Source organism: Halomonas sp. MCCC 1A11062, from assembly GCF_021404355.1.
In the GTDB taxonomy this organism is placed as follows: Bacteria; Pseudomonadota; Gammaproteobacteria; order Pseudomonadales; family Halomonadaceae; genus Halomonas; species Halomonas aerodenitrificans.
The window spans coordinates 1-56,662 of record NZ_JABFTW010000007.1 but is presented as its reverse complement, the minus strand read 5'-3'; the positions used below and the strand labels follow the sequence as shown (position 1 = coordinate 56,662).

Here is a 56,662-nt window from a genome sequence, read left to right as displayed (position 1 = left end):
CGATGACCCCCTTGCGAAAACCGATGGAAACGAAGATCGCCAGGATCACCAGCAGGAAGACCCAGTGCGAGGCGGTGAGTTGTATTTGCTCGAGTTGTTCCATTTTGCACCTGTCGTGTCGTCAGACTTGGCGATGGCGGCTCCGGTAGTGTCGAGAGAGCCATCGTCTACTTGTATTTGTCGGTTCTTGCACAGTCACGGTTGCGTGTTGCCTTGCATGTCACGAAAGCGGTGCTGACGTCTTTCGCACATGGGGGCTGCTCAGCTCAGGGGTCGTCGCATCGTTTTCTCCTGTCTTCGAGTATGGCTATCCATGAAGATTCGGTGGCCGGGTGCTCTAGCCCAGCAGTAAGCCTCCGTAGGCCAATGCTCCCACCACCACCAGGGCGGGATGCGCCTTGAAACGGAACAGCGCGATGGCCGCTAGCGCTGCAATGATCGCGGTATGCACGAGCCCGGCGCCGGCCATGCCTTCACTGAAGAAACTCAGTACCATGCCGGCCATCATGATGGCGATGACGGGGCGCACCCACTGGCTCATGCGCTTGACCCGCGGTGAGTCGCGGTAGCGATAGAGCAGGCCCAGAGCGCCCAGCATCAGCAGCAGAGTAGGTACCACCGTCGCCAGCACGGCGACCACGGCACCGCCGGCACCGGCCACTTCATAACCCACGTAGCCCGCCATCTTGGTGGCGATCGGGCTCGGCAGGGCGTTACCCAAACCCAGCACCTCGGCGAACTCCTGGGCGTTCATCCAGCCGTAGCGGCCCACCACTTCCGCTTCGATCAACGGGATGATGGCGGGGCCGCCGCCATAGCCGACGATGTTGGGAATGAAGAAGGCCAAAAAGAGTTGTACGTAGATCATTGCGCCGCCTCCTCGACCGACTTGCGTTTCGTGAGGGGAGGCAACATGGCGGCGACCAGCAGGGCGCCGATCACCAGGCCGGGATGGACGCCCAGCCAGTAGATCAATGCGCCGGCCACGGCGGCCATGGCCAGGCTGACGGCCCAGCCCAGCGCCAGGCGCGACTTGTTAAGAAAGTCCCAGGCAAGCTGGCCCATCATCACCATCACCACCGGTACCATTCCTTGGCTCATGCCGTGGATCCAAGCCACGTCACGATGGCGGCTGAACAGACCTAGCAGCAGGATCATGGCCACGATCATCGGCAGAATCACCGCAACCACGGCATTGATGCAGCCGAGCGTTCCGCCGACCCGGAAGCCGATATAGCCCGGCATCTTGGTGGCGATCGGCCCCGGCAGCGTATTGGCGATGGCCAGCACGTCAGCGAACTCCTCGTCCTTCATCCAGGCGTGCCGCTTGACTACCTCTTGGTGTACCAAAGGTATCATCGAGGGGCCGCCACCGAAGCCCAGCAGGCCGATGCGAAGGAAGGAGAAGAACAGCTTTCCCTGTTGCGATGCCGTCATGTCAGCGGATTTCCTCAAAAGGGGTCGGCCATATTTCCATTGAAAAACAACTTGTTGTGACTATGTCCGTTGTATTTTTTCTGGAAATAATCGATTATTTGACTCAGATTAGATTGAAGCCTGGCGATTCGTCAAGTCAGGTATACCAAATTCCAAAAAAGAATGGAGCCACGCCATGACCGAAACCCTCAAGCAAGGCAGTGCCACTGCCGCCAGCAGGATCTACGAGACGCTGCGTCAGGATCTGCTCAACGGTCGCTATCGTGCAGGCGAGCGGCTGTCGATCACGCTACTGCGGGAAACCTACGACGTGGGCCTTAGCCCACTGCGCGAGGCGCTGAACCGTCTGGCTGCCTACGGTCTGCTGCGCCAGGAGAACCAGCGCGGCTTTCGGGTCCTGGAACTGACCCGGGAGGAGCTGGCCGACATCACCGAAATGCGTCGCCAACTGGAGGGCATGGCGCTCGAACTTGCCATACGCCATGGCGACGAGGAGTGGGAGTCCCAGCTGCTGGCGGCCAATCACCGCCTGGCCCGGGCCGGCGAGCATACCCCGGTGGTGGAGTGGGAGAGCCTGCATTCGCGTTTCCACAGTGCCCTGGTGGCGCCGTGCGGTTCGGCCTGGCTACTGCGCTTCATTTCGCAGCTGCACGACCAGTTCGACCGCTATCGGCGGGTGGCGCCGCGCGCCCAGGAGCTGCGCCATCAGCTCGACTCCCAGCACCAGGAGCTGGTCGATCTGGCGCTGACGCGGGATGCCCGCCGAGCCAGGGCACTGATCGAGGAGCACATCACGCTTTCCAGTGAGGTGGCCAAGCGCAGCTGTCGCTAACGCCGCGGACGGTCGCTCAAAGGCTTTGCATGAATCGCCGGATTCGGCTAGTGTTGGCATATGGTATACCAAGTGTCTGTGTGGCACTCTTACCCTCATGACAACAGGCTGCCTGCCGTCGAGGCTCCAGCGCGCAGGCACCGAAGGAGAGCGGGATGGAAAGTCAGTTGGCAGGTCAGACGGCAGATCAGATGAAAAGCTACGTACTGACGGAAATGACCTGGCCCGAGGTCGAGGAGGCGCTCAAGAGCGTCAAGATGGCCATCGTGCCGGTCGGGGCGCACGAGCAGCACGGGCCGCACATGAACGAGAGCTGCGATGCGGTGCTGGCCACCGAGATGGCCAAGCGGCTCGCCGCAGTGCTGTATCCGCAGGTTCTCGTCACGCCCACCGTGAACATGGGCGTTTCCCCGCACCACCTGAACTTCCCCGGCACCATCAGTCTGCGCCCGGAAACCCTGCTGGCCGTACTGCGCGACATGGTCGTCTCGCTCAAGCGCCACGGCATCGACAAGGTGCTGTTTCTCAACAGCCACGGCGGCAACCAGGGCACCCTGGGCCTGGCCTGCGCCAGCTTCGCCCAGGAGCTGGAGGTCGACTGCTATTACGCCAAGACCACGGCTTCCGCCAAGCAGGCCATGAAGGAGCACATCGGCTCGACGCTGTTCGGCCACAGCTGCGAGCGCGAGGTTTCAGAGGCGTACTACCTCGCCCCGCACCTGGTGCGTCCCGAGCGCCTGGAGAAGGGCGACATCGTGCATGGTGGGCGCTGGGAGCGGATGCGTCCGGGCAACCCCATCCAGGGTTTCTACCGCTATGAGGAGATGACCCGCAACGGCTGCATCGGCGATGCCACCCAGGCCAGCCTCGAGATCGGCAAGGCCATCGTCGAGGAGGCCCTGGCCGAGCTGTCGGCGGCGCTGCGCCCGCTACTGGCCGAGCCTGCCGACGTGCCGCCGGCACGGGCGGAGAGGGAGCTCGCCACCTGAAGTCCGCTAGTCGGCAAGGCTGCGGCAGGCGCTGGAGCATGCCGAACGCAAGACCATGACAAGCACAAGACCACGATAGAGAGGCACCGACATGTACATCATCCTGACGAGCAAGCTGGGCGAATACGATGCCAGGCCGGGGCAGGGCATCTCCCCGGTCGAAGCCTACGAGTACTTCTTCTACGGCAAGAAGAAGGCCGACTTCACCATCGCCGAAGTCGACGGCGATCAGGGTCGTGTCAGCATCGTCGAAACCGGCGAAGGCGGCACGACCAACAGCGTGCCGCTGAAATTCTTCGAGCGCTTCGATACGGTCGAGGCGGCCCGCGACGAGCTCAAGCAACTGGTGACCTTCGGCAATATCGATACGCGGCTGGAAAGGGTGACGCCCTAGCTCGAACGTGACATCAGGCCAGCCATGACGCCCGTACCGTTCGGTGCGGGCGTTGATGTTTGCCTCGGCTCCCTGGCCCCTCGTGCACCAGATACCGTTGCATTGTCCAGATATGGTAAAATGCGCCATTCGCCACCCCCGTTCCAAGACAGCCGAAGGTAGCCAATGATGGCCGAGACCTGGACCCAGGAAGACCTTTCACCGATCCGCGACAAGGTGTACGCCCACCTCAAGGACGCCATTCTGCGCGGTGAGTACAAGGCGGGGGATCGGCTGGTCGAAAGGGTGCTGGCGGAAAAGCTCAACATCAGCCGCACTCCCATTCGTGAGGCGCTGTTTCGCCTCGAGACCCAGCGCTTCGTGCGCACGGTGCCGCGCAAGGGGGTGGTGGTCAACGAGATCACCCAGTCCGAGATCCTCGAAGTCTTCATGATCCTGGCATCGCTGGAGTCGCTGGCGGCACGCCTGGCTGCCCAGAAGGTCAACGACGAGATCGTGGCCGAGATCGACCAGCTCATGGCCGAGATCGAGGAGGCCTTGAGCAACGGCGGCGGCGACGAGGTCGAACTCAACGTCAAGTACAACGAGCTGATCGGGCGTGCCTCCGGCAATCCCAAGCTTCACGAGATGCTGGTCGACCTCAAGGATTACGTGCGTGCCTTCTCCAATCTGAGCAGCGCCCTGCCGGGGCGTACCAAGGAGGCGCTGCGCGAGCACCAGGACGTGCTGAGCGCGATTCGCAGCGGCGAAGAGGATCTGGCCGAGAGCTTCACCCGCATCCACCTCGAGAAGTCGCGCAAGGCCTACATGAGCCACTCCCAGGTCTGAGCGGTTGGGCAACAGTATGACAACGCAAACCGGGCGCCCTCGAGCGCCCGGTTTGCGTTTTCCTCATCACACGCCTTCGACAAGCCGAATGTCTCTGATGGCGCCATCGCCGAGTGCATCAAGCGCAGCACCATAAGCTTCGCCATCGTGGGTTGCTCGGGCACTTTCCAAATCGGGAAACTCGATGATGATGGTGCGGTCTTGCTGACCATCCTCATAGGCGAAGGCTGCCACATCTCTAGCCAGGAAGATGCCGCCGCCCGCGGCGATAGCTGGGACAGCAAGCTTTATGTAGTTGGCGTACTTCGTCGAATCCGTTATCTCACGGTAGCAGGAGACCCAATATGCTTTGCTCACCTTTAAACTCCTTGCCCATGCTTCGCAGCCACTAGCCGATAACCAGCGGCGAGGAGAGATTCTTCAGCGCCCGGGCAACGCTCATGGCGACGATATAGCCGGTCTTGGGGTTGCTGGGGGAAGGGGTGTTGCGCACCTCGATGCGCACTTCGCCAAAAAGTCCCTTGGCCGACACCTCGTGCACGTTCTTGTCGATGGTGGGGTCGACCAGCACGCGAACCTGCGTCGCCTCGAAGCCCACCCCCGCCAGGCTCAGCGCCGCCGAGACGTTGACGCTCTCCGGAAACACTCGGGACGATTCGCGGGCGTTGCCCTCGAAGATCACCGTCGGCTGCGTGATCGCATCGAGACTCACCACTTCCTCGGCAAAGGTACCGCGCCACGCCTTGACCGGCTTGCGGGTAGTCAGCGTGACACGCTCCAGCGGCCCCTGGGCGGCGGCGGCGATGCGGTCGAGGCCGGCAATGGCCGCTGAAGGCACCAGCACCCGCTGGCCATTCCGCTCGGCGCTGGACATCACGCGGTCGAACAGCGCCTGGTCGCAGAAGGCACCCACCGAGACCACCATGAAATCGCAGCCGTGGGCGAGCGAGGTCTCGGCATAGCGCGCCACAGCCGCGTGGCCCGCCGTTTCCACTACCACATCGGGAGTGCAGGCGAAGAAGGCCTCCTCGCTGTCGGTGAAGTGACAGCCTTCCGGGGCAACGTCGGCATACTTGGCCATGTCGCGTACCAGCACGGCGACCAAGCGGCTGCTGCCTGCCTGGCCGCCGAGGATGGCCTCGGCGACGTCCTTGCCGGCGGTGCCATAACCGATGAGGCCGACCCGTGTCGTCTTCTCGCTGCTGGTCATGGCGCTGCTCATGCCTCCGCCTTGGGCTGAATCTGCCGTGCGCCGGCGGTGCCGCCCTTGGGGGTCTCCTCCCAGGAGACCTTGACGTCGCCCTTGAGGAAGGTCTGGCAGGCCAGACGATAGCCCTGCTCGAGCTCCTCGGCCGAGAGCAGCTTCTCTTCCTTCTTCTTCACCGCGTCGGTGTTCTCGCGGCCCTCCTCGACCAGGCACTTGCAGGTGCCGCACAGGCCGCCGCCACACTTGAACGGAATGCCGCCCTTCTCGCGCAGCGAGATGCGCAGCAGGTTGGAGTCCTCAGGAGCGCTGATGACCTTGCCGCCGTTGGTGATGAAAGTGATATCCGGCATGTCGATTACCTCGCTAGATCCGGTGAAGCGTCAGGCGACGCTGCCTTCGAGCTCATGGGTGAAGTTGAAGCTGTCGGCGTAGATCCGCTCGACGTCGAGGCCGCGCTGGGCAAAGCTCGTCTTGGCGGCGGCGATCATCGGCGGCGGGCCGCACAGGTAGGCATCGAAGGAGCTCAGGTCGTCGAAGTCTTGGCACACGGCCTCGTGCACGAAGCCGCGGCGGCCGCCCCACTCGGGATCGGGGTCCGAGAGCACCGGCACGTAGCGGAAGTCGGGCAGCGTTCTGGCCCAGTCGTTGAGCTGCTCGTCGAGATAGAGATCCTCGGCGCGACGCACGCCCCAGTAGAGCGTGATGCTCGGCCGGTTCGGCTCGTCCAGCAGCGATTCGATGATGCTCTTGAGCGGCGCCAGGCCGGTGCCGCCGCCCACCATCAGCAGGTCGCGGGGGCTCTCGGCGTCGTGACGGAAGTTGCCCAGCGGCAGCTCCACGTCGAGGGTGTCGCCGGCCTGGTAGTGCGTTTCCAGGCGGCCGGTAAAATGGCCGCCTGGCACGCGACGGATGTGAAAGTCGAACAGTTCGCCGCGGTGGGGCGAGGCCATCGAGAAGCTGCGCGGGCTGCCGTCGTCCAGCATCACGTTGAGATACTGGCCGGGATGGAAGACCACCTCGCTGGCGCTGGGAATACGCAGCACCAGGTGAGTCACGTCATGGCTCAACTTTTCCAGCCGCTCGATGGTAGCGACGTGGAAATCGGCCGGAATGTGGCCCGCCGGCAGCAGCTTGGCGCTGATGGTCAGGTCGCTCTGGGCGCAGGCCTGACAGGCCAGGGCGTAGCCCGCCTCGGCTTCCTCCTCGGTCAGGCCGAAGGGGAACTCGTCATACTCGACGGTGCCCTCGATCAGCTTGACGCGGCAGGCGCCGCAGCCACCGAAGCGGCAATCATGAGCCAGAGGGAAACCGGCTCGCTCAGCGGCCTCGAGCAGCGGCTCTCCCGGCTGGGCCTCGAAGCTTTCTGGCGTGTCGGCTGAAGTGTTGGCTGAAGTGTTGGAGAGGGTAATACGGTAGCTCATGGCAGCCTCCTCGAGCGCACCCGCCTAAGGCCGGGGCCTTGTCGTCGTCAGCGGGTGTCGGTGCTCGGCCGGTCGTCTGGGGCGTCGGCAGGCGCGCAAGCCGCCTGCCGAAGTCGCTCGCTTATTTCTTGATATCGGCCTCGACCACGACCTCATGGCCGGATTCGCGCAGGTGGTCCTGCAGGGCCTGCAGCGCGGCCAGGCCGGCCTGGGTGTCCTGCTCGCCGTTGCCGCCGCTCAGACCGACCCCGCCGATCACCTCGCCGTCGACCACGATGGGAAAGCCGCCGACGAACACGGCGAACTTGCCCTCGAAGCTCCACTGGATGCCGAAGGCCTCGTTGCCGGGCAGGGCGGGGCCGTTGGGGGCGGTATTGAAAAGGTGGGTGGAACGCTTGTGGCCGGCGGCGGTGAAGGCCTTGTTCCAGGCGATCTGCGGGCCGGTGACGCGGGCGCCGTTCATGCGCTCCAGGGCCAGCGGATAGCCGCCGTCATCCACCACGCAGATGGTTTCCAGCACGCCGATCTCCTCGGAGCGCTTCTTGGCGGCTTCCACCATCAGCTTGGCTTCTTCCAGTTCCAGTCGGAATACCTGTTTCATGAGTCACCTATATCGTCAGGTTGTCGTTGTGTGTGGCGCGCTCAGCGGCCGAGATAGACGGTCTTGGTCTGAGTGAAGAAATCCAGCCCGGCGCGTCCCGACTCGCGGAAAGTCGAGGTGCTCGATTGCTTCAGCCCGCCGAAGGGGGCGTTGACCAGGTTGCCGGTGGTGGTGCGGTTGATCTTCACCGTGCCGGCCTGGATATCGAGCGGGAAGCGCTGGATGTACTCGAAGTTCTTCGTCACCAGGGCGGCGGCGAGGCCGTAGGGCGTGTCGTTGGCCTTGGCGATGGCATCCTCGTAGCCGTCGATCTCGATCACTGCGACCACCGGGCCGAAGATCTCCTCACGGGCGATGCGCATCTCCTGGGTCACGTCGCTGAAGATCGCCGGCGCCACGTAGAAGCCCTTGGCGTAGTCACCCTCGGTGAGGTGCTCGCCACCATGCACGTGAGTGGCTTCCTTCTTGCCCGCCTCGACATAGCCGAGCACGGTGTCGAGCTGCTGGCGGGTTGCCAGCGGGCCGATCTGGGTGCCCTCGGTCATGCCGTTGCCGATCTTCAGCGTCTTGACCTTCTCCACCAGTTGCGTCAGGTACTCCTGCTTGCGGCTGCGAGCGATCAGCACGCGGCTGGTGCCGGTGCAGGCCTGGCCGGTGAGCGAGAAGCCGCCCTTAACAGTCAGGTCCACGGCGGTGTCGATGTCGGCGTCTTCCAGCACGATCAGCGGGTTCTTGCCGCCGAGTTCCATCTGGGTGCGGGTAGCCATGGCCGCGGCGCGGTGAATGCGCTCGCCGGCGGCGGTGGAGCCGGTGAAGGAGATTGCCTTGACGATGGGGTTGGCGGTGATCTCCTCGCCGATGGCCGAAGCGGCGCCGGTGATGAAATTGAACACGCCTGCCGGCACGCCGGCGTGATGCAGCGCTTCGGCCAGTCGATAGCCGATCAGCGGAGCATCGGAAGAGGGCTTGAACACCACGGTGTTGCCGGTGATCAGGGCCGGGGCGATCTTGCGCGCCGGAATCGAGATCGGGAAGTTCCACGGCGTGATGATGGTGGCCACTCCGAGCGGCTCGCGCTGGGTGTAGACCGTCATCTTGGCGTCGTCCTGGGGGAAGGTCTCGCCGGTGATGGTCTGACCTTCCACGGCGTAGAAGCGCAGGGTTTGGGCCGAGCGAGTCACCTCGTCGCGGCTGTTGGCCAGCAGCTTGCCCTCTTCGCGGGTCAGCTCCTCGGCGAACTGCTCGACGTTCTCCATCAGGTAGTCAGCGGCGCGGTTGAGAATCTTGGCGCGCTGCGAGATGGGCGTCTCACGCCAGGCGGCGAATGCACGGTCGGCGGCATCGATGGCGCGGCGCGCATCGTCGACGCTGGAAGCCTGGAACTGCCCTAGCAGGTCGTCCTGGTCGGCAGGATTGCGGTTCTCGAAGGTCTCCCCCGAGGCGCTGGCGACCCACTGGCCGTCGATATAGTTGAGAAACTGGGTTGCGTTATCCAAGACGCTTACCTCTTGTCGTCACTGGCTGTCGTCGCTGTCATCTTCGCGATTGGCGGCCATCTGCCGGTCCGATGCCGACAGATGGCTTTGGCTGCATCCCCTGGCGGGGCCGAGGCTGTCAGGCCGCCATGTCGAGCTCGGAGAGGGGCAGCTCGTCGGCGACGTAGTCGTAGTACAGCGCGGTGGTATAAAGCAGACGCATCTGGGCGCCGATCTCGCAGATCTTCAGGCAGCGCTGCTGCAGCTCGACGGTATCGGCGTGCTCCAGCACGATCTGGTAGCCGCGCTCGCCGTGGATCTCGTCGGAGACGATATGCAGATCGAAGAACTCGACCTCCTCGTCGGTGAAGCCGTACTTCTCGCGCAGGGTCGGGGTCTGCCTGCGGTAGATCGAGGGCACCTGGGATTCCAGGCCGACCACCAGCGCCGCCACTGCCACCACCGGGTGCTCGCGCATGGCCACGGCATAGCACCAGCTCTGCAGGCCGCGAGTGGTGGGCGACATGTTGTCGGGGTTCTCGACGCGCTCGCGGGTGGTGCCGCAGGCCTCGGCGAAGCGAATCAGCAGGTCGGTATGACGATCGCCGCCGAGCTCTTCCTCGTACATGTTCTGCAGCAGGAAGTCCTTGGCCTCTTTGAAGTTTTCCGGGGTGTTTGCATAGATGTAGGCCAGGTAATCAGCGAACGGACCCACGTAGTGATAGTGGTTCTCTGCCCACTTGGCCAGGTGCTCGCGGGACAGCTTGCCGCTGGCCCAGGCCACGCTGAACGGTGCCTTGTTGGCGCTCTTGCCCTTGATGGCTTCTTCCAGAGCGGTGCGGAATTCGTCGCGATTCATCAACTGTGCCATGGGGAGGACTCCTGATGGGTTACCCGTGCGCCGCCTGTTGCGACAGGCCGCGCTCTTGTTGTTTGGCGTCATGGTTCCGGCAGTGACCGGTTCTCTTGGATGGCTCTTGGTATACCAAAAGCCATGAATGCAGCCTAGATTGCCGCCGATATCTCTGTCAAGGCTTTTTCTGACCTGGATCAATTTTTCTCTTTCAGCCAGGTTTTACGCTGTGACAAGAGCCATGAGGTTCACGTATCTTACTGAAAATAAAAAGATCGCGTGGGGGGTGTGGAGCGGCTGGTTCGAGCTGGCAAGGCAGGCAGGTCTCGATTTGCTTACGGTATACCATGAGGGTTGGTATACCAAGGTCGCAAGGGGATAGTCGTCGCTGGACCGACCTCGCCCGGCTTCAGCCAGGGGGGATCAGGCCGGCAGGGCAGTCGGGTTGGCAGAGATAAGAAGAACAGCAGCTGGCAGGAGTCAGAGGGTGTCGAGACGGGTCAGGCGACCGCGCAGCCGGGCTTCCAGCGGTGACAGGTCCACTTCTACGTCGCTGGGCCAGGCTGCGGTGAGACGCACACCGTCGCTGACGTAGTCGGCGTGCTCCACCGGTGCGTCATGGCTCTCCAGCCAGGCACGGGCCTCCGCTTCGCCGGCGAAGTCGACGCCAAGTTTCAGCGTGGTGCGTTCCACCGCTTGCCGCTGCGGCAGCGCCTCGAGCCCCCGAACCACGGCCTGGGAATAGGCGCGGGCCAGGCCGCCGGTGCCGAGCTTGGTGCCACCGAAATAGCGGGTTACCACGCAGCCTACCTGTCCCAGCCCGGCGCCTTCCAGCACCTGGAACATGGGGCGCCCCGCGGTGCCGCCGGGTTCGCCGTCGTCGGAGAAACCGATGGCCTGCTGCTCACCGGGCGGCCCGGCGATATAGGCACTGCAGTGGTGGCTGGCGTTGGGGTGGGTGCGTCTCGCTGCCGCCAGTAAAGCATCGAAGGCCGCCACGTCGGGCGCATGGCAGAGCCAGGCGATGAAGCGGCTGCGTTCGACTTCGATGACGCTCTCCCGCCAGGCACCGGGAGCGAGGTCGGGTACCGGGTAGCGCATCAGTGGGTCAGCTCGGGGTCTTCCTGCCGGCGTACCACGCCCATGACCATGCCCAGCACCTGAATGTCGCTGTTCTTGAGGTAGATCGGCGCCATGTTTTCGTTGGCCGGCTGCAGGCGCACGCCGTTCTTCTCGATGTAGAGCTTCTTCAGCGTGACCTCCTGCTGGTTGATCAGGACCACGGCGGTCTCGCCGTTCTCGGCGCTCTCCTGACGCTCGATGATGATCACGTCGCCATCGAAGATGTTGCAGTCGATCATCGAGTCGCCGCGTACGCGCAGGGCGTAGGTGTTGCGCCGCACCATGCAGGCGGGGGCGCGAATGGCACCGCCGCTGGGGCAGGCCTCGATGGGCAGTCCCGCCGAGACATCTCCCAGCAGGGGCACCTCGACCAGGTCGGTGGCGTCGACGCTGGCCCAGGAGGTGGCGATGGGCAGGTTGGGACGTCGATACAGGTAGTGCATGGAAGGCGTTGGCATTGGCGTTTCCCCCTCTGTGCGACCCTGTTGAAATGTACAGGTACTTCGAATCATATCAGGCGTTACGTTCCTGGCAAGTTTCTCTGCCCTGAAGCTGCCTTGACCTGGGGCAAGGGTGGCGCCATGACGCACCCCGTTCGGTAGCGGCAAAAGGCCTTTCCGTGTAGCATTTCCGGCGTAATCACCCATTCCTGGAGAGTGCTGTTGAGCCTGCGTCTACAAGCGCAAAGCCTGGCCTGCGAACGTGACGACCGTTGGCTGTTCCGGGATCTGGACCTGGATATCCGTGCGGGCGAGATCGTGCGGGTAGAGGGGCCGAACGGCAGCGGCAAGACCACCTTGCTCAAGATTCTCTCGGGCCAGCTGGCCGACTACGAAGGCGAGCTGTTCTGGAGCGAGCGGCCGATGCGCGAGGCCCGCGAGTCCTTTCTCGCCAACCTGCTCTATCTGGGCCATGCCCCGGGCGTGAAGGCAGCGCTGACGCCGCTGGAGAATCTGGCCTGGTATCAGGCGCTCAGCGGCGAGAAGCCGGGCGAGGCGGCACGCTTCAGGGCGCTGGAGGAGGTCGGCCTGGTCGGCTTCGAGGACGTGCCGGCCGGACAGCTCTCCGCCGGACAGCAGCGACGCGTGGCACTCGCTCGGCTGACGCTCACGCCGCGTGCGCTGTGGGTGCTCGACGAACCTTTTACCGCCATCGATCGCGATGGCGTGGCGGCACTGGAGCGGCGCCTGGTGGAACACGCCCGCAGCGGTGGCTGCGTGCTGGTCACCACGCACCATGAGCTCACGCCGTGCGCCGAGCTGCGTCGTATCCGCCTCGGCGGGGGAGGAGCCGATGACGGCATCTGAGAACTCGCTCGCCAAGACGGCCGCAGCGCTGCGCGAGGAACCTGGCGACGGCCTCGCTGTCGCAGTATGGGCAACGCTCAAGCGGGACCTGGTATTGATGCTGCGCCGTCGCAGCGAAGTACTCAATCCGCTGGTGTTCTTCGCCCTCGTCATCACCCTGTTCCCGATCGGCATTTCCCCCGATCCGGCACTGCTGGCGGCCATTGCGCCCGGCCTGCTGTGGGTGGCGGCGCTGCTGGCGGCCCTGCTGTCACTGGACAGTCTGTTCCGTGCCGATTACGACGACGGCTCGCTGGAGCAACTGCTGCTGACGCCCCAACCGCTGGCGCTGCTGGCGCTGGCCAAGGTCGCCGTGCACTGGCTGCTGACCGGTCTGCCTCTGGCGCTGATGGCGCCGGTGCTCGGTATCATGCTGTCGCTGCCGGCTGGCAGCTATGTAGTGTTAGCCATTTCCCTGGCGCTGGGAAGCGCCAGTCTCAGCCTGATCGGTGCCATCGGAGCGGCGCTGACGGTGGGGCTTTCCCGCGGCGGTGTACTGCTGTCGCTGTTGGTGCTGCCCCTTTACATCCCGGTGCTGATCTTCGGTGCCGGGGCCGTCCAGGCGGCCATCCTCGGCGATGGCGTACTGGCGCATCTGGCGATTCTCGGCGCGCTGCTGGCGCTGGCCCTGAGTCTTGCGCCGCTGGCAATCGCGGCGTCGCTGCGCATCAGTATCAACGGTTGAGAGGTTGAAAGGCATGTGGGCCTTCATTAACAAGCTGCGTTCCCCCAAGTGGTTCTACGCCATCAGCGCGAGGCTGCAGCCCTGGTTCTGGGCGGCGGCGCTGATCCTCATCGTCACCGGTACCATCTGGGGGCTGGCTTTCGCCCCGGCCGACTACCAGCAGGGCAACAGCTTCCGTATCATCTACGTGCACGTGCCGGCGGCCTTCCTCGCTCAGTCGATCTTCGTCTCCATGGCGATCACGGGGTTGGTGTTCATGGTCTGGAAGATCAAGATCGCCGACATGGCCGCCACCGTGATGGCGCCGCTGGGCGCTGCCATGACCTTCATCGCGCTGTTCTCCGGCGCGGTGTGGGGCGTGCCCACCTGGGGCACCTGGTGGATGTGGGATGCACGCCTCACCTCGATGCTGATCCTGCTGTTCCTCTACCTCGGCGTGATCGCTCTGCGCGGTGCCTTCTCCAGCCGCGACAGTGCCTCCCGCGCCGCTTCGGTGCTGGCCATGGTGGGGGTGATCAACATTCCGATCATCAAGTACTCGGTGGACTGGTGGTACACCCTGCACCAGCCCGCAACCTTCACCATCACCGGGCGGGTCGGCATGCCCATGGAAATGTGGCTGCCGCTGCTGATCATGGTGCTAGGGTTCTACAGCTTCTTCATTGCGCTGGTGCTGACCCGTACACGCAGCGAGATTCTACGTCGCGAATCCAACAAGCGCTGGGTGCGTGAACTGGCCGAGGAGGCGAACTGATGGCTTTCGACACCTTTCAGGAGCTGCTCGCCATGGGCGGGCACGCACCCTACGTATGGTCGGCCTGGGGCGTAACCGCCGCCCTGATGCTGGGCATCGTCTTTCATGCTCGCGCCGAGCGCCGTCAGCTGCTGCGCCAGCTGCAACGCCGTGCTCGTCGCGAGGCGCGCCAGGGCGGCCCTGCCGCCGGGCCAATTCCGGTTCAAACTAGCAAGGGTGGGTGCACCAATGACGCCTAAACGCAAACAGAAGCTGTTCATGTTTCTCGGCCTGGTATCTCTCGCAGCGATCGCCGTGGGTTTGACGCTCTACGCGCTGAGAGCCAACATCAACCTGTTCTTCAGTCCGATTCAGATTGCCGCGGGTGATGCGCCTTTCGAGCGCCAGATCCGCGCCGGCGGCATGGTCCGCGAGGGCAGTGTCTATCGCAATCCGGACAGCCTGGACGTGGAGTTCACCGTCACCGACTACGTGGAGGACGTGCGCGTCCACTACAGTGGTATCCTGCCCGACCTGTTCCGTGAAGGGCAGGGCGTGGTGGTGGTGGGTCAGCTTCAGCAGGGTGGCTACATCAAGGCTGACCAGGTGCTGGCGCGTCACGACGAGAACTACATGCCGCCCGAGGTTGCCGATGCGCTCGAGGCAGCCGGCTATTCGCCCGCCGACTTCCAGCAGAAGGCCGCCAAGGTAGCCAAGCGCATTGAAGAGGGCGAGGCGCAAGAAGGCGCCAGCCAGTACTGAGCCGGAGTATCCATGCAGATCCAGATGATCCCTGAAATCGGCCATTTCGCCCTGGTGATTGCCCTGCTGTTCGCGGTGGTGCAGTCGGTGGTGCCGCTGGCCGGTGCCACCTTTCGCAAGCCGCTGTGGATGGCTTATGCCCGCCCCATGGCGGCCGGCCAGTTCCTGTTTGTGGCCATTGCCTACGCGGCGCTGACCACCAGCTACATGCTGGACGACTTCAGCGTCCTCAACGTGGCCAACAACTCCAACTCCATGCTGCCCTGGTACTACAAGTTCAGCGCCGTATGGGGCAACCATGAAGGCTCCGTGCTGCTGTGGAGCCTGATGCTGGCCGGCTGGGGCTACTTCGCCGTGCGCTACTCCCACGAGCTGCCGCGGGACATGGTGGCGCGGGTCATCAGCGTGCTGGGCATGGTCTGCGTCGGCTTCCTGCTGTTCATCCTGGTTACCTCCAACCCCTTCGAGCGTCTGCTGCCGCAGATGCCGCAGGATGGTGCCGACCTCAATCCGCTGCTGCAGGACATCGGCCTGATCATGCACCCGCCGGCGCTCTACATGGGCTACGTCGGTTTCTCGGTGGTCTTCGCCTTTGCCATCGCGGCATTGATCGGCGGTCGCCTGGACGCTGCCTGGGCACGCTGGGCGCGGCCCTGGACCAATCTGGCCTGGGCTTTCCTCACCGTGGGTATCGCCCTGGGCAGCTGGTGGGCCTACTACGAACTGGGCTGGGGCGGCTGGTGGTTCTGGGACCCGGTCGAGAACGCCTCGCTGCTGCCCTGGCTGACCGGCACCGCGCTGATGCACTCGCTGGCGGTGACCGAGAAGCGCGGCTCTTTCAAGAGCTGGACCCTGCTGCTGGCCATCACTACCTTCTCGCTGTCGCTGCTGGGTACCTTCCTGGTTCGCTCCGGGGTACTGACTTCGGTGCACGCCTTCGCCAACGACCCCTCGCGCGGCTTCTTCATCCTGATGCTGCTGGGTATCACCGTGGGCTTGTCGCTGCTGATCTTCGCCCTGCGCGCGCCGCGTGTGAGCCACCGGGTGGGCTTCGGCTGGCTGTCGCGTGACGCCATGCTGCTGATCAACAACATCATGCTGGTGATCATGACCGTCACGGTGCTGCTGGGTACGGTCTACCCGCTGCTGCTCGACGCCCTCGACCTGGGCAAGATCAGCGTCGGCCCTCCGTACTTCAACGCCCTGTTCGTGCCGCTGACGCTGCTGATGTGCGTGTTCATGGGCATGGGGCCGATTTCGCGCTGGAAGGACACCACCAGCAAGCTGCTGATTCAGCGCCTGTGGCTCTCCGCTGCCGTGGCCGTGGTACTGGGCATGGCGCTGCCGCTGATCTTCGCCGAGCGCTGGAGCGCGCCGGTGGCCATCGGCCTGATCGCCGCCCTGTGGATCGTGCTGCCGATGCTGCGCGACCTCTACGACAAGACCCGCCATGCCAGCTCGGTGGGCGCGGGACTCAAGAAGCTGTCGCTGGCCTACTGGGGCATGCAGCTGGGCCACCTGGGCGTGGCGGTGACCATCGTCGGCGTGGCGATCGTGTCGAACTACAACATCGAGCGCAACGTGCGCATGGGTGTCGGCGACTACGTCAGCGTGGCCGGCTACACCTTCACCATGACCGAGCTGACCAGCCGTCGCGGGCCCAACTTCCTGGCCGATCGCGCGGTGATCGAGGTGCAGCGCGACGGCAGCAGCCGCAGCTTCAACATGAACCCGGAGAAGCGGCTCTACATCGCCCGCGGCATGCCCATGACCCAGGTTGCCCTGCGCCCCGGCTTCTTCCGCGACCTCTACGTGGCCATGGGCGAAGACCTCGGCGACAACACCTGGGCCATGCGCGTGCAGTACAAGCCCTTCGTGCGCTGGCTGTGGCTGGGCGGCCTGCTGATGGCCGCCGGCGGCGTGCTGGCCGTGGCCGACAAGCGCTACCGGCGCCTGGCCACCGCGCCGGACCCGGAAGAGGCCGCCGCCACCTCGGGCGCGAAGCCGGAAGGCGACCGCCAGGAGGCGACCGCATGACCCGTCGTCTGATCCTGCTGCTGCCGTTGATCGGTTTCCTGGTGCTGTCGCTGTTCCTGTACCAGGGACTGTCGCTGAACCCGTTCCATCGGGAATCGGCGCTGATGGCGCGGGATTTCCCCGAGTTCAACCTGCCTACCCTCGAGGACCCGGAGCGCCGCGTCGACCGCTCCCTGCTGCAGACCGGCGAGCTGACCCTGGTCAACGTGTGGGGCGAGTGGTGTCCGGAGTGCAAGCGCGAGATGCCGCAGCTGCTCGACCTGGCCGACCGCGGCATCCGCATGGTCGGGGTCAACTGGAAGGATACCCGCGAGAAGGGGCTGGGGTTCCTCGAGGATTTCGGCAATCCCTTCGAGACCAACATCTTCGACCCGGACAACGAGTTGGGCTTCGAACTAGGGGTATTCGGTGCCCCCGAAACCTTCCTGGTCGACCGTGACGGCATCATCCGCTATCACCACACCGGCTATATCTCGGCCAGTGACGTTCGTGAACACATCCTGCCGGAGGTGCAGAAATGGCAGTGATTCGATTGGCTCTCATTGGCATCCTGACGCTGCTGATGGCGGGCACCCTTCAGGCTGGCGCCATCGAGGTGCGTGAATTCGACGATCCGGTGATGGAGCAGCGCTACCGCAGCCTGACCGCCTCGCTGCGCTGCCCCACCTGCGAGAATCAGGCCATCAACGACTCCGATGCGCCGGTTTCCCGCGACATGCGCAATCACGTTTACATGATGCTGATGGACGGCCGTGCCGACATGGAGATTCGTGATTTCATGGTCGAGCGCTTCGGCAACTATGTGCTCTACAACCCCCGTCTGGAAGGGCGCACCTTCCTGCTCTGGGGCCTGCCGGCCGGGTTGGTGCTTGCCGGTGGCGTCCTGGTGGCGCTGGTGGTGCGTGCACGGCGTAACGCCTCTGCCCGTGAGCTGAGCGCCGAGGAGCGCGCCCGCCTCGAGGCTCTGATCAATCGCGGGGGAACAGAATGATTCAGCTATGGTTAGCCTTTGCCCTCCTGCTGCTGCCCGCCCTGTGGCTGCTGGTGGCGCCGCTGCGTCGGGCGCGTCTGGTGCATGACGCCCAGCGCGACTTCGAAGCCAACGACAAGTCCGCCGAGCAGAACGTGGCGATCTATCATCGTCGCCTGGCCTCGCTGGAAGCCGCGCTCGATCGCGGCGACATCGACCAGGCGCGTTTCGAAGAGGACCGTCTCGACCTCGACCGCAGCCTGCTCGAGGATACCGAGGGGCTGGTGCGCCGGCCGCTGCATGCACCGGCCGCCGGTCGTCTCATGGTGCCGCTGGTGGCGGTGGCCGTGGTGGTCGGCAGCGTGCTGTGGTACCAGCAGCATGGCGCCGAGGGCGATCTCGCCCTGTTCAACGCCTTCCAGGAGAGCGACTCGCTGCCCACGCTGCTGGCTCGGCTCGAGCAGCAGGCCGAGAGCCAGCCGAGCAATCCCAACGTGTGGGCCACGCTCTATCCGATCTATCGCGATTCGGGGCAGGGCGAGGCGGCACTGCACGCACTGGACAACCTCATCGCCATCGAGGGGCGTGCCGCCTCACTGCTGGCGCAGAAGGCGCAGCTCAAGTTCTTCATGGCCGATCGCACCCTCACCGACGAGGTGCAGGCGCTGATCGACGAGACCCAGGAGCTCAACCCCAGCGAGCCGACCATCTTCGGCATGCTGGGCGTGCACGCCTTCGACCGCGGCGACTACGAGCAGGCCGTGGACCATTGGCGCCGGGCCATTGCCGGCATGTCCGACTCCAGCTCCGCCCAGGCCCTGCGCGAGGGCATCCAGATCGCCCAGCAGCGCATGGGGGTAGCACCGGATGAACAGGAGGCCGTGGCCCAGGGCCCCGGCATCCACGTCAGCGTCAGTCTGGAGGAGCGCCTGCAGGGGCTGCTCGACGACGATACCCGCGTGTTCATCATCGCCCGCGACATGGAGGGTGAGCTGCCGCCGCTGGCCGTGGCCCGGGTAACCCTCGGCGAGCTGCCGGCCACGCTGATCATCGACGACCGTCATGCCATGTCGCCCGATGCCTCGCTGTCTCAGGTCAGCGAAGTGCGCCTGCTGGTGCGCGTGAGCAAGAGCGGCGGTGCCACGCCGGAAACCGGCGACATGTACGGCGATCTGGAAGGGGTGAGAGTTGGTGACGTTGAAGGAGATCCCGTGGAGGTCGTGATCGACCGTGTCATAGAATAGCGGGATGCGACTCACCTCGATCCGCCTGAGCGGTTTCAAATCCTTCGTCGACCCGGTCACGGTGCCCTTCGATGGCAACATGACGGCCATCGTCGGCCCCAACGGCTGCGGCAAGTCGAACATCATCGACGCCGTGCGCTGGGTCATGGGCGAATCCTCGGCCAAGACCCTGCGCGGCGAATCGATGACCGACGTCATCTTCAACGGCTCCACCGCGCGCAAGCCGGTGGGGCAGGCCGCCATCGAGCTGCGCTTCGACAACAGCGACGGCACCATGGGCGGCCTCTACGCTCAGTACGCCGAGATCGCGGTGAAGCGCCTGGTCACCCGCGACGGCCAGTCCAGCTACTTCTTCAACGGCCAGAAGTGCCGCCGCCGCGACATCGCCGACCTGTTCCTCGGCACCGGCCTCGGCCCGCGCTCCTACGCCATCATCGGCCAGGGCATGATCTCGCGGCTGATCGAGGCACGTCCCGAGGAGCTGCGCGCCACCCTCGAAGAGGCCGCCGGCATCTCCAAGTACAAGGAGCGCCGCCGTGAGACCGAGAACCGCATGCGCCGCACCCGCGAGAATCTCGAGCGTCTCGAGGACATTCGCGACGAGCTCGACAAGCAGCTCGAACGCCTCCGGCGTCAGGCCGAGGCGGCGCGTCGCTATCAATCCCTGAAGGAAGAGGAGTTCCGCCTCAAGGGCGAGCTGGCGCTGCTGCGCGGGCGTGCCCTGCGCGCCCGTCAGGCCGAGGAGGAGCGCCGCGTAGGCGAGCTGGAAACCGCCGTGGAGCGCGAAATTCTCGGCCTGCGCCAGTGCGAGACCCGCCTGGAGGAGGCGCGGGCCGGCCACGACGCCCTGGCCGAGACCCTCGAGGCGCGCCAGGCGCGCTTCTTCGAGACCAGCGGCGCCATCGCCCGGCTGGAACAGAACCTGGAGCACGCGCGCAGTCGCGAAGGGCAGCTGGCCCGCGATCTGGAGAGCGCTCGTCAGGAGCTGACCGAGCTCGACCGCCTGGGCGAGCACGACCGCGAGCGCCTGATGCGTCTCGACGAGCGCCTGGAAACCCTGGTGCCGGAGCAGGAAGAGGTGGCCGAGCAGCTCGCCGAGCTTGAGGCGATGCTGGAGGAAGCCGAACCCGCAGCCGAGGAGGCCGAGCAGGCCTTCGAGACCTTCAGCGAGAGCTGGCGCGAGGCCAGCCGCGACGCCGAACGCAGTCAGGACCGCCTGCGCGAGCTGGAGAGCCGTCTGGCGCGGCTCGAGGCCGACGTCCAGCGCCGTCGTCAGCAGCAGCAGGAGCTGCCCGACCTGGCCGAGCTGACGGCCCGGCGCGACGAGCTGAAGGAGCGACTGGCGGAGTTCGACCTGGCTCAGGAGGAGGTCGAAGCCCGCCGTGAGCAGCTCCAGGCCGGCCGCGACGCCGCTCGCGAAGCGACGGCAACCCTGGAGCGCGAGCGCGAGGCCGAACGCGCCAGGCGCAGCGCGCTGCAGGGCGAGCTGGCCTCCCTCGACGCCCTGATCCAGGCCGCCCTCACCGATCCCGACGAGACCCTCACCGCTCATCTGGCCGACCACGAGCTGGGCGAGCTGCCGCGCCTGGGCGAGTCGCTCGACGTCGACCCCGGCTGGGAGGCCAGCGTCTCCTGGGTACTGGCGCCCTGGCTCAAGGCGCGCCTGGCCGCGCCGGAAGCGTTTCGCGCCGCGAGTGCCGAACCGCCCGCCGAGTTGGGTGCCCTGGCGCCCCAGGTGGCGCTCGAATTCACCTCAGACAGCCTCGCCGCCCGGGTACGCGGCGCCGGCGCCGCCGCGGCCTGGCTGGCCCCGATCCGCTGCGTCGAGAGCGACGCCCAGGCCTGGGCCGAGCGTGAAGGCCTCGGCCCGGGCGAAAGCCTGATCACCCCCCAAGGGCTATGGCTGGGGCGCGACTGGGTGCGCCACCGCGGGCAGGGTGCCGGACCCGATGCGCTGCTGGTCAGCCGGCGCCGCTTCGAGGAGGCCGCGGCCGAGCTCGACGAACTCGAGACCCGTCTCGCCGCACGCGACCAGGCCATCGAGGCCGAGCGCGAGCGCGCCGAGCAGGCCGAGCGCGATCTCGACGCCATTCGCCAGGAGGAGCGCCGTCTGGCCGGCGAGCAGCAGCAGCTGGCGGTGCAGGACAGCGGTCTCGCCAGTCGGCTGGAGCATCTACAGGGTCGCGCCGGGGAGCTGGCCGAAGAGCTGGCGAGCCTCGACGAGACCCGGGAAGAGACACGGCTGAGCATTGAGGAGGCCCGTGAGCGCTGGCAGCAGGCCATGGCCCGGCTGGAAGAGGGCGCCGAGCAGCGCGAGCGCCTGGAGCGGGCACGCAGCGAGGCTCGCGAGCGGCTGGCGGCCCTGCGTGCCCGGCAGCGGCCCTTGCAGGAGCGTGCCCAGCAGTTGGCGCTGGAGCATCAGCGGCTCTCGACCGAGCGCGCCGGCCTCAACGAGCAGCAGGGGCGCAGCGGCGATGCCCGTGAGCGGTTGCAGGCGCGCTGCGAGGAGCTCAGCGAGAGCCTCGAACAGCTGCGCGAGCCCGACGAGGAGCAGCGCGAGAAGCTCGACGAACTGCTGCACCGCCGCGAGGGCGACGAACGCGCGCTCAACGAAGCCAAGGCACAGGCCGCCGAGCTGGTGGAGCGCCTGCGCGAAGGCGAGCTGGCGCGACAGGGCCACGAGCGCAACCTGGAGGGCATCCGCGAGCGCCTGCAGGAGGCGCGCATGCAGGTCCAGGCCCTGGCGCTCAAGGCCGAGACCCAGGACGAGCAGCTCGCCGAGCTGGGCCACCAGAGCGCCGCCCTCGAAGAGGGGCTCGACCCCAACGCTACCGAATCGGCCTGGCAGACCCGCCTGGAAGAGGTCGGCGAGCGCATCCGCCGCCTCGGCGCCATCAACCTGGCGGCCATCGAGGAGTACGACCAGCAGGCCGAACGGCGCAACTATCTGGAAGCGCAGCAGGCCGAGCTCAACGAGGCATTGGAGACCCTGGAGCGGGCGATTCGACGCATCGACCAGGAGACCCGAACACGTTTTCGCGACACCTTCGAGCGAGTCAATCAGGGGCTACAGTCGCTTTTTCCGCGAGTCTTCGGTGGTGGAACCGCATGGTTGACGCTGACCGGCGAGGATTTACTCGATACCGGGGTGGCGATCATGGCACGACCACCGGGCAAGAAGAACAGCACCATTCATCTTCTCTCGGGTGGGGAAAAGGCGCTGACTGCTTTATCGCTAGTCTTTGCCATCTTCCAACTCAATCCGGCACCCTTCTGTATGCTCGACGAAGTCGATGCTCCACTCGATGACGCCAATGTTGGACGCTATGCCAAACTGGTGAAAGACATGTCCGAGTCGGTACAGTTCATTTATATCACCCACAACAAGATTGCCATGGAAGCGGCCGAAAGATTGATGGGTGTGACCATGCAGGAACCCGGCGTCTCACGCCTGGTGGCCGTTGGGGTGGAAGAGGCTGCGGCCTTGGCCGAGGCTTGAAAATTACTTGAAAGCGAGCGATAAACGCGATATCAGAAGACACGACATGGTCATATCGCATAATAGAATGGCGAATTCACAGGGAAAGGCGCGGGGACGATTTGACTCCCGAGCGATAATGCCAGGGCTTGACAAACAAAAAAAGTGGCCTTTTTTTCGGCAATCGCGCTATGCTGTTGACGAACATCCATCCGGCATGGCGCCCTAGTGATAGGCAAGACGACCCATGGAACTTAGAGAATGGCTGATCATTCTGGGGCTGGCCCTGGTGACGCTCATCGTAATCGATGGCGTGCGTCGCCTTAAGCGTCAGCGCCGAGTGCCCCGCCTGGACCAGGCAGGGGGTAACAACAACCACGTCGACAGCCAGGCAGAAGCCGATGACGATGACAACTGGGAACTGCCCAACGGCGGTGCTCGGGTCGTCAGGCCTGCGAGTTATTCGGAGGTCAAGTCGAAGCCCAAGCTGGAGCGCCAGGAGCACCCTGGACCATCTCGGGTGCTGTCCGGCTTCAGAGAGGCCCCCGGCGATGCCAAGGCCGGCACGCCGAACCTGGCCCGCCCCGCTGCCAGTGCCACCGACGCCCTGCGTCCGGTGGCTTCTGCCATTCAGGCGTCCGACACGACGGCTACCGACACTCGGTCATCCGATGCTCAGACGGTATCCGAGCGCGCGCCTCAGCCCGAGGTGAGCGCCCAGCCCGAGGTGAGCATAAAGCGGGCCGAGCCCGAGCTCGACCTGGGTCAGGCCGAGCGGGTGCAGGTTCAGCAGGAGCCATCGGTCGCCCCCACGTCGAGCCGGGCCGAAGAGGCACCCGCTGCTGCGTCCGCGGCGAAAGCGCCTGTGTCCGAACCGGTCGATGCCGAATCCCAGGCTTCTCAAGCCCAAGCTTCCCAACCCCAGGCTTCCGAAACCGTCGCTGCCAAGCCCACCGAGGTGGAAAGGCCGACCGTGGAGGAAAGCGAGGAGCGCCGGGAGCCGACGCTTTCCGCCCTGGATGACGACGAGCCCATTCTCGAGTCGGCTTCGGTCAGCGCCGAATCCGAACCGCTTGCCGCCGATCCTGACGATCACGACCTTCATCATGATGAGGACGAGCGCTACCGGCTGGTCGATCTCGAAGGCATGGGCAACTCGATCAAGAGCGGCTCACGCCGCGTGGGCGAATCGATGCACCGCTTCGGCGTTTCCATGCAGCAGCGGCTTGCCAAGCGCCGCGAACAGAAGCGCGAAGAGCGGGCGCGCCGCGAGCAGGAGCGTGCCGAGAAGGCCGCTCGCGAGGCTCAGCAACGGCGCGAGGCCGCCGAGGCCCAGGCCGCCCGGGAGGCCGAGCTGCGCCGCCTGGAAGCCGAAGCCATCGAGCTTGCCGACGACGACGATCCGCTGTTCGCACCGCCGCGTGCGCGTGGCGAGCGGCATGTTGAGGCGACCTATGCCGCGCCGCCTGACCATGTCGAGCGGTATGCCGAGCCGTATGCCGAGCCAGCCGATTACGCCGAGCGGGCCGAACCCAGCCTGTCGAGCGACGCCATCAACGACGATGACGACGTGGTACGCGCCCACCCGACCCTGGCCCGGGCGCTGCGTCACAACGTCAACGCCGAGCGCGCTCGCGAGACCTTGAGCCACGCCGACGAGATCATCGTCATCAGCGTGCTGTCGCGGGACGAAGAGGGCTTCTCCGGCGAGGCGCTGCTCAACCTGATGCTGGCTTGCGGCCTGCGCTACAGCAGCGACATGGGCATCTTCCACCGCTTCGAGACCGAGGACCCCGACAGCGAGCTGCAGTTCTCGATGGTCAACGTGCTCAAGCCGGGCACCTTCCCCATCGAGGCGATGGACGAATTCCGCACCCCGGGCATCACGCTGCTGATGCCGCTGCCCGGTGCGCTGGATACCGCCGCAGCCTTCGAAGCGATGGTCGAGACCGCCATGGTCATCGTGCGCAACCTGGGCGGCGAGCTGAAGGACGAGAACCACAGCGTGATGACCGCGCAGACCGTGGAGTTCGCCCGCCAGCGCGTGCAGGAGTTCGAGCGCCGCAATCGACTCAATCGCTATCAGGTGAACTGACGCCAGTTCGCGTGCCATGCCGCACCCGCCGACAACCCCGTGAGCGATCACGGGGTTGTCGTGTTCAGGGGCGGCGAGCCACCTTTCGAGACCCAAGAGACGCATGAGCCAGCCCGACCAGAAGATCCTCGGCGAAGTCGCCAAGCTGCGCGCCGAGCTCGATGACGCCAACTATCGCTACTACGTGCTCGATGAGCCGCACCTCACCGACGCCGAGTACGACCGCAAACTGCGCCGCCTGCAGGAGCTGGAGCAGGCGCACCCCGAGCTGGTGACGCCGGACTCGCCGACCCAACGGGTGGGGGCGCCGCCGGACGCCGGCTTCCCCGAGGTCGAGCACGCCGTGCCCATGCTGTCGCTGGACAACGCCTTGAACGAAGAGGAGCTCGAAGCCTTCGTCAAGCGAGTGTCCGAGCGACTGGAAACCGACCCCGAGACGATCCGCTTCTGCTGCGAGCCCAAGCTCGACGGCGCCGCCGTGTCGCTGGTCTACGAGCGCGGCGTGCTGATCAGCGGCGCGACCCGGGGCGACGGGCGCACCGGCGAGGGCATCACCTCCAACCTGCGCACGCTGCGCTCGATCCCGCTCAAGCTGCGCGGCGACGCTCCCGAGCTGCTCGAGGTGCGCGGCGAGGTGATCATGAGCCATGCGGGCTTCGAGCGGCTCAACGAGCGCGCCCGGGAAGAGGACGGCAAGGTATTCGCCAACCCGCGCAACGCCGCGGCAGGCAGCCTGCGTCAGCTCGATCCCGAACTCACCGCCAAGCGACCATTGGAGTTCAGCGCCTACCAGGTGGCGCGTATCGAACCGACACAGGGCGATGCCAGCCACAGCGAGCTGATGGCGCACCTCAAGGCGTTCGGTTTTCGCACCAGCAGCCTGCTGGAAGTGGTCAGCGGCAGCCAGGGAGTCGTCGACTACTGCCGCCGGCTGGGCGAGCGGCGCGACCGCCTCGGTTACGACATCGACGGGGCGGTGATCAAGGTCGATGACCTACGTCTCCAGCGCGAGCTGGGCTTCGTCGCCCGGGCGCCGCGCTGGGCCACGGCGTTCAAGTTCCCCGCCCAGGAGGAGACCACCCGGCTCAACGACGTCGAATTTCAGGTCGGCCGTACCGGGGCGATCACTCCGGTGGCGCGACTGGAGCCGGTGACGGTGGCCGGCGTCATCGTGTCCAACGCCAGTCTGCACAATGCCGACGAGATTGCCCGCCTTGGCGTGAAGATCGGCGACAGCGTGGTGATTCGCCGGGCTGGCGACGTCATCCCCCAGGTGGTTAGGGTTCTGCACGAGCTGCGCCCCGACGATGCCCGTGAGATCGTCTTCCCCGAGCGCTGCCCGGTGTGCGACTCCGAGGTCGAGCGGCTGGAGGGCGAGGTGGTGGCGCGCTGCTCCGGTGGGCTCTACTGCGCCGCCCAGCGCAAGGAGGCGCTCAAGCACTTCGCCTCGCGCCGGGCCATGGATATCGACGGCCTGGGCGAAAAGCTGATCGAGGCGCTGGTCGAGCGCGACTGGGTCAAGACGCCTGCCGACCTGTTCCGCCTCGAGGCCGAGCGCCTGGCCAGCCTGCCGCGCATGGCGCAGAAATCCTCCGAGAAGCTGGTGGCGGCGCTGGAGAAGGCCAAGAGCACCACCCTGCCGCGCTTCATCTTCGCCCTGGGCATCCGCGAGGTGGGCGAGGCCACGGCGGCCAATCTGGCGCGCCACTTCGGCACCCTGGATGCGCTCATGGAGGCCGAGCAGGCCGATCTCGAAGCGGTGGAGGACGTCGGTCCGGTGGTGGCGGCTCACGTGCACACCTTCTTCCGTCAGGAATACAACCGCGAGACCATCGAGGCCCTGCGCGAGCTGGGCGTGAGCTGGGCCGAGGAAACCATCGGCGAGCGGCCCCAGCCGCTGGCGGGGCAGACCTGGGTACTCACCGGTAGCCTGGAGAGCATGACCCGCGACGAAGGCAAGGAGCGCCTGCAGGCGCTGGGGGCCAAGGTGGCCGGCAGCGTATCCAAGAAGACCGCCGGCGTGGTGGCCGGCGAGGCCGCCGGCAGCAAGCTGGCCAAGGCGCAGGAGCTGGGCGTCGAGGTGCTCGACGAAGCCGCCTTCCTCGAACGGTTGGCGGCCTGGGAGCGCGGTGAGGAAGCGCCGGGCAGTGAAGGAGAGCCGTCATGAGCGGCCGCTTCATCGAGGTGCCCTACCGCATGTTGCCCGGGGAGACCCTCGATGCCCTGCTGGAGGCCTTCGTCACCCGTCAGGGCTACGACACCACCGACACCGGCGAGGGCATGCGTGGCTGGGTCGCCGAGCTCAAGCGCCAGCTGGAGCGCGGCGAGCTGCTCATTGCCCACGACCTGCAGACCGAGACCACCGAGGTGATGACGCTGGCTCAGTGGCGCGCCTTCGGCCGCGATCTGGCCGACGACGAGGAAGAGGGCTAGCCCAAGCCAAGCGCTCCTGCAGCGACGCCGCTCGCCCGAAACTGGCCCGCCAAAATTGGCGGGCCTTTTGCTGGCACCGTTCCCGGCGGGCGGTAGAGCAGATTCGACCATCGCTGGGTCAGGACAATCAGGGGAAGCTTGACGTGCGTCAAACTGTCCCATGTGTTAATGCCCAATTAAGCAGACAATACACCTTTATTCGTTCGTATCCGCCGGCGACTCAGGGTCGAGGCTCGGCACCGTCTGTCCTGTTCATAGAGATCGAGATGCTGACTCGCGCCCGTGCCCTGTTCGCCTGCCTCAAGACCCTGCAAGGGTTCGTGCTGGTGGCGATTGTCTCCGCTTCGCTGACGGTCTTCATCGGAGTCACCCTGGCCTCCTCGCTGCTCTACGAGAACATCCTGGCACGCCAGGCCGAGCAGACCTCGGAAACCCTGGCGCGGCAGAGCTATAGCGCCATGCAGCAGGTGATGCGCCAGGGTTGGAACCGGGAGCAGATGGAAACCTTCATCGAGGAGGCCCGGCTGGCTCACGAAGCCTCCGGTTACCGCTTCACGTTCTACTGGGGCGACGGGGTCGCGGAGCGCCACGACGACATCGACCAGCCGGAGATGGACATCGTCATCCGCTCGGCGCTGGCCGCCGGGGGCGAGCGGGTGTGGCGCGAGAACGGCACCGTGCGACGCATCATGCCGTTGGTGGCCCGCGCCGAGTGCCTGGCCTGCGAGCAGTACGCGGCAGCCGGCGACGTGCTCGGCGTGATCGACATTCAGCACGATCTGGCGCCGATCAGCCGCGAGATGCGCTTCAACTACCTGGCCATGTTCATCGTCGCCGCACTGATGGTCCTGATGCTGGCCCTGGGCATCTCGAAGCTGTTCGCCGAGCGTATCGAAGCCACCCTAAGACAGTTTCGCAGGCGCCTGGCGGCGGTCAACTCCGTGGCCGACTTCCGCAACCTCAACCTCAGCGAGCGTGACGTGGGCTTCCAGGAGCTCAACGAGGCCATGCAGCAGGTGAATGCGCTGGTGGATCGGCTGCGCAACGTGGCGGTAGACAAGGACATCCTGGAGTTCGAGATTCGCCTGCTGAGCAAGTTCATCATCACCTCCGAAGTGGTGCGCGACTGGCGCGAGTTCATCAAGGAGCTGCTGGCGGACATCAACACCATCATCCAGGCCCACACCCTGGTGACCATCTTCCAGGTGGAGGACGAAGGCTACGAGCTGGAGGTGTTCTGGTACCGCGAGGTGGCGCCGGAGACCCGGGCGACCTTCGAAGCGCTGCTGACCCAACTGCTCGAGGGCAAGCACGAGGGGCAGCCTGCCTGCATCATCCTCAAGGTTTCCCACCACACAGTGATGAACCTGGGAGAAAACGAGGCACTGGCGGATCTCACGCCGGAGGACATCCGCCTGCAGACCAAGTCGCTGCTGCTCGAGGCGCCCAAGATCGGCGGTATCGTCGGCATCGGCGTGCAGTCGGATCTGGCCCAGGACCCGATCCGCCACATCGTCATCGACGGCATCCTGTCGACGCTGCTCAACCTGGTGGGCTCGGTCAAGGCGATCTACAAGTACACCCAGGATCTGGAGTTCTACGCCACCCGCGATCCGCTGACCAACCTGCACAACCAGCGCATCTTCAAGGACATGCTGACCTACGAGGTGGGCCGGGCGACACGTCACCAGGATCACTTCAGCCTGCTGATGCTCGACCTGGACAACTTCAAGACGGTCAACGACAGCCACGGCCACGCCTTTGGCGACCAGTTCCTCCACGCCGTGGCCGACACCCTCGCCCAATCGATACGCCCCGGTGACTTCCTGGCCCGCTACGGCGGCGACGAGTTCACCGTGATCCTGCCAGAGACCGAGGAAGAGCAGGCTTACTCGGTGGCGCTGCGCATCGCCGAGAACCTCACCCGGCAGGTGCTCACCGCCCCCGACGGCAGCACGGTGCGGGCCACCACCTCGATCGGCATCGCCTGCTACCCCCACCACGCCGGCAACCCTCACGACCTCTTCCTGATGGCCGACAACATGATGTACAAGGCCAAGCGCAAGGGTAAGAACTGCGTGGCCCTGCCGGAGCAGGAGGAGGTGGCGGCGGTATTCAAGGAGGTCGGCGAGAAGAACCAGATGGTGCTCAGCGCGCTGGAGGAGCAGCGCATCGTGCCCTACTTCCAGCCCATCGCCGACGTGCGTACCGGCGAGGTGAACATCCACGAGCTGCTGATGCGCATTCAGCTCGACGACCGCCTGGTGCCGGCCGGCGAGTTCATCGACATCGCCGAGAGCATCGGCGTGATTCACAAGATGGACTATCAGCTGATCGAGAAGGCCTTCGCCCAGGTTCGCGAGCAGGGCTACGAGGGCATGCTGTTCATCAACCTTTCGCCCAAGTCGCTGATCATCGGCGAGTTCATCGGTCGTATTCACCAGTTGGCCATCGACTACGACATCCTGCCGGAGCGCATCGTCTTCGAACTCACCGAGCGCGAGACAGTGAGCAACCTCAAGCTGCTGGAGAAGTTCGTGCTCGACCTCAAGCTGGAGGGCTTCAATTTCGCCATCGACGACTTCGGCTCGGGCTACTCCTCGTTCCGCTACCTCAAGCAGTTCCCCATCGACGTGATCAAGATCGAGGGCGAATTCATCCGCAACATGCTCAGCGACGAGAAGTACATGGCCTTCGTCAAGAGCATCGTGACTCTGGCCCAGAGCCTCGGCGTGAGCACTATCGCCGAGTTCATCGAGGACGAAGAGGTGCTGGCCGCCGTCGAGGCGCTGGGTATCGACTTCGGCCAGGGCTACCACCTGGGGCGGCCGGGGCCATACTTCGTCAGCCGTCGGCAGGTCCTTGCCATCGAGTAGGCTTGTGCCTGGCCCGGCTGACAGCGGCTACTTGCCCTGAACCAGATCGCGAATGATTCGTCGCCCCGGGTGCAGGTGATCCACCAGCGGCCACTCCAGCGGCAGCGGCTCGTCGCACATGCGCGAGGCGAGCAGCTCGGCGCACAGCGGGGCGCTGGCCATGCCGCGGGAACCGTGGGCGGCGCTGATCCACAGCCCTGGGTGGTGGCGGCCGGGCACGTCGGGCACCCGGGTGGCGTCCTTGGCCAGCACGGCGTAATCCTCGCGCCAGGCTTCGACGTCGGGCAGCGGGCCGCAGTAGGGCGACTTGTCGGGGCTGGCCGCGCGTACCCCCACGCGGCCGGTGAGCCGCTCGGGCGAAAGCTCGGCGCCGGCCTCGCGCAGCGCCGCCACGAAGTGCGGCAGCCCCCGCTCCAGCTCCGCCAGGTTGGCGGCGTGGTCGGCCTCGCGCTCGCTCATGTCGGTGTCGCCGGGGCCGAAAGTGGCACCGAAGTTGAGCACCCCATCCTCTGCAGGCGGTACGTAGCCGCCGGCGCATACCACCCGGCCCAACGCAGGAGCGCCTTCGGGCAACGCCAGTTGACTGACCTGGCCGCGCACCGGTTGCAGCGGCAGGGCGCGGCTCTGTTCGAAGCGGGCCGCTTCGCTGGCGGTGGCGATCACCACCTGGTCGGCGTCGATACGCTCGCCATTGGCCAGGGTCAGGGTCCAGCCGCTCTCGTCGCTCTCGTCGCTCTCGCCGCTATGCAGCGCTGTCACTTCACCGCGCCGGAAGCTGATGCCGGGCGTGGCGGCCAGCCTTATGCACAGCTCCAGTGGCTTGACCCAGGCGGCGTTGGGGTAGTCCAGCGCCGCTGCCTCGAGGCGGATGCCGGCGACGGCGCTGGCCTCTTCGGCGTCGAGCCCGCGCACCACGCTTGGCGGCAGCGGGTGGTTGGCCAGAAAGCGCGTCTGGCGCGCGCGCTCCTTGTCGTCCAGGGCCAGCTGCAGCACGCCGCTAGGCCGCCACAGAGCCTGCTTGGGGTCGAGCTCGGCCAGCCAGCGGCGGCTGTGCAACAGGCCGGCCAGATAGGTGCGGCTCTGCAGGTTGGTCTCCACGGCGAGCTTGACGTAGAGCGCCCCTTGCAGGTGCGTGGTGCCCAGCTCGGCGCGGTCGAAGCGGTCGATCAGGGTGACCTCGATGCCACGCCGGGCCAGGGCGGCGGCGGTGCTGGCGCCGGCAATGCCGGCGCCGATCACCGCCACGTGGCGCGGCGGAAGCGCCGGCGGCGGGCTGAACCAGGGCGTGTGGGCGCGGCGCTCATCGGCGGGCGGCGAAGCGATCTCGCCGCTGAGCATCTCGCGCTTGCGGCCGAATCCCGGCACCTTGCGCCAGGCAAACCCGGCAGCGGCCAGCCCGCGCTTGACCACTCCGGCGCAGGTGAAGGTGGCGAAACTCGCCCCCGGGCGTGAGCGGGCGGCCATGGCGGCGAACAGCTCCGGACGCCACATCTCCGGGTTCTTGGCCGGCGCGAAGCCGTCCAGGAACCAGGCATCCACCTTGCCTTCGAGCAGGGCCAGGCGTTCGCTGGCATCGCCGAAGTGCAGATCCAGCGTCACCCGCTCGTCGAGCCACAGCCGATGCACGCCGGCCACCGCTTCGGGCCACTGGCGTACCAGCCGCTCGGCGCGTTCCGCCAGGTCCGGCCAGACCGCAAGCGCCCGCGCCAGGTCGTCGCGAAGCAGCGGGAAGCGCTCGGTGGAAATCAGGTGCAGGCGGGCCCCGGCCGGGGCGTGGGCGTCGAAGCAGGCCCAGGCGCAGAGCATGTTGAGCCCGGTGCCGAAGCCGGTCTCGCCGATGGTGAAGGGGCGCCCCTCCTGCCAGGCGGCCAGGCGCCGCGGCAGGTCGTTACCCTGAATGAAGACATGCTCGGTCTCCGCCCGGCCGTCGTGGCGCGAGAAGTAGACGTCGTCGAAGCAGGTCGAGAGCGGGGTGCTCTCGCCGTTCTCGTCGTGCTGCCAGTCGAGACTGGCAGGCTCGAGCGCGGCCAGCGGCGGCAGCGAGGCATGGGGCAGGGACACGGACTTCTCCAGTGCGGGTCAGAACGAAAGCAGGAACTCTACACGAACAGGGCTGCTCAAAAATTGACCGTTGTCGCCGCGGCGGCGTGGCATGGCGTATTCGGAAAGCCATCCGCGGCGTTTCAACAGCGTTATCCACAGAAGCTGTGAGCAAAGTCTCTGTGGATAACCGGCAGGTCGAGGGGCGGGTTAGGGGAGCACCTTCTTGAATGGCTTGACGGTCACCTTGGCGTAGACCCCGGCAATCATGTAGGGGTCGGCGTCGGCCCAGGCCTGAGCGGTCTCCAGGCTGTCGAACTCGGCCACCACCAGGCTGCCGGTGAAACCGGCTTCGCCTGGGTCTTCGGCGTCTACGGCGGGGTGCGGGCCGACCAGCACCAGGCGGCCCTCATCGCGCAGCTTTTCCAGCCGGGCCAGGTGGTCGGGGCGGGCAGCCAGTCGGCGCTCCAGGCTGTTCTTCACGTCTTCACTGATGATTGCGTACAGCATCGCAGCGTTTCCTCGGTCGAGCGGTATCACCGCGGACTCCAACCGTGCGTTGACCGACTGTCGTCGGACGCGCACCATGGGCCATCATTTTGACAAAGTTGCCTGCCTGCGTCATGCCAATGCCCCCCCTGCCCGAGCATTTTGCCGGCGACCCCGGCCCGCTCGGGGTCGATCTGCACATGCACTCCACCGCCTCTGACGGCGCCCTGGCTCCCGCCGATGTGGTCGCCCTGTGCGCCGAGCGCGGCGTGACGCTGATGGCGCTGACCGATCACGACACCGTGGCCGGGGTGAGCGAGGCCGCTGCGGCGGCCAAGCGCCTTGGCGTGTGTCTGCTGCCGGCATCCGAACTCTCCACCCGCTGGCAGGGAATCGGCATTCACGTGGTGGCGCTGCTGCCCCAGGGCGCCCACGGCGCGCTGGCCGAAGGGCTCGACGCCCAGGTCGAGGCCCGTGAGGCCCGCGCGGCGGTCATTGCGCAGCGCATGGAGAAGCTGGGGCTCGACAACGCCCTGACCCGCGCCCGCGAGCAGGCCGGCCCCCACCGGCCCCTGGGGCGACCCGACTTCGCCCGTGCGCTGGTAGCGGCAGGCCTGGTGCCCGACGTGGCCACGGCCTTTCGCAAGCATCTGGGCAGCGGCAAGGCGGGTGACGTCAAGGCGCACTGGCCGGCGCTGGACGAGGTGGTGGGCTGGGTGGTGGCCGCGGGTGGCGTGGCTGTGCTGGCGCATCCGCTGCGCTACGGGCTGACCCGGCGCAAGCGCGGCCAGTTGCTGGATGACTTTGCTGCGGCGGGCGGGCAGGCGGCAGAGCTGATCAGCGGCTTCCAGAATGCCGACGTCACCCGCGACCTGGCGCGTCAGTTGGCCGAGCGGGAGCTCTACGCCTCGCTGGGCAGCGACTTCCATTTTCCCGGCGGGCATCTGGCGCCGGGCAGCATGAGCCCTGTGCCGCGCACCGCGGTGCCGCCGGTATGGACGCATCCGCGGCTGGCCGGCTTCATCGCCGACTGCGACGCGCCGGCCGCCGGCGCGCTATAGTGGCAGCAAGAATCGAATACAGCAGGGAATCGACCATGAGCCAGTTCTTCCAGATCCACCCCGAGAACCCGCAGAAGCGCCTGATCGACCAGGCGGTGCAGATCGTTCGCCAGGGTGGGGTCATCGCCTATCCCACCGACTCCGGTTACGCCCTGGGCTGCCACCTGGGCGACAAGAAAGCGATCGAGAGGATCAAGCGGCTGCGCTCGCTGGATGACAAGCACAACTTCACCCTGGTGTGCTCCGACCTCTCCGACATCGGCACCTACGCCAAGGTCGACAACAGCGTGTTCCGCCTGCTCAAGGCCAATACCCCGGGGGCCTACACCTTCATCCTCAACGCCACCTCCGAGGTACCGCGTTTGTTGCTCCACCCCAAGCGGCGCTCCATTGGCGTGCGCGTGCCCGACCACCGCATCACCCATGCGTTGCTCGAAGCTCTGGGCGAGCCGCTGATGAGCGTGACGCTGATCCCGGTGGGCGAGGAGCTGCCGATGACCGACCCGGAGGAGATCCGCGATCGCTACATGAACCAGCTCGACCTGATCATCGACGGCGGCGCCTGCCATCTCGAGGCCACCAGCGTGATCGATCTGCGCGAGCTGCCGCCCACCATTTTGCGTGAGGGGCGCGGCGACCTGGCGCCGTTCGGCGGTTGAGCCTCGGCAACGCGAGCCATCATGTTTCAGACGCCCGGTTGTTGGGGTCGGGTGTCTCCTCGTCCAGCCAGGTGCCGCACTTGAGGCAGTAGCGCGCGCGTTTCTCGTGGCGGTCGTGACCGCAGCCGGGGCAGGCCTGGTCGGAGTAGCGGTCGGCGCGGATCGAGCGGATCACCTCGGCGGAGAACACCCCGGTGGGTACGGCGATGATCGAGTAGCCGATCAGCATCACCAGGGTGGAGATCGCCTGGCCGAGCGGCGTTACCGGCACGATGTCGCCGTAGCCTACCGTGGTCAGGGTGACGATGGCCCAGTAGATCGACATGGGAATGCTGCTGAAGCCGGCCTCGTCGGGCTCGATCATGTAGACCAGCGCGGCGAACAGGGTAACCAGCAGCAAGACGGTGAACAGAAACAGGAAGATCTGGTGCACGCTGTTCTTCAGCGCCTCCACCAGCAGGCGCCCCTCGCCGACGAACTGCATCAGACGCAGCACGCGGAAGATGCGCAGCACGCGTAGCAGGCGCACGATCACCAGGGTCTGAGTGCCGGGAATCAGCAGCATCAGCCAGGTCGGCAGGATGGCCACCACGTCGATGATGCCGTAGAAGCTGCGCAGGTAGCGCATCGGCTTGTCGAGGATGTAGATGCGCACCAGCAGCTCGATGGTGAAGACGAGGGTGAAGCCCCACTCCAGCCAGTAGAAGAGCCCGCCATATACCGCCCCGAAGCGCTCGACGCTGTCCAGCATCACCACCAGCACACTGGTCAGGATCATCGCGATCAGGACGATATCGAAACCCTTGGCCAGCGGCGTATCCGATTCGAAGATGATCTGAAACAGGCGTGTTCGCACGCCCTCGCCGGCCGGCCGAAACGCTTCGCTCATGCGCGCTCTCCCTGTTCACGCTCCCTTTTCTCTTCCTTAGGCCGCCAGCCGGTGTGCCAGCCGCAGTGCCAGGCGGCCGAAGCCCCGCTCGAGCCAGTCGGGGCGCTCCAGCAGGGTGGCCAGCTGCCCGGCTTCGCTCTCGCCGGTGTCGGCCAGCGCCTGGAGCGCCTCTCTGGCCGTGTGCTTCCACTCATCCTCGCCGGTGTCGTCGTAGGCGTCCAATGAAAGCAGGGCGCGATGCAGCCGCTCGCCGGGAGCCGTACCGGCCGGCAGCGTCCAGCGGCCCGACAGCAGCGCACTGCCGCGTACCGCCTTGCTGGCATCGGCGGGGCGCAGTGGCACGCTCTCGGCCAGGGCCTGCGCCAGCTGCCACAGCGCCTGAGGGTCGCCGTCCTTGAGTTCCAGCTCCAGCTCGCGGATCGGCACCCGCCGTCCGGCGGCGCGAATTTCGCCTTGGTCCAGCGCCACCTCGATGCTGGCCTCGGCCAGCTCCAGGCGCCACAGGCGACGCTCGAAGTCGGTGGTGAAGCGCGGCTCTAGCCGCTCCAGGATATCGCCGCCCAGCTCGGCGAAGGGCGGCAGCCCGGCCAGCCCGACCAGATCGAGCGCGTCGCCCGCTACCGGCCACTCCCACTCCCGGCGCCGGCTGAACCCGCCGCTGCCTTCGCCGCTGGTCTTCAGGGTCTGCACCCAGCTGTTGTTGCGTCGGCGCAGGCGCAGTGCCACCCGCGTCGCCTCCAGCTCGCCCTCAGGCGTATCGTAGTAGGTGTTGGCCAGGCGCTGGGCGCCGTCCACGCCGTTGCGCAACAGCGGATGCGCAAGCAGCCGCTCGGGCCCCGTCTCGCCCAGTGCCAGCTTCATCTCGATTTCGTGACTCATGCGGTTTCCTGCTCGTCGTGTGACTGCTCTTCGTTTCAAGGCGCGCCCGGGTGCGACGGGCATATCGTGTGACGGAAATATTTCCATGACGTGACAGGGTGCCATTCTTTATACTGGCGCCGCCATTTCACAAGCGCATCCTAGACATGGTCAAACCCAACCCGTTTTCGGCGATGTTCGGCCGTTCGCCGTTCCAGCCTCTTCTGGCTCATATCGGCAAGGCCAACGAGTGTGCCGACCAGTTGCTGCCGTTCTTCGAGGCCTCGCTCACGGGCGATTGGGAAGAGGCCGCCAAGATCCGCGAGACCATCACCGAGCTGGAGCACGAGGCCGACCGCCTCAAGACCGAGCTGCGGCTCAACCTGCCCAACACCATGTTCCTGCCCGTCTCCCGCACCGATCTGCTCGATCTGATCACCGTACAGGACAAGATCGCCAACAAGGTGCGCGACATCACCGGCATCATGCTGGGGCGCCGCATGCAGGTACCCACCGAGCTGGCCCAGCCCATGCGCGACTACATGCACACCGCCGTAGCCTGCGTCGCTCAGGCACGCCAGGCCCTCGAGGAGCTCCAGGATCTGCTCGAATCGGGCTTCGGCCGTCATGCTTCCGACGTGATGCTCAACATGATCCGCGAGCTGCACATTCTCGAGCAGCAGGCCGACAACCAGCAGATCTCCATTCGCCGGTTGCTGTTCGATCTCGAGGATCGGCTCAAGCCGGTGGACGTGGTCTTCCTCTACAAGATCATCGATTGGGTCGGGGAACTCTCCGACCGTGCCGAACGCGTCGGCAGCCGCCTGCAGATTCTCACTGCCCGGTAGGACACCGCCCGGCGACCCCGGCACGGTGTGCCCATAACCCGACAGCCACATAGGAACCAAACCCCTATGTCGATCATTGCGCAGCACGGTGAAATCTTCATCATCCTGGCCTGCCTCTTCGGCTTCTTCATGGCCTGGGGCGTCGGCGCCAACGACGTCGCCAACGCCATGGGTACCTCGGTGGGCTCCAAGGCCATCACCATCCGTCAGGCGATCGTCATCGCCGTCATCTTCGAATTCCTCGGCGCCTGGCTTGCCGGCGGCGAGGTCACCGCGACCATTCGCGGCGGCATCGTCGACCCCGAACTGCTCCAGGCCAATCCGGAGTTGCTCGTCTACGGCATGCTCTCGGCGCTGCTGGCCGCCGCTCTGTGGCTGCTGATCGCCTCGGCCAAGGGCTGGCCGGTCTCCACCACCCACTCCATCGTCGGTGCCATCGTCGGCTTCGGTGCGGTGGGGCTGGGCATGGAGGCCGTGGCCTGGAACCGGGTCGGTACCATCGCCTCGAGCTGGGTCGTCTCGCCGCTGCTGGCGGGCGCTATCTCCTTCCTGCTGTTCAAGTCGGTGCAGCATCTGATCTTCGAGGCCAAGGACCCCTTCGCCGCGGCCAAGCGCACCGTGCCGTTCTACATCTTCCTGGTCGGCTTCATCGTCTCCATGGTCACTCTGACCAAGGGCCTGACCCACGTGGGGCTCGACTTCACCTTCGGCCAGAGCTTCATGCTCTCGGTGCTGCTGGGTATCGGCATCATGGGCATCGGCATCGTCATGGAGAACCGCGTGAAGCATGAGCGGCGCATCGGCGATCAGTTCGGCTACGGCAGCGTCGAGCGCGTATTCGGCGTGCTGATGATCTTCACCGCCTGTGCCATGGCCTTTGCCCACGGTTCCAACGACGTGGCCAACGCCGTCGGCCCGCTGGCGGCGGTGATCAGCGTGGTTCGCAGCGACGGCGTGATCGACACCGCCGCGCTGGTGCCGTGGTGGGTGCTGGTGCTTGGCGGCGGCGGCATCGTCGCGGGGCTGGTCACCTACGGCCACAAGGTGATCGCCACGGTGGGCACCGGCATCACCGAGCTGACTCCCAGCCGTGGCTTTGCCGCCACCCTGGCCGCCGCCACCACCGTGGTGCTGGCTTCGGGCACGGGGCTGCCGATCTCCACCACCCACACCCTGGTCGGGGCGGTGCTCGGCGTGGGTCTGGCCCGCGGCATGGCGGCGCTCAACCTGCGCGTGATCGGCACCATCGTGATGTCGTGGCTGATCACCCTGCCAGCGGGGGCGGGCCTGGCGATCATGTTCTTCTTCATGTTCAAGGGCATCTTCGGCTGATTGACTGCCGCGCCTGCAACTAAGTCAGAGTTGCTCATACTCGGCGGCACCTTGGGAAGCGCAGGCATTTGTGCAGTCTTCCCTTGATGGTGCCGCCGTTTTCGTCGCCTGATATAGTCAAAGCCGATACGCACTTCTTTCCACCTGCTGCCGGAGAGCGGCCTTGGACACTCGTTTCCCCTTCGTCGACTGGTTCCGCAATTCCTCCCCCTATATCAATGCGCATCGGGGCCGAACCTTCGTGATCCTGATCGAGGGCGAGGCCATGGCGCGAGGCCGAGGCGAGCAGCTGATCCAGGACCTGGCGCTGCTGCACACCCTGGGGGTGCGGCTGGTGGTGGTGTTCGGCATTCGCCCCCAGGTGGAGCAGGCGCTGAACGAGGCGGGTATCGTGCCGCGGCGCCACGACGGGCGCTGGGTCGCCGACGAGGCGATCATGGCCTGTGTCGAACGGGTCGCCGCCGAGCAGCGGCTGTGGCTGGAGGCACGGCTGTCGCTGGGCCTGCCCAACACGCCGCTGCACGGGGTCGAGCTCACCGCGGTCTCGGGCAATCTGGTGATGGCCAAGCCGCTAGGCGTGCGCGAAGGCATCGACTACGACCACAGCGGCGAGGTGCGCCGGGTGCGGGTCTCGGCGGTGCAGGGGCTGCTCGACCGCGGCTCGCTGGTGCTGCTGCCGCCGCTGGGCTTCTCCAGCACCGGAGAGGTGTTCGATCTGGATGCCGCCGAGGTGGCCCAGCATGCGGCCATGGCGCTGGCTGCCGACAAACTGATCCTGATGGGCGAGGCGCCCGGGCTCTACGACGAGAACGGCGCCCTGCAACGTCAGCTCAGCCCCGATGAAGCCGAGCCGCTGCTGAACCATTCCGAGCCCGGCAGCGAGCAGGCGCGCCATATCGCTGCCGCCTGTGCCGCGGCCCGACACGGCGTGGCACGTACGCATCTGCTCTCCTGGCACGACCATGACGCCCTGCTCGGCGAGCTGTTCACCCGCGACGGGGTGGGCACCATGATCACCCGGCACCGCTACGAGCAGCTGCGTCCGGCGGAGCTTGGCGACATTGGCGGCCTGCTGGAACTGCTCGAGCCGCTGGAGCGGCGGGGCATGCTGGTACCGCGTTCGCGGGAGCGCCTCGAGCACGAGATCGACGACTATCTGGTGATCGAGCGCGACGGCATGATCATCGGCTGCGCGGCGCTGCACCGCTTCGCCGAGGCCGAGATGGGCGAGCTGGCTTGCCTGGCTATCCATGTCGGGTACCGCGGCGGCGCCCGCGGTTCGCTGCTGCTGTCGGGTATCGAACGGCGCGCACGCCGGCTGGGGCTGGCGTCGCTGTTCGTGCTCACCACCCACACCGCCCACTGGTTCGTCGAGCACGGCTTCAGGCCCTCTGACATCGAGTCGCTGCCGACACTCAAGCGCGATACCTACAACCACGCGCGCAAGTCGAAGATCCTCGTCAAACCGTTGGTGTGAGGCCTGCCGCCGCCCGGATTCAGCACTCCGGGCGGCGGCTGTCGCTCTGTGGCAACGTCATCGAGAATCTTGTCTCAAAAAGGCTACGCTATAACCCTATGTTTTTAAATGACTATCGTAGCGCCATGTGAATTGGTGTCGCCAAACGGTGACGAAATGCAGGCCTGCCGGACCGGTTTTTCCCTGTTTTTCCTGCCGAGTGGCTGCGTGCCAACTTTTTCTATCATTTAACTTTTTGAAAAATATGACGTATCGAGTTTTTTGGCACGCTACTGGCAATACTTAGGATGAGCAACGAAGAAGTGATTCAAACGGCTCGAATCACTTCGGATCGTCGAGAGGCTCGGGGAACCACCACCCCCCCATGCCCTGTGCTACCCGGGCATCGAGACGTTCGGCGTTCGCTCCGCGATGTGTAACTTAGGTTGCGATGAGACGGGTACCGCCGATTAGGCATGGAAGGGTACCAGAAGGGCAAGGATGCCCCGGCATGGATGCCTCATCCCCCTCGGGGGATCGAATTTCGGGCCAGCGTCGGCGAGATGTCTCGCGGCGGTGGCGCCAAGGATCGAAGCAGAGCGGTTCGCCGCTCGCCCAATCCGGTAGCTCCTGGTAGCAAAGGGCCGGTGCGGGGCTTCGGGACCCTCGGGTCCGCTGAAAGTATGGGACATGGCTCGACCAGGCGATCGATGCCCATATTTTCAACCCCTTCAGTTCCCTGCGTACTTGGGCCGGCACCTGCCGGCCTCTTTTTTTTCGCAGTGATCTGGAACGGGGCGGAAGTCAGGCGCGTAACTCTGTTATCCTCTTCAGGAACGTACCATGGTGGTTTCTTACCCTCTCCTGAATAGAACATTGGTCATGACCAAACGGGTCTCGCGCCGCTGGCGTCCTCGCTCATTGCTGCAGCTCGTGCTGCTGGCATTTCTGGTGGTAATGCTACCGCTGGGAGTGCTGATGTATCAGGCCGGTCAGGCACTTTCCGAACTCTCTCACCTGGCCGACGTGAGCGCTCGTCAGGCCGTCGAAGAGAGCCGTCGTGCCCGCGTGCTGAGCAACCTCGCCGTGGAAATGGAGCGCAGTGCCCGCCAGTATGCGGTACTGGAGCAGGAGAGCCTGCTCGAACTCTATGCCGAGCGCCATGCCGAGTTCACCGAACTGCTGGCCCAGCAGCGTCGCTTCCTGCCCGGCGATTCCGATGTCTTGGCACTGGAAGAGCAGTTGTTGCTGCTCTCCCAACTGCCCGAGTTGGAACCCGAGGCGCTGGAGGTATGGCTGGCGCTGTTCGTGCCCTTCGCCGAACACACCGAGGCGATGCGTCGAGCCACCAGCCAGCAGATCGATGCCAGCATCGAGATGATCAGCGCCCGGGCCGAGGCCGTGCAGTCGCGCCTGTGGTTGCAGACCACGGCGCTGGTGTCCGCCAGCCTGCTGCTGATCCTGGTGTTCAGCTGGCTGATCATTCGTCCGGTGCGCCAGCTCGAGCGTCGCATTCTCAGTATCGGCAGTGGCGTGGAAACCAATGACCGCGACACCATCCAGGGTCCGGCCGAGCTGGTTCAGCTCGGCGACAGGCTCGACTGGCTGTCGACCCGGCTCAGCGATCTCGAGGCGCAGAAGCAGCAGTTCCTGCGCCACATGTCCCATGAGCTCAAGACACCGCTGGCCAGCGTGCGCGAAGGTTCGGCGCTGCTGGCCGACGGCGTGGCGGGCGAGATCACCCCGCGCCAGCGCGAGATTCTGACCCTGATCGATGCCAGCGGCAGCGAACTGCAGCGGCTGATAGAGCAACTGCTCGACTACAACCTGCTGCAGCACAACCAGCGCGTCACCCTCGAACGGGTGGATCTGGCCACATTGGTCAAGACCGTGCTGTCCAAGCATCGCCTGGCACTGGAACACAAGGGCATGCGGGTGACCGCTTTCGATGGCCCCATGGAGTGGGTGGTGGACCGCACCGCCGTGGGCCGTATTCTCGACAATCTGGTCTCCAACGCCATCGCCTACGGCGAGGATGGCGGCGACCTGATGATCCGGGCCCATGCCGGGCGCGACCATCTGTTCCTCGACGTGGCCAACACCGGCGAGCCGATTTGCGAGCAGGACCGGCCGCTGCTGTTCGAGCCCTTCTATCAAGGGCGCTCGCGGCGCAAGGGGCCGCTCAAGGGCTCCGGGATCGGGCTCTCGGTGGCGGCTGATTGCGCGCGCATCCAGAGCGGTGGTCTGGCACTGGTCGAGGACCGTGAGTTTGACGTATGTTTCCGCCTGACACTGCCGTGGCAGGCAATACCCCTGACACAAGAAAAAACGGAGCCCGTAGCAATGGGCATAAACGCAAGGAGCGAGGAACGATGAAGGGTGAAGCATTCGATGTAAGAGTGCCAACGACTGAAACCAGACGCATAAGTGCAATCGGATACATGAGCAAGGTGCTCATAGCGGGTGGCGTGGCGGCCCTGCTGAGCGGCTGCGAACTGCTGCCTGAGCACGCCATGCTGGGTACGGAGCCGGAAGAGACGCCGGAAGCCGCGGAATGCTCTTTACAGCCCACCTTTGCCGACGAGGCCTGCCTGCTGCCCAACTGGGTGGCCTTCGGCCTGGCCTCGCAGCGGGGCGACAACGAATGGCGCAATCAGGCCGTCACGGAGATCGAATCCGCTGCCGGCAGGAGCGAGGCCGAACGTGAGCTGGCGCGTGCCGTGGCCCTGGCCTGGGGCAGCGAGCGCGAGTGGCGCGAGGCGGCAACGATCTATCAGGAGTACACCGCCGCTGCACCGGAAGATCTGCAACCGTTGCTGCGCTACTGGCGCAACGAGCTCGAGGGTCGACGTTCGCTGGCCGGCCACAGGGACAACGCCCGGGGGCAACTGACGAGCCTGCAGCGCGAGAATGCCGAGCTCTCCGAGAAGCTCGAGGCGCTGACTGCCATCGAGCAGAACATGAACTTGAGACAACAATCGCCCTGAGCGCTTTTTGGGCGATAAGGGAGAACAGACGTGATGGAAGCGGCTCGATTGTCCGATACACGCAAGAGTGAGGCTCGCAGGTCAGTGGCACGTACTTCGGGTGCGAAGTCAGCCGCTGCCCACGTTCTGCTGGTCGATGACGACGTTAGCCTGTTGCGTCTGCTGGGGATGCGCCTGGAGAGCCGTGGCTATCGGGTCACCACGGCGGAGAGCGGCCCCGAGGCGCTGCGCAAGCTGGAAGCCGAGCGCCCCGACATCGTGCTCTCCGACCTGCGCATGGACGAGATGGACGGCATGGCGCTGTTCCAGGCGATCCAGCGTGAGGTGCCGGGCCTGCCGGTGATCATCCTGACCGCCCACGGCTCCATCCCCGACGCTGTGAACGCCACTCAGCAGGGAGTGTTCAGCTTCCTGACCAAGCCGGTGGACCGCGACCAGCTGTTCAGCGCCATCGACGAGGCCCTGGCTCACACCCCGGCCGGCAGCAGCGCCGAGAGCGACGCCTGGCGTGCCAGCATCATCACCCGCAGCCCGGAGATGGAGCGGGTGCTGGAGCAGGCGCGCATGGTGGCCTCTTCCGACGTCAGCGTGCTGATCACCGGTCCTTCCGGTTCGGGCAAGGAGCTGCTGGCGCGAGCCATTCACGACGCCAGCCCGCGGGCCAGCAAGCCGTTCGTGGCGATCAACTGCGGCGCGCTGCCCGAGCAGCTGCTGGAAAGCGAGCTGTTCGGCCATGCCAAGGGCGCCTTCACCGGCGCGGTGAGCGATCACAAGGGCCTGTTCCAGGCCGCTGAGGGTGGCACCCTGTTCCTCGACGAGATCGGCGACATGCCGCTGCCGCTGCAGGTCAAACTGCTGCGCGCGCTGCAGGAACGCCAGATCCGCCCGCTGGGCTCGACCCAGTCGATCCCGGTCAACGTGCGCATTCTCTCCGCCACCCACCGCGACCTGAGCCAGGCCATGCATCAGGGCGAGTTCCGCGAGGACTTCTTCTATCGCCTCAACGTGGTCAACCTCAAGCTGCCGGCGCTGAAGGATCGCGCCGAAGACGTGCCGCTGCTGGCGCGGCATCTGGTGGCCCAGGCGGCAGAGCGGCACAAGCCGTTCGTCAAAGGGTTTTCGCCGGAAGCGCTCAACCTGCTGGCCACCAGCGCTTGGCCGGGCAACGTGCGTCAGCTGGTCAACGTGGTGGAGCAGTGCGTGGCGCTGACCCGCTCACCGATGATTCCCGAGGCCCTGGTGGCCCAGGCGCTGGCCGCCGAAGACAGCGCGCTGCCGACCTTCAATGACGCCCGCGCCGGGTTCGAGCGCAGCTACCTAGTCAAGGTACTCAAGATCACCGAGGGCAACGTGACCCAGGCGGCACGCATCGCCGGGCGCAACCGCACCGACTTCTACAAGCTGCTGGCACGCCACGAGCTCGAACCGAGTACCTTCAAGCCCGAGTGAAGCCGGTCTTGTTGCCTGACTTCGTTAGTTGTAAAGAAAGCGCCCGACGCCTGCCGCGTCGGGCGCTTTCGTCTGCTTTCGTCAGCTTTTTTCTTCAGCTTTTTTCGTCACTTCAGACGCCGCTTCACTTCCACCTGCAAGCGTCCTTCGCCCAGTCTTGCGGTCAGCGCCTGGCCGGGCTGGGTATCGTCTGCCCGCCGCACCACCTGGCCCTGTTCGTCCTGCAGGATGGCGTAGCCGCGCCCCAGCACCGCCAGCGGGCTCACCGCCTGCAGCTGACGCGCCAGGCCGACCAGACGCTCGCGCTGGCGTGCCACTTCCCGCTGCATGGCCTGTTCCAGGCGGGCCTGGGCACGGCTCAGGCGCTGCTCGCCGCGTGCCAACTCACGCTGAGGGTGGCAGGCGCTGAGCCGTCGTTGCAGATGGGCCAACTGGCGCCGCTCGGTGGCCAGGCGAACCTGCAACGCACGCCGCAGGCGGGCATCCAGCTCCATCAACGTGCGCCGCTTCTGGCCCAGCACCTCGCCGGGGTGGCGCAGACGGGCGCGCAGATGATCGAGGCGCTGGCCTTCCCGCTCCAGTCGAGCCTGCATGGCGCGCTGCAGCTGGCGCTCCAGCCCGGTCAGGCGGCGTGCCAGCTCACGGCGGTCCGGCACCAGCATCTCGGCGGCGGCGGAAGGGGTCGGCGCGCGCACGTCGGCGGCCAGATCCGAGAGGGTGGTGTCGACCTCGTGGCCCACCGCCGACATCACCGGTAGACGCGAATGGAAGATCGCCCGCGCCAGATGCTCGTCGTTGAACGCCCACAGGTCTTCCAGACTGCCGCCGCCACGGGTGATCAGGATCACGTCCTGGTTCGGGTCGAGCGCCTGTTGGCGATTGAGTAGCCCCAGAGCGGCGATCAGCGCCGGCGCCGCCTCGCGGCCCTGTACCGGCACCGCAATCAAGGTGACCTTGGCCTGCGGCCAGCGCGCCTGGAGCACCGCCAGCACGTCGCGGATGGCGGCGCCGGTGGGCGAGGTCAGCACCAGCAGATGCCGCGGCGGGCAGGGCAGGGGGCGGGCATTGGCGAACACCCCTTCGGCGGCCAAACGCTGCTTGAGCCGCTCCAACGCCAGCAACAGCTCGCCTTCGCCGGCCTGCTGCACCGCCTCGGCGATCAGCTGATAGTCGCCACGGGGCTCGAACAGCGACACCCGACCGCGCACCCGCACCCGGTCTCCGTCGCGCATGGGGGCGGCGACGAAGCGGGCGCGGTTGCGGAACAGCGCGCAGCGCAGCTGGGCCGAGCTGTCCTTGAGGGTGAAGTAAACATGCCCCGAGGCCGGGCGCGAGACCCCGGAAAGCTCGCCCTCGACCCACACCTCACCGATACCCTGCTCGAGCAGTGCGCGAGCGCGTCGGTTCACTTCGGTGACGGAAAGGGCGCTATCGGTAGGCGGGGGCATGGGCCGGCGTTCCTGAGCCAATCAATGAGCCACCAAGGCTAGCATGGCGAAACCGCGCTGGCATGGTGGCGGGCACGAAAAAGCGCCGGGGCGAGCCCGGCGCAAGTAGCGTCATGGGAGGGGTACTTCGTTCGAACAGCGACGTATCAATCGAAATCGTCGACGACATCCTCGTCGGTGTATTCGGCATCGTCGTCGCCGTTGTCATTCACGCCATCGGTGGCACCCACGGTGTCGCCGTCGGCTTCACCGTCACGGAAGGCGGTGTCGCCATCGTCGCCCACGGCGCCGGTGCCGGTCGTACCGGTGGTCTGCCATACGCCATCCTGATCGCCACGCTCTTGAGCCCGACGATCCTGCTCGTCGCCGAACCACTGCTCGTCATACTCGGGGAAGTTCTCGAGCTCATCTTCGCTGGCGTCGACCAGAATGCGGTGAGTCACCTGATCCTGACCGAAGATACCGTCGTCGTTGCGGTCGGTTTCCATGGTGAAGTGCTCGATACCGACCACCACGTCGTCACCGCCCATGCCCCACAGGCCGCCGGCGTTGACGATCAGAGCGCTGACCTGACCTTCGTCATCCAGCAGGATGTTCTCGACGTTGCCGACTTCCTCGTCGGTGTCGTCGGCGTGGTAGACGTCGGCGCCGATGATGTCATTGGCGGAATAGAGGCCCTGCGCCGCTTGCGGGTCGTCCTGTGCAACGGCTTGGTTTCCGAAGGCGAGGCCACCGGCGATGGCCGCTACTGCGATAGTCAGTGCACGCTTCTGCATTTTCACTCTCCTTGACCTGTCCTTAGACCTTGGATTTGCTTTGCTTCGCTGGGTAAAGGCTTGAGCTTGGCTCAGAGCTTGTTGGCCCAGTCGTCGACCTGGCGTTCCGCTTCCTCGCGCTCCAGGCCATATCGATGCTGGATCTTGCCGATCAGTTCATCCTTCTTGCCGCCGACCTGATCCAGCTCATCGTCGGTAAGCTCACCCCAACTGGTGCGGGCCTTACCTTTCATTTCTTTCCACTTGCCTTCGATCTGATCCCAGTTCATTTTCCGTCACTCCTTTCCTTGAGTGGACCCGTCGTGCACTTCTCAAACTAGATCACGTTCTTGCCGCTGTAAGTCAGATTAGGTTTCGGACTGTTTCGAAGAGTAATTAGGAAAGGGCGATGGGCGGCAGCCCTGCCGAAACCCCGACCCGCATTGCCCGTGCCTTGGCCCGGGCGCTATAATGGTCGATTAACTTTTCCCCACTCCCCCACCAGCACTGGGTGTTGCCGACTATGCTACGTATGGCCCAAGAAGCTCTTACGTTCGACGACGTATTACTCGTACCCGGCTACTCGGAAGTCCTGCCCAAGGACGTCAGCCTGCGGACCCGCCTGACTCGCGACCTCTACCTGAACATCCCCCTCGTCTCCGCCGCCATGGATACCGTGACCGAAGCCCGCCTGGCCATCGCCATGGCTCAGGAAGGCGGCATCGGCATCATCCACAAGAACATGAGCGTTACCGCTCAGGCTGCCGAGGTGCGCAAGGTCAAGAAGCACGAGAGCGTGATCGTCAAGGACCCGGTCACCGTCGGGCCCAAGGCCAAGCTCGAAGACCTGCTGACCATGGCGCAGGAATACGGCTTCTCCGGCTTCCCGGTGGTAGAGGGTGAAACCCTGGTGGGGATCGTGACCGAGCGCGACATGCGCTTCCAGCCCAACCACGGCGACAGCGTTTCCGACATCATGACCCCGCGCGAGCGGCTGGTGACGGTGTCCGAGAACACCGGTCTCGACGTGATCAAGGCCAAGATGCAGGAGCACCGGGTCGAGAAGATGCTGGTGGTGGACGACGCCTTCCACCTGCGCGGCCTAGTCACCTTCCAGGACATCGAGAAGGCACGCACCTTCCCCAGCGCCGCCAAGGACGCCGACGGCCGTCTGCTGGTGGGCGCCGCCGTGGGCACCGGCCCGGAAACTCCCGATCGCGTCGCCGCGCTGGTGGAAGCCGGGGTCGACGTGATCATCGTCGACACTGCCCACGGCCACTCCAAGGGCGTGATCGACCGCGTGGCCTGGGTCAAGGAGCACTTCCCGCAGATCCAGGTGATCGGCGGCAACATCGCCACCGCCGCCGCTGCTCGTGCCCTGGCCGAAGCCGGCGCCGATGGGGTCAAGGTGGGCATCGGCCCCGGCTCCATCTGCACCACCCGCGTAGTGGCAGGCGTGGGCGTACCGCAGATCACCGCGGTTTCCAACGTGGCCGAAGCGCTCAAGGAGTACGACATCCCGCTGATCGCCGACGGCGGCGTACGCTACTCCGGCGACCTGGCCAAGGCCATTGCCGCCGGCGCCAGCGCGATCATGGTGGGCGGCCTGCTGGCCGGTACCGAAGAAGCCCCGGGTGAGGTAGAGCTGTTCCAGGGCCGTACCTACAAGGCCTACCGCGGCATGGGCTCCATGGGCGCCATGGCCCAGAGCCAGGGCAGCGCCGACCGCTACTTCCAGGACAAGGACGCCGGTGCCGAGAAGCTGGTGCCGGAAGGCATCGAAGGCCGCGTGCCCTACAAGGGTGTGATGAGCGCCATCGTGCACCAGCTGATGGGCGGCCTGCGCGCCTCCATGGGCTACACCGGCTGCAGCAACATCCAGGAGATGCGCACCAAGCCGGAGTTCGTGCAGATCACCGGCGCCGGTTTCGCCGAATCGCACGTGCATGACGTGCAGATTACGAAAGAAGCGCCGAACTACCGAGCCGGTTAACCGCCAGCTCGTAAGAAACAAACGCGGCGGGTATCATCCCGCCGCACGCTTTTCAGACGCCTTGCCCTTGGCCCGCCGCCATACGCTGCCAGTAGAGACGCCCAGATGACCGACATTCACGCACACAAGATCCTCATCCTCGACTTCGGCTCCCAGTACACCCAGCTGATCGCCCGCCGCGTGCGCGAGATCGGTGTGTACTCCGAAGTGCGTGCCTACGACATCACCGAGGAAGAGATCCGCGAATACGCCCCCAACGGCATCATCCTCTCCGGCGGTCCGGAATCCACTGTGGCCTCCGGCTCGCCCCGTGCGCCGCAGTGCGTGTTCGAGATGGGCCTGCCGGTGCTGGGTATCTGCTACGGCATGCAGACCATGGCGGTGCAGCTCGGCGGCGCCGTGGAAGGCTCCGACAAGCAGGAATTCGGCTACGCCCAGGTCAAGATCGACAGCGACGACGACCTGTTCCGCGACATCAAGGACCACGTGGACCACGACGGCAAGGCACTGCTCGATGTGTGGATGAGCCATGGCGACAAGGTGGCCCGCGCCCCTGAACAGTTCACCGTGACCGCCTCCACCCCCAGTTGCCCCGTGGCCGCCATGACCTGGCCCGAGAAGCGTTTCTACGCCGTGCAGTTCCACCCCGAGGTGACCCACACCCTGCAAGGCCAGCGCATCCTCGAGCACTTCGTGGTTGGCGTGTGCGGTTCCGAGAAGCTGTGGACCCCGGCGCGCATCATCGAAGACCAGATCGCTCGCGTGCGCGACCAGGTGGGCGACCGCCACGTGCTGCTCGGCCTCTCCGGCGGCGTGGACTCCTCGGTAGTGGCGGCGCTGCTGCACAAAGCCATCGGCGACCAGCTCACCTGCGTATTCGTGGATAACGGCCTGCTGCGCAAGAACGAAGGCGACCAGGTGATGGAAACCTTCGCCCGCCACATGGGCGTGAAGGTGATCCGCGTAGACGCGGAAGAGCTGTTCCTCTCCAAGCTCAAAGGCGAGAACGACCCGGAAGCCAAGCGCAAGATCATCGGCAACACCTTCATCGACGTGTTCGATGAAGAGGCCAGCAAGATCGAAGGTGTCGACTTCCTGGCCCAGGGCACCATCTACCCCGACGTGATCGAATCCGCCGCCAGCAAGACCGGCAAGGCCCACGTGATCAAGTCGCACCACAACGTCGGCGGCCTGCCCGAGACCATGAAGCTGCAGCTGGTCGAACCGCTGCGCGAACTGTTCAAGGACGAAGTGCGCAAGCTCGGCCTGGAACTCGGCCTGCCCTACGACATGGTGTACCGCCACCCCTTCCCGGGGCCGGGCCTGGGCGTGCGCATTCTCGGCGAAGTGAAGAAGGAGTACGCCGACATCCTGCGCGAAGCCGACGCCATCTTCATCGAGGAACTGCACAACGCCGACTGGTACCACAAGACCAGCCAGGCCTTCGCCGTGTTCCTGCCGGTCAAATCAGTAGGCGTGGTCGGCGACGGCCGCCGCTACGAATGGGTCATCGCCCTGCGCGCCGTGGAAACCATCGACTTCATGACCGCACGCTGGGCCCACCTGCCGTATGAGCTGCTGGAGAAAGTCTCCAACCGCATCATCAACGAGATCCGCGGCGTCTCCCGCGTAACGTATGACGTGAGCAGCAAGCCTCCCGCGACGATCGAGTGGGAGTGAGGCACGCCTAGGCAGAACGCCTGACGCGGCTAGGCTGACCGGGATCAAGGGCTTACCATTTGGTAAGCCCTTTTTCTTTGCAATTCGTTACAGGGTTTTGTTTACTCAGGTTAAGGTCGCCGAGACGACCGCCGATAGAACAGGTAGTACAACGCAGACAGGGCTGTCGCAGGGAAAGGATGTTATCCCCGGGCGGTAGCGTGCTTAGAAAATAAAAGCACCTATATCGATAACTCCACCATCACAATTAGCCGGGATTATCTTAGTGAAGAGTTCTGCTTACGACCCTAAGCGGCTATGCCGGCAAAGGCAGCATGCTCGTTCACCCTTGGTATGCACCATGCGCGGTGTCTGGTGCAACACAGCCGAATTATTCTTAATATTTTTAAGTTTCAATGGGTTAGGAATGGCGCGCCGAGCAGTATAGCATTGTTGAACGTGCATGCGTGTTCAACCGATATCAGACTGGGCGGTATAATACCTGTTATGAATTTCTCGGCAAGCCCGATACTTTAAGTTCAGACACGATCGCTAAGTGGGAGAATTATGGGGCGAGCTAAAGACGAGTGGATCGAGGCTCAGGAGCGCGGTTGGTTTGCACCAGAGACGTTCGTTTGCTCAGCCTGTGTGGCTGACGAATTCCTTGCGGAAATTGTTGATAAAAATGCATGTGCAAATGAATGCTCCTATTGTGGCAATTCTTCAGATGTTGCAATAGCCGCACCACTCGAAGAGATCATGTTCCATGTTTCCAGTGCTTTTTTTCAGCATTATGCAGAACCAGCTGCAGCCGGATTGCCGAGAGATTCTGGTGAATGGGTAGGTGAAAACTTGATCACAGGCACTGAGGATGCGTTTCTCAGTTTCGGTTGGTTCTGCAATGACGATTTATTCCAAGACATTTGTCAGTCATTCGACAACGATTTTTGGGTTCGGTGTGCAGACGGTCATTGGCTAGGTAATCACGAGCACGAGCGGCGTCATTATGCTTGGAACGCCTTCGTGGAGAAAACCAAGCACAGGACACGTTATTTCTTTTCTGATGCAACCGACGCAGATTACATTGATGAAGATGGCTATGCACCGCAGCAGATATTGAAGATCATAGGGCAAGATATTGAAAATCATGGTCTTTTAAAGGAGTTGCCTATCGGGACAGACTTGTATCGTGTGCGTCGAATGGATTCCGAACACTCTTTCCAAACATTTGAGGAAATGGGCCCCCCACCACCTTCACTTGCGTCTGCTGGACGGATGAACCCCCCAGGGATAAGTTATGGGTACTTTGCGTTGCGACCAAGCACAGCTGTACTCGAAGTGATTGGCGTGCCACCCACGACTTTAAGTTTTGGCACCTTCCGAATCGTTCGACCATTGGTAGCCGTCGATTTTACCTCTATCCCCGAACCACCATCGATCTTTGACACGGAGAATAAGCTAAAAAGGGATGCCTTAATTTTCATGAAAGAATTTGTAGCGGCTATTTCGAAACCGGTTGCCAAGGATGGTAAGCAACATATTGAGTATGTTCCGTCCCAAATCGTTTCTGAGTATATTGGACAAGTGCTGAAGATTGGAGACCGCAAGGGAATAGACGCGGTAATCTATAAAAGCACGTTGGATCCTGGTGGAATAAATCTGGTGGTGTTTCCCCCAATAAATGTTTTAGAAGGTTGGGATTCGATAATTGAAATGGTTCAGGTGGAAAAGAAATCCTTCCCCAACTGGAGGGCATTTGAAGGCCTTTCCAGAGGAAGTATTTCATAACAATTGGCTGCACGGAGACCAATTTTCCGCCGCTTTCGCGGCTCCAAACCAGCGCGTGAGCCGGGCGTTATGCATACTGAAATGACCCACTGCATTTTCTGCAAATCAGACACAAATAACGAGCGATCACGTGAGCATATAATCCCTGAGTCAATGGGGAATTCTGAACATGTCCTTCCATTGGGTGCTGTTTGCCACACCTGCAACCAGTACTTTGCAAGAAAGGTTGAAAGGCCCTTGTTGGAATCTCCTATTTTTCGGCACCTGAGAGCGGGAATGAGAGTTCCCTCAAAACGCGGTCGAACTCCGGTGTGGAGTCCTTCAGATGGACTAAATCTTCCAGACAAACGCTTGATGGGCAGGTTTCTAGGCAAAGTCGGACTAGAAGTTTTAGTTTATAAGATAAAAGAAGTTGGCTCTTGGAATAAGGAAATTGTAAATCAAGCTGAGCTTGATGCACTAAGAAATCACGTGCGATTTAACAAAGGAGAAGATTGGCCATTTGCAGTTCGCACCCTTCATCCAGTGAACGCTGTTTTTGACGATGGGGCGGAAACCTACGAACTTCTCCATGAGTTTGACATATTCATCACAGATCGCTTGGAGTACTATTCTGTGGTTTCAATCTTTGGAGTAGAGTTTGCTCTGAATATTGGTGGTCGAACCATAGAAGGTTTTGAGCAGTGGCTGTCAGCTAATAATAATGCCAGTCCTCTTTACACAGGTAAAAATTCATGACCAGGCCAAGCACTGCGACGGCTTTTCCGTTGCGGCTTCGCCACCACTAAAAATCCGCGCATGTTGGCGGCGTTACATTTTCTATCGAAAATAGGAGTTTGAGTTGAAGCTAAAGGAAAAACTGAAGAAAACGAGAAGGAGGTCACTCTTATCCTATTTGGTCATTTTTTTAGCAGTTCTCTATTTTTTAATGTCCATTGTCAAAGGCCTTTACCTTTGGACTGATCAAAGTGACGTCAGGCTCGCTCTCAGTATAAATTCTGCAATGAGCTGGGTAATAGCTGCCACATGGATATTTCCGATCAGTAATCTCTGGCAATCAATACCCGCCGTACCTTTCGAGGGTCGAGGCATTTTGGAATTTTATAAAGTTATTGTTCCTCCAATGGTCGTAATTGGAGTTTGTGCTCTGTTTATCTCAGACCATAGAGCGTTAAGAGTTAAATTTCATGAGCTAAAATCTGAGATTGAAAAAGAGATTAACTTACGTGAAATGCGCAAAGAGGCTGGTTTGGAAACGGTGGCAGAGAATGCGACTGTTGATGTAGTTATCAGCAATGCAACTAACAACGACCCCGCGTGGCATGAAACTTGGTGGGGGCATGTTTTCATCGGTGTGGCAATTGCCCTTATCGTTGCAGTCTTTGGAATTAAGTAACCAAGATGTAACAAGTGGATGAAGGTGACCGTGGAGTTCCCCACTCCAGTAGACACGCATCGATAACTCCCCAACAGGAGAGAACCGATGCCCGAGATGATCACGGGGAAGAAAACGCAACGCTATAATACCGAGTTCAAGATCAAATCGGTGGTGGAGCCAACAGGCCCATCGGAGCGTGAGACTCTGTGGTCGAGAAATAAATATAAAAGCACTTTATAAAATTATTCAGGGAGGGGGGTATGAGTTATGATGTTTTGAAGAAATTTGATGAAGTTAGTAATTACGTTAGCCAAGTCTCATCAATTGCAGATAAGAATAAAGATGCCTTTGGTTTTTTGTCTGCCTCAGTATATGAGCAAATGGCGTCAAAAGGGAGGTTATGGGTTGCAGTTGATAAAGATAAATATCTTAAGGGATACTTGATGTTTGGCGGCACCATGCCAACCCTTAAGGTTTTTCAGATATACGTATGCGGATCTGTTATGGGGCGCGGAGTTGGAAGGCTTTTAATTAATTCTTTAAAAGAATATGCCGCTAAAAATCACTATCACACGATCTCAGCTAGGGTGGCGTCTGATTTGCCTGCAAATATCTTTTGGGAAAAATTAGGTTTTTCCATATATAGGCAAGTCAAAGGGAGTGAAGCAAAAAAGCGTACAATTAATATAAGAGGATGCTCGCTTGAGTCTAATGACTTGTTGGGGGGGATCGTTGACAATCCTTCAGGCCTGACACCGAGCCGTCCTATCCTGACTCGTCCTGTTTATGTATTAGATTTAAATTTATTGCTGGATATTTTTAAGCAAAGGCAAGGCTATGAGAAAGTAATAAAGCTTATGCGTATAGGTTTTCAGGGTGGGTTCTCAATCTGTATTACTCCTGAATTTAAACGTGAGCTAGAGCGACAGTCTGTTAATTTTCCCACAGACCCTGTGCTTAGGCTTGCTGAGGCGTTTCCAGAGCTAAAAACGGAGGGAAATATAACTAACACGGCAGATTCGCTAAGGAAAATCATATTCCCTGACCGATCGCCAAATAGGAAGGCTGTAAAAAACGATGAGTCTGATTTAATTCATCTGGCGTATTGTGTCTTATCTGGAGTTGGTGGGTTTGTTACGCGAGAAAAGGCCTTGTTAAGGGCATGCGACGCTCTTAAGGAAGATTATAATGTCTCCATCATCTCTCCTGATGAGCTAATTCTAGATAATGGTGATACGTTAGATGTCTCTAGTCCTCTGAATTCAGATTTCATCTTAGAGGCCTCTACAGGTACTCCGTGTGTAAGAGCTTTTTTACAGGAATTTTCAGCTCCCGGGCTCGTTTTGGATAAACTTTTTTCTACTTCTCCGATTGAGGATGGTGGGACTGTTTATGAAGCAAGGCTAGATGGAAATCTGTTCGGAGTATATTTTTTTCAAAAACCTATAAAGTCAACAAAAAGAGCAATGGCTTTCTTGTATGTGGACGAGTCGTCCCCTAAAGCTATGGCGGCTATAGATCATTTTTTAGAAACAGCGCTTAGATATAAAAGTGGGTTTTCTTATCGGCTGGACTTTTATATTGGTCAGGGACAGGTGCATACTGAGGAAACTTTGCTGAGGAAAGGTTTTTTTAAGGCAGAAGGGTATTTTTGTAAAATAATTTGCAGTCTTTTTTTGTGTTCTAATAACTGGGCTGGATTTGCAAGAGAGATTAAATCGCTTTGTGGGTTTTCCATTTCAAACAAATTTCCTTCGAAAAAGGAGCTTTCACATACAGGGGTTTACTTTACTGACTCTACTGGCCAGAACAAGGTTTTATCATGGTTCGATTTTGAGACAATGATCTCGCCAAGGTTTATATTAAGTTATGAGAGAGAGTGTGTTCTCGTTCCTATTCGTGAAAACTACGCTAATGGTTTGATCGGAAACGTTACAAGTCAGCTCTCCCTTCTGCCAAGCCATGATAAAGTTCTCTTACTTGAAAAGGCATATTTCCGATCTAAAACTAAAGCCTCTCTTTTCAAAAAAGGGAGGGTCGTGGCTTTCTATATTTCGGGGTCCAAGAGCATTCAAGAAATAATTGGTTTTGCGCGTATAACGTACTCTGATGTTATAACTGTTGATGAGGCAATTGTAAAAGTTGATAGACAGGGAGTTTTGTCGTACGAAGAGTTGGTTGCACAGACAGATAGTTCGGGCAAGCTTCATGTTTTCACATTTGATAACTTCTTAGAGTTTGACCGCAGGATTCCCTTCAGGCAGGCTAAACAATTAGGAGTGATCAGCAATGCAAATCTTGCTTCTCCAGAAAAAATAGGTATGGCCAAGCTGAAGGTTCTGATTGAGGCAGCGTTCGATGAGTGATGCGATTATCTCTATAAAGCCTAGACATGTTGATAATATTTTATCTGGAGCCAAGACGGTTGAACTTAGAACAAGAAGCATAACTTTGCCGGCTGGGTCTAGGCTATGGGTTTATGTGACTCTGCCTGTTGGAAAAGTAAGGCTTTCGGCGGAGATTATGTTTACTGATTCATTGCCTCCAGAGGAAGTATGGGTCAAGTATGGAAAAGAGATATGCATATCAAAAGAAGAATTTGACGAATATACAAAAGGGCGAAGCGTTGTTTCAGCTATAGGCTTAAAGAATGTTAGGCCGTTAAGTAAAGATATTAGCTTAAATACCATGAGGGAATATGAAAAAAATTTCCAGCCGCCGCAGTTCTTTTCAAAACTTTGTCCTAGAAGAGCGCTGTACTCGGCTTTTTACGCTTAGGTTACATGTGCAATAATGGCACCCTTGCGCCACACGATGACCTCAAGCGCCTATCAAGACGAGCACATCTAGTATTTCCTGCAGCCGCAGGGTTGGTTTGCTCCGCTCAAGATCGACGATAGAGTGTTTGCCGGTGCTGGCCAGGTCGATTAGCAATAGTCCTTACTCGGCGCGTAGCTGGACACATCATCTTGCCTGGTTCTGGCTGCGGCGAATGAAGTTGGCCACTTCAGTGGCGCGGGGGAGGCGTGGGTGTCTCCCTGTGCCAATTCAGATGCGAGAGTTTATATAAAACGGGCGCCTCAAGGGCGCCCGCTTTCGTAGTGGTGTAGAGGCCCGTCTTCAGAAGCGATCAACCCGGAACGGTGCCATATCCACCGCGGGTTCTTCGCCATCCATCATCTGGGCGAGCAGTTCGCCGGTAGCCGGGCCGAGGGTGAAGCCCTGGTGGCCGTGGCCGAAGGCAAGCCACCGCCCCACCTTGTTGGGGGCGGGACCTCATGTCGGGCAGGTAGGGGCGGACGCCTTTCGAGGGCTGGCTGTCGCGGCGCTTGCCCAGCATAGCGAACGATCGATCGGCAGGTAAATGTCCAGGCCGAGAGAAGCAAGAATATTGAAGGGAGCAAGCAGCAGGGCCGCCGTAAGGCTGTGCGTCTATAACCGGGGGTTTTGAACAGTCATGAAGCAATCTCCGCACAATTAGGGGGGGGGACGGCGGCCTACATGTGATGAATGAGGTGGGTCAAGCAGGCTGCCGTAACAAATAAGGAAACGCGACTGTTGCGGCTTAGTGGTTTGACAGATTAGAATCCCCGCACGCGCGCCTCAGTGGGATGGTCTAACAGCCCGCGATGATCGGAGTCTGTCAACATAGTTGGCACATGAAATAGTTCTCGCTCTTTAAAATCCGGCTGCCTGTGGCACTGGGTCCCGCTCGGGGTTTAGGTGCACGATCTCTGGCAGGCTAAGTTTCCGGA

At 63.2% G+C, this 56,662-nt stretch carries 52 protein-coding genes and 1 pseudogene (1 of these 53 cut by a window edge); 33 read left to right on the top strand and 20 right to left on the bottom strand.

Translation table 11 applies throughout. The features are described from left to right. The 3 genes from HOP58_RS09500 to HOP58_RS09490 all read right to left on the bottom strand — a co-directional run. A protein-coding gene (locus tag HOP58_RS09500; protein ID WP_234252432.1) for a hypothetical protein crosses the window boundary here: on the bottom strand, positions 1 to 103 show its 5' portion. The gene continues 1,379 nt to the left of window position 1, outside the view; only the first 103 of its 1,482 coding nucleotides appear in the window; the start codon lies at positions 101 to 103; its stop codon lies beyond the left edge, outside the window. A gap of 234 nt (positions 104 to 337) precedes the next feature. Then, entirely contained in the window at positions 338 to 868 is a 531-nt protein-coding gene (locus HOP58_RS09495; RefSeq protein WP_234252433.1) for a chromate transporter, read from the bottom strand. Further along, positions 865 to 1,437, bottom strand: coding sequence for a chromate transporter (locus HOP58_RS09490; RefSeq protein WP_010630083.1), 573 nt, complete (start codon positions 1,435 to 1,437; stop codon positions 865 to 867). The genes HOP58_RS09495 and HOP58_RS09490 overlap by 4 nt, the downstream gene beginning before the upstream one ends. Positions 1,438 to 1,612: 175 nt before the next feature. On the opposite strand from HOP58_RS09490, the gene HOP58_RS09485 reads away from it, so the two are divergent. From HOP58_RS09485 to HOP58_RS09470, 4 genes are all read left to right on the top strand, one after another. Next, complete coding sequence (locus HOP58_RS09485) at positions 1,613 to 2,269, top strand: FCD domain-containing protein (protein WP_010630082.1); 657 nt, start codon at positions 1,613 to 1,615, stop codon at positions 2,267 to 2,269. Between the two features lie 191 nt (positions 2,270 to 2,460). Then, positions 2,461 to 3,258 (top strand): creatininase family protein, encoded by a 798-nt coding sequence (locus HOP58_RS09480; protein WP_191224150.1) that lies wholly within the window; start codon positions 2,461 to 2,463, stop codon positions 3,256 to 3,258. A 91-nt stretch (positions 3,259 to 3,349) separates the two neighbouring features. Further along, entirely contained in the window at positions 3,350 to 3,652 is a 303-nt protein-coding gene (locus tag HOP58_RS09475) for a hypothetical protein (RefSeq protein WP_010630080.1), read from the top strand. Between the two features lie 168 nt (positions 3,653 to 3,820). Next, entirely contained in the window at positions 3,821 to 4,480 is a 660-nt protein-coding gene (locus HOP58_RS09470) for a GntR family transcriptional regulator (protein WP_191224151.1), read from the top strand. A 66-nt stretch (positions 4,481 to 4,546) separates the two neighbouring features. Here HOP58_RS09470 and HOP58_RS09465 read toward each other — a convergent pair whose 3' ends face one another. From HOP58_RS09465 to HOP58_RS09425, 9 genes are all read right to left on the bottom strand, one after another. After that, positions 4,547 to 4,837 carry a DUF1330 domain-containing protein gene (locus HOP58_RS09465; protein ID WP_010630078.1) on the bottom strand — a complete coding sequence of 97 codons (291 nt, stop codon included), beginning with the start codon at positions 4,835 to 4,837 and terminating at the stop codon, positions 4,547 to 4,549. A gap of 31 nt (positions 4,838 to 4,868) precedes the next feature. After that, positions 4,869 to 5,702 carry an aspartate dehydrogenase gene (gene nadX, locus HOP58_RS09460; RefSeq protein WP_202949121.1) on the bottom strand — a complete coding sequence of 278 codons (834 nt, stop codon included), beginning with the start codon at positions 5,700 to 5,702 and terminating at the stop codon, positions 4,869 to 4,871. Further along, positions 5,699 to 6,037 carry a 2Fe-2S iron-sulfur cluster binding domain-containing protein gene (locus HOP58_RS09455; RefSeq protein ID WP_234260167.1) on the bottom strand — a complete coding sequence of 113 codons (339 nt, stop codon included), beginning with the start codon at positions 6,035 to 6,037 and terminating at the stop codon, positions 5,699 to 5,701. Before HOP58_RS09455 ends, nadX begins: the two co-directional genes overlap by 4 nt. 30 nt (positions 6,038 to 6,067) lie before the next feature. After that, a complete protein-coding gene (locus tag HOP58_RS09450; RefSeq protein WP_234260166.1) occupies positions 6,068 to 7,108 on the bottom strand; it encodes a 2Fe-2S iron-sulfur cluster-binding protein in 1,041 nt (346 codons plus the stop codon). A 121-nt stretch (positions 7,109 to 7,229) separates the two neighbouring features. Then, positions 7,230 to 7,709, bottom strand: coding sequence for a heme-binding protein (locus HOP58_RS09445; RefSeq protein WP_010630074.1), 480 nt, complete (start codon positions 7,707 to 7,709; stop codon positions 7,230 to 7,232). A gap of 41 nt (positions 7,710 to 7,750) precedes the next feature. Next, the gene (locus tag HOP58_RS09440; protein ID WP_234252441.1) at positions 7,751 to 9,205 is read right to left on the bottom strand and encodes an aldehyde dehydrogenase family protein; all 1,455 of its coding nucleotides are present in this window, start codon (positions 9,203 to 9,205) and stop codon (positions 7,751 to 7,753) included. A 118-nt stretch (positions 9,206 to 9,323) separates the two neighbouring features. Further along, positions 9,324 to 10,055: an iron-containing redox enzyme family protein gene (locus tag HOP58_RS09435; RefSeq protein WP_234260165.1), complete on the bottom strand. Its 732-nt coding sequence runs from the start codon at positions 10,053 to 10,055 to the stop codon at positions 9,324 to 9,326. A gap of 462 nt (positions 10,056 to 10,517) precedes the next feature. Continuing rightward, positions 10,518 to 11,138, bottom strand: a complete 621-nt coding sequence (locus HOP58_RS09430) for a YigZ family protein (protein ID WP_234260164.1) — start codon at positions 11,136 to 11,138, stop codon at positions 10,518 to 10,520. Further along, entirely contained in the window at positions 11,138 to 11,617 is a 480-nt protein-coding gene (locus tag HOP58_RS09425) for a LexA family transcriptional regulator (protein WP_191224158.1), read from the bottom strand. The genes HOP58_RS09430 and HOP58_RS09425 overlap by 1 nt, the downstream gene beginning before the upstream one ends. A 204-nt stretch (positions 11,618 to 11,821) precedes the next feature. Here HOP58_RS09425 and ccmA point away from each other — a divergent pair, with 204 nt between their 5' ends. The 14 genes from ccmA to HOP58_RS09355 all read left to right on the top strand — a co-directional run bounded on the left by ccmA (position 11,822) and on the right by HOP58_RS09355 (position 29,818). Next, a complete protein-coding gene (gene ccmA / locus HOP58_RS09420; protein ID WP_086509256.1) occupies positions 11,822 to 12,466 on the top strand; it encodes a cytochrome c biogenesis heme-transporting ATPase CcmA in 645 nt (214 codons plus the stop codon). Next, positions 12,453 to 13,190 carry a heme exporter protein CcmB gene (gene ccmB, locus HOP58_RS09415; protein ID WP_234260163.1) on the top strand — a complete coding sequence of 246 codons (738 nt, stop codon included), beginning with the start codon at positions 12,453 to 12,455 and terminating at the stop codon, positions 13,188 to 13,190. Before ccmA ends, ccmB begins: the two co-directional genes overlap by 14 nt. A gap of 13 nt (positions 13,191 to 13,203) precedes the next feature. After that, positions 13,204 to 13,944 (top strand): heme ABC transporter permease, encoded by a 741-nt coding sequence (locus HOP58_RS09410; protein ID WP_234260162.1) that lies wholly within the window; start codon positions 13,204 to 13,206, stop codon positions 13,942 to 13,944. Then, positions 13,944 to 14,183: a heme exporter protein CcmD gene (gene ccmD, locus HOP58_RS09405; protein WP_234246350.1), complete on the top strand. Its 240-nt coding sequence runs from the start codon at positions 13,944 to 13,946 to the stop codon at positions 14,181 to 14,183. The genes HOP58_RS09410 and ccmD overlap by 1 nt, the downstream gene beginning before the upstream one ends. Then, the gene (gene ccmE / locus HOP58_RS09400; protein ID WP_191224162.1) at positions 14,173 to 14,685 is read left to right on the top strand and encodes a cytochrome c maturation protein CcmE; all 513 of its coding nucleotides are present in this window, start codon (positions 14,173 to 14,175) and stop codon (positions 14,683 to 14,685) included. The genes ccmD and ccmE overlap by 11 nt, the downstream gene beginning before the upstream one ends. Positions 14,686 to 14,697: 12 nt before the next feature. Further along, entirely contained in the window at positions 14,698 to 16,722 is a 2,025-nt protein-coding gene (locus HOP58_RS09395; RefSeq protein ID WP_276574759.1) for a heme lyase CcmF/NrfE family subunit, read from the top strand. After that, a complete protein-coding gene (locus HOP58_RS09390; protein ID WP_086509251.1) occupies positions 16,719 to 17,249 on the top strand; it encodes a DsbE family thiol:disulfide interchange protein in 531 nt (176 codons plus the stop codon). The genes HOP58_RS09395 and HOP58_RS09390 overlap by 4 nt, the downstream gene beginning before the upstream one ends. Then, positions 17,240 to 17,713, top strand: a complete 474-nt coding sequence (locus HOP58_RS09385) for a cytochrome c-type biogenesis protein (protein WP_234260161.1) — start codon at positions 17,240 to 17,242, stop codon at positions 17,711 to 17,713. The genes HOP58_RS09390 and HOP58_RS09385 overlap by 10 nt, the downstream gene beginning before the upstream one ends. After that, positions 17,710 to 18,936, top strand: coding sequence for a c-type cytochrome biogenesis protein CcmI (gene ccmI, locus HOP58_RS09380; protein ID WP_191224164.1), 1,227 nt, complete (start codon positions 17,710 to 17,712; stop codon positions 18,934 to 18,936). Before HOP58_RS09385 ends, ccmI begins: the two co-directional genes overlap by 4 nt. Before the next feature lie 4 nt (positions 18,937 to 18,940). Continuing rightward, positions 18,941 to 22,435 (top strand): chromosome segregation protein SMC, encoded by a 3,495-nt coding sequence (smc, locus tag HOP58_RS09375; RefSeq protein ID WP_234260160.1) that lies wholly within the window; start codon positions 18,941 to 18,943, stop codon positions 22,433 to 22,435. A 226-nt stretch (positions 22,436 to 22,661) separates the two neighbouring features. Then, positions 22,662 to 24,509, top strand: coding sequence for a cell division protein ZipA (zipA, locus tag HOP58_RS09370; protein ID WP_234260159.1), 1,848 nt, complete (start codon positions 22,662 to 22,664; stop codon positions 24,507 to 24,509). Between the two features lie 103 nt (positions 24,510 to 24,612). After that, the gene (ligA, locus tag HOP58_RS09365; RefSeq protein WP_234260158.1) at positions 24,613 to 26,676 is read left to right on the top strand and encodes an NAD-dependent DNA ligase LigA; all 2,064 of its coding nucleotides are present in this window, start codon (positions 24,613 to 24,615) and stop codon (positions 26,674 to 26,676) included. Then, entirely contained in the window at positions 26,673 to 26,942 is a 270-nt protein-coding gene (locus HOP58_RS09360; RefSeq protein WP_010630056.1) for a YheU family protein, read from the top strand. Before ligA ends, HOP58_RS09360 begins: the two co-directional genes overlap by 4 nt. Positions 26,943 to 27,208: 266 nt before the next feature. Next, the gene (locus tag HOP58_RS09355) at positions 27,209 to 29,818 is read left to right on the top strand and encodes a bifunctional diguanylate cyclase/phosphodiesterase (RefSeq protein ID WP_234260157.1); all 2,610 of its coding nucleotides are present in this window, start codon (positions 27,209 to 27,211) and stop codon (positions 29,816 to 29,818) included. Positions 29,819 to 29,845: 27 nt separating this feature from the next. Here the strand turns inward: HOP58_RS09355 and mnmC are convergent, their stop codons facing one another. Both mnmC and HOP58_RS09345 read right to left on the bottom strand, forming a co-directional pair. Then, entirely contained in the window at positions 29,846 to 31,879 is a 2,034-nt protein-coding gene (mnmC, locus tag HOP58_RS09350; RefSeq protein WP_234260156.1) for a bifunctional tRNA (5-methylaminomethyl-2-thiouridine)(34)-methyltransferase MnmD/FAD-dependent 5-carboxymethylaminomethyl-2-thiouridine(34) oxidoreductase MnmC, read from the bottom strand. 189 nt (positions 31,880 to 32,068) lie between these two features. After that, positions 32,069 to 32,368, bottom strand: coding sequence for a YciI family protein (locus HOP58_RS09345; RefSeq protein ID WP_010630049.1), 300 nt, complete (start codon positions 32,366 to 32,368; stop codon positions 32,069 to 32,071). A gap of 119 nt (positions 32,369 to 32,487) precedes the next feature. Between HOP58_RS09345 and HOP58_RS09340 the strand changes: the two genes are divergently transcribed. Both HOP58_RS09340 and HOP58_RS09335 read left to right on the top strand, forming a co-directional pair. Next, entirely contained in the window at positions 32,488 to 33,408 is a 921-nt protein-coding gene (locus HOP58_RS09340; protein ID WP_234260242.1) for a PHP domain-containing protein, read from the top strand. Between the two features lie 35 nt (positions 33,409 to 33,443). Next, the gene (locus tag HOP58_RS09335) at positions 33,444 to 34,067 is read left to right on the top strand and encodes an L-threonylcarbamoyladenylate synthase (RefSeq protein ID WP_234260155.1); all 624 of its coding nucleotides are present in this window, start codon (positions 33,444 to 33,446) and stop codon (positions 34,065 to 34,067) included. Positions 34,068 to 34,086: 19 nt separating this feature from the next. On the opposite strand, the gene HOP58_RS09330 is transcribed toward HOP58_RS09335, so the two are convergent. Continuing rightward, positions 34,087 to 34,956 carry an ion transporter gene (locus HOP58_RS09330; protein WP_234260154.1) on the bottom strand — a complete coding sequence of 290 codons (870 nt, stop codon included), beginning with the start codon at positions 34,954 to 34,956 and terminating at the stop codon, positions 34,087 to 34,089. 36 nt (positions 34,957 to 34,992) lie between these two features. Next, on the bottom strand, positions 34,993 to 35,835 hold the full coding sequence (locus tag HOP58_RS09325; RefSeq protein WP_234260153.1) for a CYTH domain-containing protein: 843 nt from the start codon (positions 35,833 to 35,835) through the stop codon (positions 34,993 to 34,995). Positions 35,836 to 35,981: 146 nt separating this feature from the next. Between HOP58_RS09325 and HOP58_RS09320 the strand changes: the two genes are divergently transcribed. The 6 genes from HOP58_RS09320 (at position 35,982) to glrR (ending at position 43,886) form a co-directional block, all read left to right on the top strand. Beyond that, complete coding sequence (locus HOP58_RS09320) at positions 35,982 to 36,662, top strand: TIGR00153 family protein (protein WP_010630043.1); 681 nt, start codon at positions 35,982 to 35,984, stop codon at positions 36,660 to 36,662. A gap of 66 nt (positions 36,663 to 36,728) precedes the next feature. Beyond that, positions 36,729 to 37,994 (top strand): inorganic phosphate transporter, encoded by a 1,266-nt coding sequence (locus HOP58_RS09315; protein WP_010630042.1) that lies wholly within the window; start codon positions 36,729 to 36,731, stop codon positions 37,992 to 37,994. A gap of 163 nt (positions 37,995 to 38,157) precedes the next feature. Beyond that, positions 38,158 to 39,471 carry an amino-acid N-acetyltransferase gene (argA, locus tag HOP58_RS09310; protein WP_010630041.1) on the top strand — a complete coding sequence of 438 codons (1,314 nt, stop codon included), beginning with the start codon at positions 38,158 to 38,160 and terminating at the stop codon, positions 39,469 to 39,471. A gap of 861 nt (positions 39,472 to 40,332) precedes the next feature. After that, positions 40,333 to 41,826: a HAMP domain-containing sensor histidine kinase gene (locus HOP58_RS09305; RefSeq protein ID WP_234252462.1), complete on the top strand. Its 1,494-nt coding sequence runs from the start codon at positions 40,333 to 40,335 to the stop codon at positions 41,824 to 41,826. A 65-nt stretch (positions 41,827 to 41,891) separates the two neighbouring features. Continuing rightward, a complete protein-coding gene (locus HOP58_RS09300; RefSeq protein ID WP_234260152.1) occupies positions 41,892 to 42,437 on the top strand; it encodes a hypothetical protein in 546 nt (181 codons plus the stop codon). 84 nt (positions 42,438 to 42,521) lie between these two features. Continuing rightward, entirely contained in the window at positions 42,522 to 43,886 is a 1,365-nt protein-coding gene (gene glrR, locus HOP58_RS09295; protein ID WP_346657455.1) for a two-component system response regulator GlrR, read from the top strand. 107 nt (positions 43,887 to 43,993) lie between these two features. On the opposite strand, the gene xseA is transcribed toward glrR, so the two are convergent. The 3 genes from xseA to HOP58_RS09280 all read right to left on the bottom strand — a co-directional run bounded on the left by xseA (position 43,994) and on the right by HOP58_RS09280 (position 46,379). Next, positions 43,994 to 45,334, bottom strand: coding sequence for an exodeoxyribonuclease VII large subunit (gene xseA, locus HOP58_RS09290; protein WP_234260151.1), 1,341 nt, complete (start codon positions 45,332 to 45,334; stop codon positions 43,994 to 43,996). A gap of 146 nt (positions 45,335 to 45,480) precedes the next feature. Further along, positions 45,481 to 46,110 (bottom strand): PRC-barrel domain-containing protein, encoded by a 630-nt coding sequence (locus HOP58_RS09285; RefSeq protein WP_234260150.1) that lies wholly within the window; start codon positions 46,108 to 46,110, stop codon positions 45,481 to 45,483. A 71-nt stretch (positions 46,111 to 46,181) separates the two neighbouring features. Next, positions 46,182 to 46,379 carry a CsbD family protein gene (locus HOP58_RS09280; protein WP_010630035.1) on the bottom strand — a complete coding sequence of 66 codons (198 nt, stop codon included), beginning with the start codon at positions 46,377 to 46,379 and terminating at the stop codon, positions 46,182 to 46,184. A gap of 233 nt (positions 46,380 to 46,612) precedes the next feature. Between HOP58_RS09280 and guaB the strand changes: the two genes are divergently transcribed. The 7 genes from guaB to HOP58_RS09245 all read left to right on the top strand — a co-directional run bounded on the left by guaB (position 46,613) and on the right by HOP58_RS09245 (position 55,685). Further along, positions 46,613 to 48,082: an IMP dehydrogenase gene (guaB, locus tag HOP58_RS09275; protein WP_234260149.1), complete on the top strand. Its 1,470-nt coding sequence runs from the start codon at positions 46,613 to 46,615 to the stop codon at positions 48,080 to 48,082. A gap of 105 nt (positions 48,083 to 48,187) precedes the next feature. Next, positions 48,188 to 49,762, top strand: a complete 1,575-nt coding sequence (guaA, locus tag HOP58_RS09270; RefSeq protein WP_010630033.1) for a glutamine-hydrolyzing GMP synthase — start codon at positions 48,188 to 48,190, stop codon at positions 49,760 to 49,762. A 546-nt stretch (positions 49,763 to 50,308) separates the two neighbouring features. Further along, entirely contained in the window at positions 50,309 to 51,529 is a 1,221-nt protein-coding gene (locus HOP58_RS09265) for a HEPN-associated N-terminal domain-containing protein (RefSeq protein ID WP_234260148.1), read from the top strand. Between the two features lie 276 nt (positions 51,530 to 51,805). Further along, positions 51,806 to 52,267, top strand: coding sequence for a hypothetical protein (locus tag HOP58_RS09260; RefSeq protein WP_234260147.1), 462 nt, complete (start codon positions 51,806 to 51,808; stop codon positions 52,265 to 52,267). Positions 52,268 to 52,370: 103 nt separating this feature from the next. Further along, positions 52,371 to 52,925, top strand: coding sequence for a hypothetical protein (locus tag HOP58_RS09255; protein ID WP_234260146.1), 555 nt, complete (start codon positions 52,371 to 52,373; stop codon positions 52,923 to 52,925). A gap of 242 nt (positions 52,926 to 53,167) precedes the next feature. Next, positions 53,168 to 55,273 (top strand): GNAT family N-acetyltransferase, encoded by a 2,106-nt coding sequence (locus tag HOP58_RS09250; RefSeq protein WP_234260145.1) that lies wholly within the window; start codon positions 53,168 to 53,170, stop codon positions 55,271 to 55,273. Further along, positions 55,266 to 55,685, top strand: coding sequence for a hypothetical protein (locus HOP58_RS09245; RefSeq protein ID WP_234260144.1), 420 nt, complete (start codon positions 55,266 to 55,268; stop codon positions 55,683 to 55,685). The genes HOP58_RS09250 and HOP58_RS09245 overlap by 8 nt, the downstream gene beginning before the upstream one ends. 342 nt (positions 55,686 to 56,027) lie before the next feature. On the opposite strand, the pseudogene HOP58_RS09240 reads toward HOP58_RS09245, so the two are convergent. Beyond that, positions 56,028 to 56,244 (bottom strand): annotated as a pseudogene (locus tag HOP58_RS09240) (FAD-dependent oxidoreductase); the annotation flags it as partial. Positions 56,245 to 56,662: the final 418 nt, after the last annotated feature.

Bases quoted from the DNA above. Each gene is read 5' to 3' on its own strand.
- HOP58_RS09410 (WP_234260162.1), top strand. From the start codon at position 13,204: ATGTGGGCCTTCATTAACAAGCTGCGTTCCCCCAAGTGGTTCTACGCC.
- HOP58_RS09315 (WP_010630042.1), top strand. From the start codon at position 36,729: ATGTCGATCATTGCGCAGCACGGTGAAATCTTCATCATCCTGGCCTGC.
- HOP58_RS09385 (WP_234260161.1), top strand. From the start codon at position 17,240: ATGGCAGTGATTCGATTGGCTCTCATTGGCATCCTGACGCTGCTGATG.
- HOP58_RS09325 (WP_234260153.1), bottom strand. From the start codon at position 35,835: ATGAGTCACGAAATCGAGATGAAGCTGGCACTGGGCGAGACGGGGCCC.
- HOP58_RS09320 (WP_010630043.1), top strand. From the start codon at position 35,982: ATGGTCAAACCCAACCCGTTTTCGGCGATGTTCGGCCGTTCGCCGTTC.
- ccmI (WP_191224164.1), top strand. From the start codon at position 17,710: ATGATTCAGCTATGGTTAGCCTTTGCCCTCCTGCTGCTGCCCGCCCTG.
- smc (WP_234260160.1), top strand. From the start codon at position 18,941: ATGCGACTCACCTCGATCCGCCTGAGCGGTTTCAAATCCTTCGTCGAC.
- HOP58_RS09260 (WP_234260147.1), top strand. From the start codon at position 51,806: ATGAGAGTTCCCTCAAAACGCGGTCGAACTCCGGTGTGGAGTCCTTCA.
- HOP58_RS09455 (WP_234260167.1), bottom strand. From the start codon at position 6,037: ATGCCGGATATCACTTTCATCACCAACGGCGGCAAGGTCATCAGCGCT.
- HOP58_RS09305 (WP_234252462.1), top strand. From the start codon at position 40,333: ATGACCAAACGGGTCTCGCGCCGCTGGCGTCCTCGCTCATTGCTGCAG.
- ligA (WP_234260158.1), top strand. From the start codon at position 24,613: ATGAGCCAGCCCGACCAGAAGATCCTCGGCGAAGTCGCCAAGCTGCGC.
- HOP58_RS09340 (WP_234260242.1), top strand. From the start codon at position 32,488: ATGCCCCCCCTGCCCGAGCATTTTGCCGGCGACCCCGGCCCGCTCGGG.
- HOP58_RS09335 (WP_234260155.1), top strand. From the start codon at position 33,444: ATGAGCCAGTTCTTCCAGATCCACCCCGAGAACCCGCAGAAGCGCCTG.
- HOP58_RS09300 (WP_234260152.1), top strand. From the start codon at position 41,892: ATGAGCAAGGTGCTCATAGCGGGTGGCGTGGCGGCCCTGCTGAGCGGC.
- HOP58_RS09250 (WP_234260145.1), top strand. From the start codon at position 53,168: ATGAGTTATGATGTTTTGAAGAAATTTGATGAAGTTAGTAATTACGTT.
- zipA (WP_234260159.1), top strand. From the start codon at position 22,662: ATGGAACTTAGAGAATGGCTGATCATTCTGGGGCTGGCCCTGGTGACG.
- xseA (WP_234260151.1), bottom strand. From the start codon at position 45,334: ATGCCCCCGCCTACCGATAGCGCCCTTTCCGTCACCGAAGTGAACCGA.
- HOP58_RS09265 (WP_234260148.1), top strand. From the start codon at position 50,309: ATGGGGCGAGCTAAAGACGAGTGGATCGAGGCTCAGGAGCGCGGTTGG.
- HOP58_RS09330 (WP_234260154.1), bottom strand. From the start codon at position 34,956: ATGAGCGAAGCGTTTCGGCCGGCCGGCGAGGGCGTGCGAACACGCCTG.
- guaA (WP_010630033.1), top strand. From the start codon at position 48,188: ATGACCGACATTCACGCACACAAGATCCTCATCCTCGACTTCGGCTCC.
- ccmE (WP_191224162.1), top strand. From the start codon at position 14,173: ATGACGCCTAAACGCAAACAGAAGCTGTTCATGTTTCTCGGCCTGGTA.
- HOP58_RS09345 (WP_010630049.1), bottom strand. From the start codon at position 32,368: ATGCTGTACGCAATCATCAGTGAAGACGTGAAGAACAGCCTGGAGCGC.
- ccmB (WP_234260163.1), top strand. From the start codon at position 12,453: ATGACGGCATCTGAGAACTCGCTCGCCAAGACGGCCGCAGCGCTGCGC.
- guaB (WP_234260149.1), top strand. From the start codon at position 46,613: ATGCTACGTATGGCCCAAGAAGCTCTTACGTTCGACGACGTATTACTC.
- HOP58_RS09445 (WP_010630074.1), bottom strand. From the start codon at position 7,709: ATGAAACAGGTATTCCGACTGGAACTGGAAGAAGCCAAGCTGATGGTG.
- HOP58_RS09430 (WP_234260164.1), bottom strand. From the start codon at position 11,138: ATGCGCTACCCGGTACCCGACCTCGCTCCCGGTGCCTGGCGGGAGAGC.
- HOP58_RS09355 (WP_234260157.1), top strand. From the start codon at position 27,209: ATGCTGACTCGCGCCCGTGCCCTGTTCGCCTGCCTCAAGACCCTGCAA.
- HOP58_RS09435 (WP_234260165.1), bottom strand. From the start codon at position 10,055: ATGGCACAGTTGATGAATCGCGACGAATTCCGCACCGCTCTGGAAGAA.
- HOP58_RS09280 (WP_010630035.1), bottom strand. From the start codon at position 46,379: ATGAACTGGGATCAGATCGAAGGCAAGTGGAAAGAAATGAAAGGTAAG.
- HOP58_RS09475 (WP_010630080.1), top strand. From the start codon at position 3,350: ATGTACATCATCCTGACGAGCAAGCTGGGCGAATACGATGCCAGGCCG.
- HOP58_RS09495 (WP_234252433.1), bottom strand. From the start codon at position 868: ATGATCTACGTACAACTCTTTTTGGCCTTCTTCATTCCCAACATCGTC.
- HOP58_RS09285 (WP_234260150.1), bottom strand. From the start codon at position 46,110: ATGCAGAAGCGTGCACTGACTATCGCAGTAGCGGCCATCGCCGGTGGC.
- nadX (WP_202949121.1), bottom strand. From the start codon at position 5,702: ATGAGCAGCGCCATGACCAGCAGCGAGAAGACGACACGGGTCGGCCTC.
- HOP58_RS09395 (WP_276574759.1), top strand. From the start codon at position 14,698: ATGCAGATCCAGATGATCCCTGAAATCGGCCATTTCGCCCTGGTGATT.
- ccmD (WP_234246350.1), top strand. From the start codon at position 13,944: ATGGCTTTCGACACCTTTCAGGAGCTGCTCGCCATGGGCGGGCACGCA.
- HOP58_RS09490 (WP_010630083.1), bottom strand. From the start codon at position 1,437: ATGACGGCATCGCAACAGGGAAAGCTGTTCTTCTCCTTCCTTCGCATC.
- HOP58_RS09450 (WP_234260166.1), bottom strand. From the start codon at position 7,108: ATGAGCTACCGTATTACCCTCTCCAACACTTCAGCCAACACTTCAGCC.
- HOP58_RS09360 (WP_010630056.1), top strand. From the start codon at position 26,673: ATGAGCGGCCGCTTCATCGAGGTGCCCTACCGCATGTTGCCCGGGGAG.
- HOP58_RS09470 (WP_191224151.1), top strand. From the start codon at position 3,821: ATGGCCGAGACCTGGACCCAGGAAGACCTTTCACCGATCCGCGACAAG.
- HOP58_RS09480 (WP_191224150.1), top strand. From the start codon at position 2,461: ATGAAAAGCTACGTACTGACGGAAATGACCTGGCCCGAGGTCGAGGAG.
- HOP58_RS09485 (WP_010630082.1), top strand. From the start codon at position 1,613: ATGACCGAAACCCTCAAGCAAGGCAGTGCCACTGCCGCCAGCAGGATC.
- HOP58_RS09390 (WP_086509251.1), top strand. From the start codon at position 16,719: ATGACCCGTCGTCTGATCCTGCTGCTGCCGTTGATCGGTTTCCTGGTG.
- HOP58_RS09425 (WP_191224158.1), bottom strand. From the start codon at position 11,617: ATGCCAACGCCTTCCATGCACTACCTGTATCGACGTCCCAACCTGCCC.
- HOP58_RS09245 (WP_234260144.1), top strand. From the start codon at position 55,266: ATGAGTGATGCGATTATCTCTATAAAGCCTAGACATGTTGATAATATT.